This window comes from Pantoea sp. Morm (assembly GCF_016643525.1).
In the GTDB taxonomy this organism is placed as follows: Bacteria; Pseudomonadota; Gammaproteobacteria; order Enterobacterales; family Enterobacteriaceae; genus Pantoea; species Pantoea dispersa.
In genome coordinates this window covers 1-57,090 of the sequence record NZ_VOQX01000014.1, presented here as the reverse complement: position 1 = coordinate 57,090, position 57,090 = coordinate 1, and the positions used below count along the sequence as shown (strand labels likewise).

Annotated in this window: 54 protein-coding genes (1 of these 54 only partly in view); 35 read left to right on the top strand and 19 right to left on the bottom strand. The window is 58.4% G+C overall.

Going from position 1 to position 57,090, the window contains the following annotated elements:
* The 4 genes from glgX to glgP all read left to right on the top strand — a co-directional run.
* Nucleotides 1-1,722, top strand: partial view of a glycogen debranching protein GlgX gene (gene glgX / locus FT726_RS07475; protein WP_346302629.1) — the 3' portion only. The gene continues 258 nt to the left of window position 1, outside the view; the window shows 1,722 of its 1,980 coding nt (coding positions 259-1,980); its start codon lies beyond the left edge, outside the window; its stop codon occupies nt 1,720-1,722.
* Between the two features lie 10 nt (nt 1,723-1,732).
* Nucleotides 1,733-3,025, top strand: coding sequence for a glucose-1-phosphate adenylyltransferase (gene glgC, locus FT726_RS07470; RefSeq protein WP_058757590.1), 1,293 nt, complete (start codon nt 1,733-1,735; stop codon nt 3,023-3,025).
* A 62-nt stretch (nt 3,026-3,087) separates the two neighbouring features.
* On the top strand, nt 3,088-4,521 hold the full coding sequence (gene glgA, locus FT726_RS07465; protein WP_058757589.1) for a glycogen synthase GlgA: 1,434 nt from the start codon (nt 3,088-3,090) through the stop codon (nt 4,519-4,521).
* 21 nt (nt 4,522-4,542) lie between these two features.
* Complete coding sequence (gene glgP, locus FT726_RS07460) at nt 4,543-6,990, top strand: glycogen phosphorylase (RefSeq protein ID WP_346302628.1); 2,448 nt, start codon at nt 4,543-4,545, stop codon at nt 6,988-6,990.
* 84 nt (nt 6,991-7,074) lie between these two features.
* Here the strand turns inward: glgP and FT726_RS07455 are convergent, their stop codons facing one another.
* A complete protein-coding gene (locus FT726_RS07455) occupies nt 7,075-7,632 on the bottom strand; it encodes a DcrB family lipoprotein (protein WP_059009882.1) in 558 nt (185 codons plus the stop codon).
* A 115-nt stretch (nt 7,633-7,747) separates the two neighbouring features.
* Entirely contained in the window at nt 7,748-8,413 is a 666-nt protein-coding gene (locus FT726_RS07450) for a 7-cyano-7-deazaguanine/7-aminomethyl-7-deazaguanine transporter (RefSeq protein ID WP_021508018.1), read from the bottom strand.
* Nucleotides 8,414-8,722: 309 nt separating this feature from the next.
* On the opposite strand from FT726_RS07450, the gene tusA reads away from it, so the two are divergent.
* Nucleotides 8,723-8,974, top strand: coding sequence for a sulfurtransferase TusA (gene tusA, locus FT726_RS07445; RefSeq protein ID WP_021508017.1), 252 nt, complete (start codon nt 8,723-8,725; stop codon nt 8,972-8,974).
* Nucleotides 8,975-8,992: 18 nt separating this feature from the next.
* On the opposite strand, the gene FT726_RS07440 is transcribed toward tusA, so the two are convergent.
* Together FT726_RS07440 and FT726_RS07435 are read right to left on the bottom strand one after the other, a co-directional pair.
* Complete coding sequence (locus FT726_RS07440; protein ID WP_346302627.1) at nt 8,993-11,257, bottom strand: zinc/cadmium/mercury/lead-transporting ATPase; 2,265 nt, start codon at nt 11,255-11,257, stop codon at nt 8,993-8,995.
* 92 nt (nt 11,258-11,349) lie between these two features.
* Nucleotides 11,350-11,979 carry a lysoplasmalogenase gene (locus FT726_RS07435; RefSeq protein WP_021508015.1) on the bottom strand — a complete coding sequence of 210 codons (630 nt, stop codon included), beginning with the start codon at nt 11,977-11,979 and terminating at the stop codon, nt 11,350-11,352.
* A gap of 162 nt (nt 11,980-12,141) precedes the next feature.
* Here FT726_RS07435 and FT726_RS07430 point away from each other — a divergent pair, with 162 nt between their 5' ends.
* Nucleotides 12,142-12,498: a DUF2500 domain-containing protein gene (locus tag FT726_RS07430; RefSeq protein ID WP_021508014.1), complete on the top strand. Its 357-nt coding sequence runs from the start codon at nt 12,142-12,144 to the stop codon at nt 12,496-12,498.
* A gap of 43 nt (nt 12,499-12,541) precedes the next feature.
* Here FT726_RS07430 and FT726_RS07425 read toward each other — a convergent pair whose 3' ends face one another.
* Together FT726_RS07425 and rsmD are read right to left on the bottom strand one after the other, a co-directional pair.
* Nucleotides 12,542-12,808, bottom strand: a complete 267-nt coding sequence (locus FT726_RS07425; RefSeq protein ID WP_021313674.1) for a DUF1145 family protein — start codon at nt 12,806-12,808, stop codon at nt 12,542-12,544.
* Complete coding sequence (rsmD, locus tag FT726_RS07420) at nt 12,798-13,397, bottom strand: 16S rRNA (guanine(966)-N(2))-methyltransferase (RefSeq protein ID WP_262264536.1); 600 nt, start codon at nt 13,395-13,397, stop codon at nt 12,798-12,800. Before rsmD ends, FT726_RS07425 begins: the two co-directional genes overlap by 11 nt.
* A gap of 231 nt (nt 13,398-13,628) precedes the next feature.
* On the opposite strand from rsmD, the gene ftsY reads away from it, so the two are divergent.
* The 4 genes from ftsY (at nt 13,629) to rpoH (ending at nt 17,888) form a co-directional block, all read left to right on the top strand.
* On the top strand, nt 13,629-15,140 hold the full coding sequence (gene ftsY / locus FT726_RS07415; protein WP_282995455.1) for a signal recognition particle-docking protein FtsY: 1,512 nt from the start codon (nt 13,629-13,631) through the stop codon (nt 15,138-15,140).
* Between the two features lie 5 nt (nt 15,141-15,145).
* Nucleotides 15,146-15,814 carry a cell division ATP-binding protein FtsE gene (gene ftsE / locus FT726_RS07410; RefSeq protein ID WP_021508011.1) on the top strand — a complete coding sequence of 223 codons (669 nt, stop codon included), beginning with the start codon at nt 15,146-15,148 and terminating at the stop codon, nt 15,812-15,814.
* Complete coding sequence (gene ftsX / locus FT726_RS07405; RefSeq protein WP_058770000.1) at nt 15,804-16,790, top strand: permease-like cell division protein FtsX; 987 nt, start codon at nt 15,804-15,806, stop codon at nt 16,788-16,790. The genes ftsE and ftsX overlap by 11 nt, the downstream gene beginning before the upstream one ends.
* A gap of 240 nt (nt 16,791-17,030) precedes the next feature.
* Nucleotides 17,031-17,888, top strand: coding sequence for an RNA polymerase sigma factor RpoH (gene rpoH, locus FT726_RS07400; RefSeq protein ID WP_021508009.1), 858 nt, complete (start codon nt 17,031-17,033; stop codon nt 17,886-17,888).
* A 221-nt stretch (nt 17,889-18,109) separates the two neighbouring features.
* Here rpoH and panM read toward each other — a convergent pair whose 3' ends face one another.
* The gene (gene panM / locus FT726_RS07395; protein ID WP_021508008.1) at nt 18,110-18,496 is read right to left on the bottom strand and encodes an aspartate 1-decarboxylase autocleavage activator PanM; all 387 of its coding nucleotides are present in this window, start codon (nt 18,494-18,496) and stop codon (nt 18,110-18,112) included.
* A 403-nt stretch (nt 18,497-18,899) separates the two neighbouring features.
* Between panM and FT726_RS07390 the strand changes: the two genes are divergently transcribed.
* The 10 genes from FT726_RS07390 (at nt 18,900) to ugpQ (ending at nt 29,065) form a co-directional block, all read left to right on the top strand.
* On the top strand, nt 18,900-20,027 hold the full coding sequence (locus tag FT726_RS07390; RefSeq protein WP_021508007.1) for a branched-chain amino acid ABC transporter substrate-binding protein: 1,128 nt from the start codon (nt 18,900-18,902) through the stop codon (nt 20,025-20,027).
* 150 nt (nt 20,028-20,177) lie between these two features.
* Nucleotides 20,178-21,104: a high-affinity branched-chain amino acid ABC transporter permease LivH gene (gene livH / locus FT726_RS07385; protein WP_010615899.1), complete on the top strand. Its 927-nt coding sequence runs from the start codon at nt 20,178-20,180 to the stop codon at nt 21,102-21,104.
* A complete protein-coding gene (locus FT726_RS07380) occupies nt 21,101-22,372 on the top strand; it encodes a high-affinity branched-chain amino acid ABC transporter permease LivM (RefSeq protein ID WP_059009892.1) in 1,272 nt (423 codons plus the stop codon). The genes livH and FT726_RS07380 overlap by 4 nt, the downstream gene beginning before the upstream one ends.
* Complete coding sequence (gene livG, locus FT726_RS07375) at nt 22,369-23,136, top strand: high-affinity branched-chain amino acid ABC transporter ATP-binding protein LivG (protein WP_021508005.1); 768 nt, start codon at nt 22,369-22,371, stop codon at nt 23,134-23,136. Before FT726_RS07380 ends, livG begins: the two co-directional genes overlap by 4 nt.
* Before the next feature lies 1 nt (nt 23,137).
* Nucleotides 23,138-23,851 (top strand): high-affinity branched-chain amino acid ABC transporter ATP-binding protein LivF, encoded by a 714-nt coding sequence (livF, locus tag FT726_RS07370; protein WP_010615896.1) that lies wholly within the window; start codon nt 23,138-23,140, stop codon nt 23,849-23,851.
* A gap of 292 nt (nt 23,852-24,143) precedes the next feature.
* Complete coding sequence (ugpB, locus tag FT726_RS07365) at nt 24,144-25,460, top strand: sn-glycerol-3-phosphate ABC transporter substrate-binding protein UgpB (protein WP_058757579.1); 1,317 nt, start codon at nt 24,144-24,146, stop codon at nt 25,458-25,460.
* A 61-nt stretch (nt 25,461-25,521) separates the two neighbouring features.
* The gene (gene ugpA / locus FT726_RS07360; RefSeq protein WP_058774944.1) at nt 25,522-26,412 is read left to right on the top strand and encodes a sn-glycerol-3-phosphate ABC transporter permease UgpA; all 891 of its coding nucleotides are present in this window, start codon (nt 25,522-25,524) and stop codon (nt 26,410-26,412) included.
* Nucleotides 26,409-27,251 carry a sn-glycerol-3-phosphate ABC transporter permease UgpE gene (gene ugpE, locus FT726_RS07355; protein WP_021508002.1) on the top strand — a complete coding sequence of 281 codons (843 nt, stop codon included), beginning with the start codon at nt 26,409-26,411 and terminating at the stop codon, nt 27,249-27,251. The genes ugpA and ugpE overlap by 4 nt, the downstream gene beginning before the upstream one ends.
* Complete coding sequence (locus tag FT726_RS07350) at nt 27,252-28,325, top strand: sn-glycerol-3-phosphate import ATP-binding protein UgpC (protein ID WP_058757577.1); 1,074 nt, start codon at nt 27,252-27,254, stop codon at nt 28,323-28,325.
* Nucleotides 28,322-29,065, top strand: a complete 744-nt coding sequence (gene ugpQ, locus FT726_RS07345; protein WP_104187819.1) for a glycerophosphodiester phosphodiesterase — start codon at nt 28,322-28,324, stop codon at nt 29,063-29,065. Before FT726_RS07350 ends, ugpQ begins: the two co-directional genes overlap by 4 nt.
* Here the strand turns inward: ugpQ and FT726_RS07340 are convergent.
* On the bottom strand, nt 29,062-29,358 hold the full coding sequence (locus FT726_RS07340) for a DUF2756 domain-containing protein (protein WP_058757576.1): 297 nt from the start codon (nt 29,356-29,358) through the stop codon (nt 29,062-29,064). The genes ugpQ and FT726_RS07340 overlap by 4 nt on opposite strands.
* Before the next feature lie 203 nt (nt 29,359-29,561).
* Between FT726_RS07340 and ggt the strand changes: the two genes are divergently transcribed.
* Entirely contained in the window at nt 29,562-31,313 is a 1,752-nt protein-coding gene (gene ggt, locus FT726_RS07335) for a gamma-glutamyltransferase (RefSeq protein WP_021507998.1), read from the top strand.
* Nucleotides 31,314-31,370: 57 nt separating this feature from the next.
* Here the strand turns inward: ggt and FT726_RS07330 are convergent, their stop codons facing one another.
* Entirely contained in the window at nt 31,371-31,874 is a 504-nt protein-coding gene (locus FT726_RS07330) for a GNAT family N-acetyltransferase (protein ID WP_288425041.1), read from the bottom strand.
* 275 nt (nt 31,875-32,149) lie between these two features.
* The gene (locus tag FT726_RS07325) at nt 32,150-33,718 is read right to left on the bottom strand and encodes an AbgT family transporter (RefSeq protein WP_346302626.1); all 1,569 of its coding nucleotides are present in this window, start codon (nt 33,716-33,718) and stop codon (nt 32,150-32,152) included.
* A gap of 394 nt (nt 33,719-34,112) precedes the next feature.
* Here FT726_RS07325 and gntR point away from each other — a divergent pair, with 394 nt between their 5' ends.
* The 3 genes from gntR (at nt 34,113) to gntU (ending at nt 37,129) form a co-directional block, all read left to right on the top strand.
* A complete protein-coding gene (gene gntR / locus FT726_RS07320) occupies nt 34,113-35,108 on the top strand; it encodes a gluconate operon transcriptional repressor GntR (RefSeq protein ID WP_021507996.1) in 996 nt (331 codons plus the stop codon).
* 141 nt (nt 35,109-35,249) lie between these two features.
* Nucleotides 35,250-35,786 carry a gluconokinase gene (gntK, locus tag FT726_RS07315; protein WP_010615889.1) on the top strand — a complete coding sequence of 179 codons (537 nt, stop codon included), beginning with the start codon at nt 35,250-35,252 and terminating at the stop codon, nt 35,784-35,786.
* 2 nt (nt 35,787-35,788) lie between these two features.
* On the top strand, nt 35,789-37,129 hold the full coding sequence (gene gntU, locus FT726_RS07310; RefSeq protein ID WP_058757574.1) for a gluconate transporter: 1,341 nt from the start codon (nt 35,789-35,791) through the stop codon (nt 37,127-37,129).
* An 81-nt stretch (nt 37,130-37,210) separates the two neighbouring features.
* On the opposite strand, the gene FT726_RS07305 is transcribed toward gntU, so the two are convergent.
* The 6 genes from FT726_RS07305 to FT726_RS07280 form a co-directional block, all read right to left on the bottom strand.
* Nucleotides 37,211-38,836, bottom strand: a complete 1,626-nt coding sequence (locus tag FT726_RS07305; RefSeq protein ID WP_031279764.1) for a Na/Pi cotransporter family protein — start codon at nt 38,834-38,836, stop codon at nt 37,211-37,213.
* Nucleotides 38,837-38,944: 108 nt separating this feature from the next.
* Entirely contained in the window at nt 38,945-39,937 is a 993-nt protein-coding gene (locus tag FT726_RS07300; protein ID WP_288425036.1) for an ABC transporter ATP-binding protein, read from the bottom strand.
* Between the two features lie 2 nt (nt 39,938-39,939).
* Entirely contained in the window at nt 39,940-40,725 is a 786-nt protein-coding gene (locus FT726_RS07295) for an ABC transporter permease (protein WP_058757571.1), read from the bottom strand.
* Between the two features lies 1 nt (nt 40,726).
* Entirely contained in the window at nt 40,727-41,578 is an 852-nt protein-coding gene (locus tag FT726_RS07290) for an ABC transporter permease subunit (protein WP_288425033.1), read from the bottom strand.
* On the bottom strand, nt 41,578-42,387 hold the full coding sequence (locus FT726_RS07285) for an alkaline phosphatase family protein (RefSeq protein ID WP_058770008.1): 810 nt from the start codon (nt 42,385-42,387) through the stop codon (nt 41,578-41,580). Before FT726_RS07285 ends, FT726_RS07290 begins: the two co-directional genes overlap by 1 nt.
* A 141-nt stretch (nt 42,388-42,528) precedes the next feature.
* Nucleotides 42,529-43,590, bottom strand: a complete 1,062-nt coding sequence (locus tag FT726_RS07280; RefSeq protein ID WP_058770009.1) for an ABC transporter substrate-binding protein — start codon at nt 43,588-43,590, stop codon at nt 42,529-42,531.
* A 225-nt stretch (nt 43,591-43,815) separates the two neighbouring features.
* On the opposite strand from FT726_RS07280, the gene FT726_RS07275 reads away from it, so the two are divergent.
* From FT726_RS07275 to ubiA, 4 genes are all read left to right on the top strand, one after another.
* The gene (locus tag FT726_RS07275) at nt 43,816-44,514 is read left to right on the top strand and encodes a UTRA domain-containing protein (RefSeq protein ID WP_021507862.1); all 699 of its coding nucleotides are present in this window, start codon (nt 43,816-43,818) and stop codon (nt 44,512-44,514) included.
* A gap of 70 nt (nt 44,515-44,584) precedes the next feature.
* Entirely contained in the window at nt 44,585-44,995 is a 411-nt protein-coding gene (gene psiE, locus FT726_RS07270; RefSeq protein ID WP_010616618.1) for a phosphate-starvation-inducible protein PsiE, read from the top strand.
* Nucleotides 44,996-45,087: 92 nt separating this feature from the next.
* Nucleotides 45,088-45,606 (top strand): chorismate lyase, encoded by a 519-nt coding sequence (gene ubiC / locus FT726_RS07265; protein ID WP_010616617.1) that lies wholly within the window; start codon nt 45,088-45,090, stop codon nt 45,604-45,606.
* A gap of 24 nt (nt 45,607-45,630) precedes the next feature.
* The gene (gene ubiA / locus FT726_RS07260) at nt 45,631-46,497 is read left to right on the top strand and encodes a 4-hydroxybenzoate octaprenyltransferase (protein ID WP_021507861.1); all 867 of its coding nucleotides are present in this window, start codon (nt 45,631-45,633) and stop codon (nt 46,495-46,497) included.
* Between the two features lie 134 nt (nt 46,498-46,631).
* Here the strand turns inward: ubiA and plsB are convergent, their stop codons facing one another.
* Nucleotides 46,632-49,055, bottom strand: a complete 2,424-nt coding sequence (plsB, locus tag FT726_RS07255) for a glycerol-3-phosphate 1-O-acyltransferase PlsB (protein WP_031279763.1) — start codon at nt 49,053-49,055, stop codon at nt 46,632-46,634.
* A gap of 125 nt (nt 49,056-49,180) precedes the next feature.
* Here plsB and FT726_RS07250 point away from each other — a divergent pair, with 125 nt between their 5' ends.
* From FT726_RS07250 to FT726_RS07235, 4 genes are all read left to right on the top strand, one after another.
* Nucleotides 49,181-49,549, top strand: coding sequence for a diacylglycerol kinase (locus FT726_RS07250; RefSeq protein ID WP_021507859.1), 369 nt, complete (start codon nt 49,181-49,183; stop codon nt 49,547-49,549).
* 105 nt (nt 49,550-49,654) lie between these two features.
* Nucleotides 49,655-50,269, top strand: a complete 615-nt coding sequence (gene lexA, locus FT726_RS07245; RefSeq protein WP_031279762.1) for a transcriptional repressor LexA — start codon at nt 49,655-49,657, stop codon at nt 50,267-50,269.
* Nucleotides 50,270-50,397: 128 nt separating this feature from the next.
* Nucleotides 50,398-51,723: an MATE family efflux transporter DinF gene (dinF, locus tag FT726_RS07240; protein WP_125309264.1), complete on the top strand. Its 1,326-nt coding sequence runs from the start codon at nt 50,398-50,400 to the stop codon at nt 51,721-51,723.
* Nucleotides 51,724-51,882: 159 nt separating this feature from the next.
* Nucleotides 51,883-52,095, top strand: coding sequence for a CsbD family protein (locus FT726_RS07235; RefSeq protein ID WP_021507857.1), 213 nt, complete (start codon nt 51,883-51,885; stop codon nt 52,093-52,095).
* Nucleotides 52,096-52,165: 70 nt separating this feature from the next.
* Here FT726_RS07235 and zur read toward each other — a convergent pair whose 3' ends face one another.
* Complete coding sequence (gene zur, locus FT726_RS07230; RefSeq protein ID WP_088515725.1) at nt 52,166-52,687, bottom strand: zinc uptake transcriptional repressor Zur; 522 nt, start codon at nt 52,685-52,687, stop codon at nt 52,166-52,168.
* A gap of 448 nt (nt 52,688-53,135) precedes the next feature.
* Here zur and traF point away from each other — a divergent pair, with 448 nt between their 5' ends.
* From traF to pspG, 3 genes are all read left to right on the top strand, one after another.
* On the top strand, nt 53,136-54,383 hold the full coding sequence (traF, locus tag FT726_RS07225) for a conjugal transfer protein TraF (RefSeq protein ID WP_058780893.1): 1,248 nt from the start codon (nt 53,136-53,138) through the stop codon (nt 54,381-54,383).
* 90 nt (nt 54,384-54,473) lie between these two features.
* Nucleotides 54,474-55,469 (top strand): tRNA dihydrouridine(20/20a) synthase DusA, encoded by a 996-nt coding sequence (gene dusA, locus FT726_RS07220; protein WP_058770015.1) that lies wholly within the window; start codon nt 54,474-54,476, stop codon nt 55,467-55,469.
* A gap of 209 nt (nt 55,470-55,678) precedes the next feature.
* Nucleotides 55,679-55,945 (top strand): envelope stress response protein PspG, encoded by a 267-nt coding sequence (gene pspG, locus FT726_RS07215; protein ID WP_058780892.1) that lies wholly within the window; start codon nt 55,679-55,681, stop codon nt 55,943-55,945.
* A 191-nt stretch (nt 55,946-56,136) separates the two neighbouring features.
* Here the strand turns inward: pspG and FT726_RS07210 are convergent.
* Nucleotides 56,137-57,090: quinone oxidoreductase (locus FT726_RS07210; protein WP_346302625.1), on the bottom strand; the 954-nt coding region annotated here is incomplete at its 5' end.

Sequence of the window (57,090 nt, the reverse complement as noted above, 5' to 3'; positions counted from 1 at the left end):
GCCAAACTGCTGGTCGATCCCTGTGCCAAAGCGGTATGCGGCGCGGTGCCAGACGACGCGCGCCTACTGGGTGGAGAGTGGCAGCAGGATGATGCCGACAGCGCTGGCGTTGCGCCCAAATCGCTGGTGATCGCCGACGATTTTGACTGGCAGGACGATTGTGCGCCGCGCACGCCGTGGGGCAAGACGGTGATTTACGAGGCACACGTACGCGGCCTGACGCAGCAGCATCCGGAAATTCCGGAAAGGCTACGCGGGACATATGCGGCGCTGGGGCATCCTGCTATGGTGAGCTATCTGCGCCGGCTGGGCATCACCGCGCTGGAGCTGCTGCCGATAGCCGCGTTTGCCAGCGAGCCGCGCCTGCAACGGCTCGGCCTGAGCAACTACTGGGGTTACAACCCGTTTGCGCTGTGGGCGCTGCATCCGCATTACGCGGCGGGTGAAGCGGGCCAGACGCCGCTGCAGGAGTTTCAGCAGGCGGTAAAAGCGCTGCACGCGGCGGGCATTGAAGTGATTCTGGACGTGGTGTTCAACCACAGCGCCGAGCTGGAAGAGATTGGCCCGACACTGTCGCTGCGCGGCGTCGACAACGCCAGCTATTACTGGCTGGGCGATAACGGTGAATATCACAACTGGACCGGCTGCGGTAATACGCTGAACCTCAGCGATCCGCAGGTGCTTGACTGGGCGCTGGGCGCGCTGCGTTACTGGGTGCAAACCTGCCACGTTGACGGCTTTCGTTTCGATCTGGCCAGCGTGCTCGGGCGCACGCCGGATTATCGCCAGGATGCACCGCTGTTTGTGGCCATGCAGGCCTGTCCGGTGCTGTCGCAGGTGAAGCTGATCGCTGAACCCTGGGATATCGGGCCCGGCGGCTATCAGGTGGGCAACTTTCCGCCCGGCTTCGCCGAATGGAACGACCACTTTCGCGATACGGCGCGCCGCTACTGGCTGCACGGTGAGTTGAGTAACGGTGATTTTGCCCGCCGCTTTGCCGGCTCCAGCGATGTATTTCAGCGCGCGGCGCGTCTGCCGCACGCCAGCATTAATCTGATCACCGCGCACGACGGCTTCACGCTGCGTGACGTGGTGAGTTATAACCAGAAGCATAATCGGGCCAACGGCGAAGATAATCGCGACGGCAGCAGCAGTAATTTCAGCCATAACCATGGTTTTGAAGGGCTGCAGGGCAACTTCGATGTGGTCGAGCGGCGGCGGCGCAGCGTGCACGCATTGCTGACCACGCTGCTGCTGGCGCAGGGCACGCCGATGCTGCTGGCCGGTGACGAACGCGGTCACAGCCAGCACGGCAACAATAATGCGTACTGTCAGGATAACCCACTCACCTGGCTGAACTGGCAACAGGATGATTTTGGACTGGTCGACTTCACTGCCGCGTTAATCCGGCTGCGTCAGCATATTCCCGCGCTGACGCAGGACAGCTGGTGGCAGGAGGGCGATGACAACGTGCAGTGGTTAAATGCCAGCGGCAAACCACTGGAAAGGGATGAGTGGGAACAGGGGATGCACAGACTGCAGATCCTGCTCTCCGGCCGCTGGTTACTAACGATAAACGCCACGGATTCGGTGAGTGACCTTGCCTTACCAGACGGAGAATGGCGAGCCATTCCTCCTTTCGCCGGGGAAGATAACCCCATCCTGACAACTGTCTGGCACGGGCCCGCACACGGCGTGTGTGTGTTCCTAAAGCAATCATAAGGAGTCAGACATGGTGAAATTAGATAGAAACGACCCCCTGATGCTGGCGCGCCAGCTCCCTACACAGACGGTTGCCCTGATCCTTGCTGGCGGGCGCGGTACGCGCCTGAAAGATCTTACCGCCAAACGCGCCAAGCCTGCCGTGCACTTCGGCGGCAAGTTCCGCATCATCGACTTTGCGCTCTCCAACTGTATCAACTCCGGGATTCGGCGCATCGGCGTCATCACCCAATATCAGTCACATACGCTGACGCAGCACATTCAGCGCGGCTGGTCCTTGTTCAACGAAGAGATGAATGAGTTTGTCGATCTGCTGCCGGCGCAGCAGCGCGCCTCGACCGAACACTGGTATCGCGGTACCGCCGATGCGGTCACGCAGAATCTCGACATCATTCGCCGCTATAACGCGCAGTACATCGTGATTCTCGCCGGGGATCACATCTACAAAATGGATTACTCGCGCATGCTGCTCGACCACGCCGATCGTGGCGCCAAGTGCACCATCGCCTGTCTGCCCGTACCGCTGCATGAGGCCACCGCGTTTGGCGTGATGGCAGTCGATGCGGACAACAATGTAATCGATTTCGTTGAGAAACCGGCGCAGCCGCCGTCCATGCCGGGCGACGACAGCAAAGCGCTGGCCAGCATGGGCATTTACGTGTTCAACGCCGATTACCTCTATGAGCTGCTGGAGGAGGATTTGCAGATCGCCGACTCAAGCCACGATTTCGGTAAAGATCTGCTGCCGAAGATCGTCGCCAGCGGCGAAGCCTACGCGCACTCCTTCACGCTGTCGTGCGTACAGAACGACGAAAACGCGGAACCTTACTGGCGCGACGTCGGTACGCTGGAAGCTTACTGGCGCGCCAACCTCGATCTGGCCTCGGTGACGCCCGAACTCGATATGTATGACCACGAATGGCCGATTCGTACCCACATGGAGCCGCTGCCGCCGGCCAAATTTGTCCAGGATCGATCCGGCAGTCACGGCATGACCATGAACTCGCTGGTCTCCGGCGGCTGCATTATTTCCGGCTCGGTGGTGGTGAATTCGGTGCTGTTCCCGCGCGTGCGCGTTAACTCGTTTTGCAATATTGATTCGGCGGTGCTGCTGCCCGATGTGGTTATCGGGCGATCGTGCCGTTTGCGTCGCTGCGTCATAGACCGTGCCTGCGTCATTCCGGAAGGCATGGTGATTGGCGAAAATCCGGATGAGGATAGTCGCCGTTTTTACCGTTCAGAAGAGGGCATCGTACTGGTGACGCGCGCCATGCTGGCCAAATTGGCCGCTGCGGGTCAGTAAGTGACGAAAGGCAAAGAACATTGCCGCGTGGAACGCGGGCGATAACACAATAGGGGTTCAGGATGCAGGTTTTACATGTCTGTTCAGAGCTTTTCCCGCTGCTAAAAACCGGCGGACTGGCTGATGTCGTCGGCGCATTGCCTCAGGCACAAATTGCCGAAGGTATGGACACGCGGGTGCTGATTCCGGCGTTTCCGGATCTGCGTAAAGGGATTCCTGATACCGAAGTGGTGGCGGAGCTGCAAACCTTTGCCGGGCCGGTCCGCTTGCTGTTTGGGCCCTTCAACGGCGTGGGGATATATTTGATTGATGCGCCGGGACTGTACGATCGTCCCGGCAGCCCGTACCACGATACGTCGCAGTTTGCCTATGTCGATAACTACCTGCGCTTTGCGCTGCTCGGCTGGATGGCGGCTGAGCTGGCCAGCGGGCTGGATACTTACTGGCAACCGGACATTGTGCACGCGCACGACTGGCACGCCGGTCTGGCACCGGCCTATATCGCCGCACGCGGACGTCCGGCGAAAACGGTTTTTACCGTGCATAACCTGGCGTATCAGGGGCTGTTTTCCGCGCGGCATCTGGACGAAATCCAGATCCCGCGCGCCTATTTTGAAATGCACGGGCTGGAATTCTACGGCCAGATTTCTTACCTAAAGGCCGGCCTGTTTTATGCCGATCATATAACTGCCGTCAGCCCGACCTATGCGCTGGAGATCACCCGGCCGGAGTTCGGCTACGGCATGGAAGCGCTGCTGGAGCAGCGGCTGCGCGAAGGACGGCTGAGCGGGATTCTCAACGGCGTCGATCCCGGCATCTGGGATCCGGCACACGACCTGCTGCTCACCGCCCGCTACGACCGCGACACGCTGGAGAGCAAAGCGGAGAATAAACGTCAGCTGCAGATTGCCATGGGGCTGAAGGTTGATGACAAAGTGCCGGTGTTCTGCGTTATCAGCCGTTTAACCAAACAGAAAGGGCTGGATCTGGTGCTCGAAGCACTGCCGGGACTGCTGGCGCAGGGCGGGCAACTGGTGCTGCTGGGCCAGGGCGATGCGGAACTGCAGCAGGGCTTCCTCGCCGCAGCCGCTGAACATCCGGGCAGCGTCGGCGTGCAAATTGGTTATCACGAAGCGTTTTCGCACCGCATTGTCGGTGGTGCGGACGTCATTATGGTGCCCAGCCGTTTCGAACCGTGCGGTCTGACGCAGTTGTACGGCCTGAAATATGGCACGCTGCCGCTGGTCAGGCGCACCGGTGGACTGGCGGATACCGTACAGGACAGCTCGCTGGAAAACCTCGCCGACGGCGTGGCCAGCGGCTTCAGCTTCGAAGACAGCAATGCCTGGTCACTGCTGCGCGCGATTCGTCGTGCTTTTGTTTTATGGTCCCGTCCTTCACTCTGGCGTTATGTTCAGCGCCAGGCGATGGGGATGGATTTTAGTTGGCAGGTGGCAGCACAAGCCTACCGCGATCTTTATCAACGCTTGCTGTAATGAGAGATTGGGATACCGCATATGAACGCACCTTTCACCTATGCCTCACCCACGCTGACGGTTGACGCCCTCAAGCACTCAATCGCCTATAAGCTGATGTTTACCATTGGTAAAGATCCGTCGATCGCCAACAAGCATGAGTGGCTGAACGCCGCGCTGCTGGCGGTACGCGATCGCATGGTGGAGCGCTGGCTGCGCTCCAGCCGTGCGCAACTGTCGCAGGATGTGCGCCAGGTTTATTACCTGTCGATGGAGTTTCTGATGGGGCGCACGCTGGGCAATGCCTTGCTGGCGATGGGCATCTATGACGATCTCAATCAGGCGCTGGATGAGATGGGACTCGACCTCAGCGAGCTGATGGAAGAAGAGAACGATCCCGGGCTCGGCAACGGCGGTCTTGGCCGGCTGGCGGCCTGCTTCCTCGACTCGCTGGCCACGCTGGGCCTGCCCGGACGCGGCTACGGCATTCGCTACGATTACGGCATGTTCAAACAGAACATTGTTGACGGCCAGCAGCGTGAATCGCCGGATTACTGGCTGGAGTACGGCAACCCGTGGGAGTTCCAGCGCTTTAACACCCGCTACAAAGTGCGTTTTGGCGGGCGGTTGCAGCATGAAGGCAGCAGGGTGCGCTGGGTTGAGACCGAAGAGATCGTAGCAATGGCCTACGATCAGATCATCCCTGGCTTCGACACCGATGCCACCAACACGCTGCGGCTGTGGGGCGCGCAGGCCAGTAACGAAATCAACCTCGGCAAGTTCAATCAGGGCGATTACTTCGCGGCGGTGGAAGATAAAAACCACTCGGAGAACGTGTCGCGCGTGCTCTATCCCGACGACTCGACCTACTCCGGGCGCGAGCTGCGTCTGCGCCAGGAGTATTTTCTCGTCTCCGCCACGGTGCAGGATATCCTCAATCGCCACTGGCAGATGCATGAAACCTGGGACAATCTGGCCGACAAAATTGCCATCCACCTCAACGATACCCATCCGGTGCTGGCGATTCCCGAGCTGATGCGTCTGCTGATTGATGAGCACAAGTTTACCTGGGACGACGCCTTTGAAGTCACCTGTCAGGTGTTCTCGTACACCAACCATACGCTGATGAGCGAAGCGCTGGAGACCTGGCCGGTGGACATGATCGGCAAGATCCTGCCGCGTCACCTCAGCATCATCTTCGAAATCAATGACTACTTCCTGAAGACCATTCAGGACTACTATCCGGACGACTGGGATCTGATGGCGCGCATCTCGATCATCGACGAAAACGATGGTCGCCGCATCCGCATGGCGTGGCTGGCGGTGGTGGTTAGCCACAAAGTTAACGGCGTGTCGGAGCTGCACTCTAATCTGATGGTGCAGTCGCTGTTCGCCGATTTTGCCCGTCTGTTCCCGGGGCGCTTCTGCAATAAAACCAACGGCGTGACGCCGCGCCGCTGGCTGGCGCTGGCCAACCCGGCCTTGTCAGAAGTGCTGGATGACGCCATTGGCCGCACCTGGCGTACCGATCTGGCTCAGCTGAGCGAGCTGGTGCCGCACATTGACTATCCGGCGTTTATTGAACAGATCGCCGATGCCAAGTTCGCCAACAAGAAGCGCCTCGCGGAGTGGGTGGCGAAGAATATGGATATCGTGCTGGATCCGCAGGCGCTGTTCGACGTGCAGATCAAGCGTATTCACGAATACAAACATCAGCTGCTGAACGTGCTGCACGTCATCACGCGTTACAACCGCATCAAAGCCGATCCGACCGCAGAGTGGGTGCCGCGCGTTAATATCTTCGCCGGGAAAGCGGCGTCGGCCTATTACGTCGCCAAGCACATCATTCACCTGATCAACGATGTCGCCAACGTGATCAACAACGATCCACAGGTGAAGAACAAGCTGAAGGTGGTGTTTATCCCTAACTACGGCGTCAGCCTGGCGCAGATCATCATTCCGGCGGCGGATCTCTCCGAGCAGATCTCTACCGCCGGCACCGAAGCCTCCGGCACCAGTAACATGAAGTTTGCGCTAAACGGCGCGCTGACCATCGGTACGCTGGACGGGGCCAACGTGGAGATGCGCGAGCACGTCGGCGCAGAAAATATCTTTATCTTCGGCAACACCACGCCGCAGGTGGAGAAGCTGCGCACTGAGGGCTATAACCCGCGCAAATACTATGAAGAGGATGCGGAACTGCACCAGGCGCTGACGCAAATCGCCAGCGGCGTCTTCAGCCCGCAGGAGCCAGGGCGCTACCGTAACCTGTTCGACGCGCTGGTCAACTTTGGCGATCATTATCAGCTGCTGGCGGATTACCGCAGTTATGTGGATACCCAGGATAAGGTGGATAAGCTTTATCGCCAGCCGGAAGAGTGGCAGCGGCGTGCGGCGCTGAACATCGCCAATATGGGTTATTTCTCCGCCGACCGTACCATTCAGGAGTACGCGGATGAGATCTGGCATATTTCGCCGGTGAGGTTATAAACGAGGCACATTCTGTAGCGGCGCAATTCATTGCGCGGTTTTTAACAACGCGCGATAAATCGCGCCGCTACCGTTGGTGCAAACTTACTTCAGGGTAATGCTCTTCACAATCGCATCGGCATCGCTCTGCGCCTGCTGCTGATTGTCGGCGGGCAGGGTGATCTGCAGCGTCAGCAGTTTACCGTCCACCTTCGCCAGAATAACCGAGGACCAGGAGGTCTGGTTATTGGCGGAAATTACCGTATCCAGCTGCTGTGCCGGCTGGTCTTTCAGCGTCACCGCTTTGTTCGACACCACCTGCAGCTGCGGATCGCGGTTGCGCTGCTGCTGCTCCAGACGCTGAGCCAGCGCATCCAGTGCTTCACTGGTCGGATCGCCCGCAATCACGATAATCGCGCGCTGGCCGGTTTCATCGGCATACACGTGCATATTGGTGGATTCCGAACCCAGCTTGCCGCTCTTATCCGACATGCCTGCTGGCAGGCTGAAACTCAGCTTACCGTCCATCAGGTTCACCGTCTGTGCTGACTGACTGGCGCTGGCGCCGTTGCTGTTTGCCGCCGTGTCGTCTTTCTTCTGATCACACGCCGCCAGGCCTAACACCAGCAGGCCGATGCCCGCATATTTCACTAAGTTACGCATTCTTATCCCTTCGTAAGGTTTCCATCAGCCGTTATCAAAACGGAATCGGTGCTTAAAAGCAATCAGCGCTTTGTCAGGAAATCTTAGCGTGCCGTGGCGTTTCGTCTACGTTCAATTAGCCGAAATTCATCTGGCGCTGAGCCGAACGTTCCGCCAGGCGCTTAAGTGCCGCATTGAGCAGAACACCGTAAGCAGGCAGGAAGAAAACCATGCAGATCAGCACTTTGAAGCTGTAATCCACCAGCGCGATCTCCACCCAGTGGCTGGCCATGAACGGGTCCGGACTCTTATAAAAGGCGATAAAGAAGAAGGCCAGCGTATCGCTGATGTTGCCGAGGAACATGGCGCAGGCAGGCGCAATCCACCACTGCGGCAGTTTACGCAGGCGGTTAAATACGTGCACATCAAGGATCTGCCCCAGCGCATAGGCCATAAAACTGGCGCAGGCGATACGCGCCACGAACAGATTGACCTCCTGCAGCGAGGCCCAGCCCTGCCACGCGCCCTGATAAAACACGCACGACACGATGTAGGAGATAAACAGCGCCGGAATCATCACCGCAAGGATAATGCGCCGTGCCAGCGGTGCGCCAAAAATACGCACGGTGAGATCGGTGGCGAGAAAAATAAACGGGAAGCTAAACGCACCCCAGGTGGTGTGGAAACCGAAAATCGCGACCGGCAGCTGCACCAGATAGTTACTGGAGGTAATCACCAGCAGGTGAAACAGCGACAGCCAGAATAGCGCATGCATACGCTGACGAGCAGAGAAGTTGATCATAAAGGCCTTTTTTTAAAAATGGGGTGAGGGAACCCAATCCCCTTCATCGTTGGCATTTTTGCTGCGTTGGCCGCGCTTGCGTACCCCGGTCACTTACTTCAGTAAGCTCCCGGGGATACGCGCACTTGCCGCCTTGCAGAAAAGCCAACGATCCTGGGGATGTCTGGTATTGCTTAATAAAAAATCGGACGGCATCTTAGCGTGTTGCGCAACAAATGCAATGGTTAATTTTAACGCAATCGTTCTCGCCTTGCGCGCGCGCTGTAGCGCGTTAGAATGAGCGCCCACCCTGAATAAAGACAGAGAATCATGAGCGATCCTTTTTCCGCTGCGGACCATACGCTTGATGCGCTTGGGCTGCGCTGCCCGGAGCCGGTGATGATGGTGCGCAAAACCGTGCGTACCATGCAGGCGGGCGAAACGTTGCTGATCATCGCCGACGATCCGGCGACCACGCGTGATATTCCCGGCTTCTGCCGCTTTATGGAGCATCAGCTGCTGGCACAGCAGACCGAGAGCCTGCCGTACCAGTATCTGATCCAGAAAGGCGCGGATGCCTGATCGCGGCATCCGCCCGCCTCAGCGCTGACGCAGCAGGCGCAGCGCGTTGGCGGTGACCAGCGCGGTGGCACCCGAATCGGCCAGCACCGCCAGCCACAGGCCGGTAAAACCGAGCAGCGTGGTGACGAGGAAAATCGCCTTCAGCCCCAGCGCCAGCGCAATATTCTGACGGATAATGGCGCGCGTGCGGCGTGCCAGCTGCACGGTGCGCGGCAGAATCGCCAGGTTATTCTGCGTCAGAGCCGCATCGGCCGCTTCCAGCGCCACATCAGTGCCGCTGCCCATGGCAATCCCCAGCGTCGCGGCCTTCATGGCTGGCGCATCGTTGATGCCATCGCCGACCATCGCCAGCGGCTGCTGTTCGCCCAGTTCACGCACGGCGGCTACCTTATCCGCAGGCAACAGACCGGCGCGATAGCTGATGCCGAGTTCGGCGGCAATCGCGGCGGCGGCGCGCGGATTATCGCCGGTCAGCATCACGCTGCGAATCCCCAGCGCCTGCAGCGCCGCCAGCGCACTGCGCGCCTCCTCACGCAGCCGATCCTGCAGCGCCAGCAGCCCGAGCGGCTGTGCGTCGCGCAGCAGCACCACCACGGTTTTGCCCTGTGCCTCCAGCTGCGCAATCTGCTGCTGCTGCGCGTCACTCAGCGCCGCCGCATCACGCGGCGCCAGCAGCTGGTGCATCACGCCGTCAATCTGCGCGCGAATGCCGCTGCCGGCCAGCGTTTGCTGATGCTGCGCCGGTGGAATCACCTGCTGCTGGCGCTGCGCTTCCGCCACTATCGCCCGCGCCAGCGGATGGCCGGAGCCCTGCTCGATAGCGGCCGCGAGGCTGAGCAGCTGTTGCTGTGCATCCGCGCCAAACGGCTGCACGTCGGTAACCTGCGGTTTACCGGCGGTCAGGGTGCCGGTTTTATCAAACGCCAGCGCCTGCACCCGGCTGAGGCGTTCGAGCGCCGCGCCGCCTTTAATCAGCGCGCCCTGGCGAGCCGCCGCCGCCAGGCCGGAAGTGATAGCGGCAGGCGTGGAGATCACCAGCGCGCACGGACAGCCAATCAGCAGCAGCGTCAGCCCTTTGTAGATCCACGGCAGCCAGGCGCCTAATCCGAGCAGCGGCGGCAGCACCATCACCAGCAGTGCCAGCAGCATGATGGCCGGCGTGTAGAGGCGGCTGAAGCGATCGATAAAACGCTCCACCGGCGCGCGGTGACTTTCAGCTTCTTCTATCAGCTGCAGAATGCGGTCGATAGCGCTGTGGCCCGGCTGTGAGGTCACGCGCAGCGTCACCAGCCGATCCACGCTGGTGGCACCTGCCATCACGGCATCGCCCGGCTGATGGGCCACCGGTAGCGATTCGCCGGTCAGCGCACTTTCATCAAAGCTGGCGCTGGCGTGCAGCAGCTCGGCATCGGCGGGCAGACGACCGCCTGCCGCTACTTCAATCACATCACCGGGCTGCAGCGCCGCCAGTGCCACCTGCTCACGCTGTGTGCCATTGACGCGCGTGGCGGTGTCCGGACGCAGCGCCATCAGCGCGGTGACGCCACGGCGTGCCCGCGCGGCGGCATAAGCTTCCAGCCGTTCTCCCAGCTGGAACAGCAGCAGCACCATGGCGGCTTCGGCGTGGGCGCCAATCACCAGCGCACCCGCGGCGGCCAGAGTCATCAAAGTTTCGATGCTGAACGGTGAGCCGCTGCGTATGGCCTGCCACGCGCTGCGCGCTACCGGTGCCAGACCGACCAGCGTGGTAAGCACAAACAGGCGATCGCCCCACAGCGGCGTGAGCTGGCTCAGCAGCCAGCTGGCGATCATCAACAGCGTGAGCAGCATGAGCGCCGCATTATCGCGCCAGCGGCGCGCCGCCGGTGCCGGGCTGTCTTTAGAAATCAGGCTAAAGCCGGCGTCATTAACGGCCTGTTCGATAGCGGGACGAATATCGCTGTTCGCCTCCACCAGCAGATTTTCACTGGCGAATATCACCCGCGCGCTGGCGACCTGCGGCAGCTTTTGCACGGCGGTTTCGATTTTGCGGGCGCAGCTCGGGCAGTCCATGCCGGCAATCTGCCAGCGGAACTGGTATGACGCGGACGTGCGCCTGTCGCTGTCGGCGTCGCCGCCGGGGCTGTCGTCATCGCTGTTGCAGCAGCCGCAATCGCTGGACGCGGCGACAGGCTGAACGGCGGAAATTGTCAGGGATGCAGGCTGAACGCTGCGTACCGCGCACAGCGGTCTGGGCTGACGGTGTGATTTGCCACAGCGGCAAGAGTGGGCATGTTGATGCATGTGACCTCCGGTTGCAGAAGCGGGCCGTTGCCCGCAGTCTGCATGCTACACTCTGGAGTGGACTCCAGAGTCAAGCGGTGAGGTCACTTTTTTCAGTACAGCCACAGCGAACGCACAATCATGAAGTGACCGGCGAAGTAGCAGGCGGCAACGATGGCGCTGTCAGCACTGAAGCGGCGGCGATAGTGCGAGATAAACCACACGATGTTAGCCAGCAACAGCAGCACGGCACCCACCAGCAGCGAGAAACTGTAATCGGTCGGACGGAAGAAGTAATTTTCCGCCGCCATCCAGTTCATCACCAGCGTCATACCAATCAGCGTACAGATCGGCCAGCGCAGCGTATCCAGTTTTGACCAGATAATGGCGATCACGATGATACCAATCACCAGGAAGGTGAGCGGAATCGGCCAGAAGAAGCTCATGGTCATGTGCGCGGCAAAGCTGATGGTGTACAGCAGATGCGAAAGGAAAAAGGCGCCGAGCGCATATAGCATCTGCTGACGCGGCAGCAGGGTTAACGCATCGCCCACCAGCGTAGCGACCAGGCCAGCCAGAATCAGGTAGTCGGTGGTGTTAAGCGTGGGAGCCTGCCACGCCCAGGCAACCAGCAACAGCAGCGTAACGGGTTTGAACAGCCAGCGCTGCCACTGCGGGCCGCGGTAGGAGGCATCGACATACAGCCAACCGGAAAAAAGGACTGCAAGGAAAGACCAAAGCATTTTTTCTCCCTTTTGTGAACGTGTCGCCCACATTGATGAATTTTCCCAAAATCGCGATCTCAGTTTAAGTTACTGGCGGCAAATGTGACAATCGGGCAACTCTGGTTGTATGCTTTGGCGTCTTTTATCTGTTAACCCCCGACGTAAAGTGCGAGAGAAAACATGAGCAAACCACCGCTAATCTTTTTTATCGTCCTGGCTGTAATTGCCATCCTGGCAACCCGTCAGTTTATCAAGCAGCGCCGCGAAGCCGCGGTCAACGACGCTTCACCGGTGCGCTCAATGAGTGTGGAAGTGAAAACCAAGCGAGAGTTTCCGGCCCCCAATCGCCGTTCGCGTCAGCGCGAAGAGATTGTGGCGGAAGAGATGAAGTATGAAGCCTGGTTCCATCCGCTGAACGGCGCCGGTGATTTTAAGGTCAACGTCAGCGCCAGCGATTATCACCAGATGGACAAAGGCGTGAAGGGCGAGCTGAAAATGCAGGGCACGCGCTTTGTCAGCTTTACCCCGGCGCAATAGACGCTAAAGCGCACGGGGCTGAAGCCGCGCGCGCTGCCTTGCGTTACGACGGATAGTGCTTTTTCTGCCACGCCAGCAGTTCAAATACGCCAAAGAAGAAGATTTTCGCCTGCGTGGCGCGGCTCAGCTTTGGCGCTTCCTTTGGTTGCGTGGCACGCAGCAGCACCAGCTGCAGGCCGTGCATCACCACCATAAAGAACAGCGCAACGTGGACAAAGTAGCGCAGCGGCGTCGGGAAAGGGTGCACCAGGTTAAGCAGCAGAAATGCCCAGACGCAAATCATCAGCAAACGTCCCAGATTAAGCCACATCATCGGTCTCCTGTTGGCGTTGATAGAGGCGATAGGCCACCTGACCGGCAATCTTCTCGCGATACAGATCCCAGTTAGCCGGTGCCAGCGGGGTGCCGTGCTCCACTTCGCTTTCAACATAAATCAGCGCGTGGGCGGCGAGCCAGCCATTGTTCTCCAGCAACGTCAGTGTCTCCTGCAGCAGGCCTTTGCGGAACGGCGGATCAACAAACACCACGTCGAATGGCTCGCCGGGCTGGCTCAGCCACTGCAGCGTATTGGTCTGGACGACGCTGGCGTTGGTGGCACGCAGCGTGTGCAGGTTTTGCGTCAGCTGCTGCGCCACGTGACGTTCCAGTTCCAGCAGGGTCGCGGAGGCGGCATAGCGCGACAGCGCTTCTAAACCCAGCGCGCCGCTGCCGGCATAGCAATCGAGGCAGCGCGCCTGCTGGATATCCGGCGCCAGCCAGTTGAATAGCGTTTCACGCACGCGATCGGTGGTCGGGCGCAGGCCGGCGCTGTCCGGCACCGGCAATTTGCGGCCGCGCCACTGTCCGCCAATCAGGCGAATCTGGCCTGCCGCGCCGCTGTTGCGGGGGGATTTACTCATTTCGCTCACAACTCGTCATAATTTGTTGCGTAGTTTAACGGGCGTAGCAGGCAGAAGAAACGTTAAAAAAGGGTGCTGTGGTGCGCTGGCAGGAAAGTGTTAGACTACTAAGTTGATAAAGCGGACGTAATTGCCTGATTTTTACGCCGCTCACGCGCGAAAAAGTGAATTTTTTATCCCCTGGGAACAGCGTGCTACCGGGAATAAGCCATCGAGGAGTGTGGTCACACAATGGCAAAAGAGAAAAAACGCGGCTTTTTTTCCTGGCTGGGCTTTGGCAAAGAAGAGCAGCAGCCAGCGGAAGAGCAGGCGCAGCAGCAGCCGACCGATCAACCGGCACCCGCCGCTGAAGAGAGCGCGTTAGCAAGCGCCGAAGCGCAGGCCGCCGAAACCGTGATCGTCACCGAACAGGTGGCAGAGCAGCAGGCTGAATCACCGGTTCACGCCGACGCGGCAAGGCATCCCGTCGCGAAAGCAGAATCCGAATCCGACGCTAACGCTGATGATGCAGAAACCACGGCGGTCAGCGCGATTGAAGAAGAGGTATTGCCGGAAGATCATCCGCAGCCGGAGGCGATGCCGGTTGAAGAGGAGCCGCAGGCTGAAGAACTGATTATTGAAGCACCGGTGTTATCTGAGAAACCTCAGCCAGAAGCCGCCGAGGACGCAGACGCACCGCTGAGCGATGAAGAGCTGGAAGCGCTGGCGTTAGCGGAAACCTACGCTGAAGACGCGGCCGAAGAGAGCACGGCGCCAGACACCGTGAGCGATCTGCCGCTGGCGGCCGCGCCGATTGTGGCCCAGGAGCAGGAGCGCCCCACTAAAGAGGGCTTCTTTGCCCGCCTGAAACGCAGCCTGGTTAAAACGCGTGAAAACCTTGGCTCCGGCTTTATCAGCCTGTTCCGCGGCAAGAAAATCGATGACGAGCTGTTTGAAGAGCTGGAAGAGCAGCTGCTGATTGCCGACGTCGGCGTGGAAACCACGCGCCGCATCATCACCAGCCTGACGCAGCAGGCCAGCCGTAAACAGCTGCGCGATGCCGAAGCACTGTATGGCCTGCTGAAGGCCGAAATGGCCGGCATTCTGGAAAAGGTTGATGCCCCGCTGGATGTGGCGGGCAAAACGCCGTTCGTTATCCTGATGGTTGGCGTTAACGGCGTGGGCAAAACCACCACCATCGGTAAGCTGGCGCGTCAGTATCAGGCACAGGGCAAGTCCGTCATGCTGGCGGCGGGTGACACCTTCCGCGCGGCGGCGGTGGAACAGCTGCAGGTGTGGGGCCAGCGCAACAATATTCCGGTCGTCGCCCAGCACACCGGCGCGGATTCCGCATCGGTGATTTTTGACGCCATCCAGGCGGCAAAATCGCGCCACGTTGACGTGCTGATCGCTGATACTGCCGGACGCCTGCAGAACAAAGCGCACCTGATGGAAGAGCTGAAAAAAATCACCCGCGTGATGAAGAAGCTGGACGAAGACGCGCCGCATGAGGTGATGCTGACGCTCGACGCCAGCACCGGCCAGAACGCCATCAGCCAGGCGAAGCTGTTCCACGAAGCGGTCGGCCTGACCGGCATCACCCTGACCAAGCTCGACGGCACCGCAAAAGGTGGCGTGATCTTCTCGGTTGCCGATCAGTTTGGCATTCCGATTCGTTATATCGGTGTCGGGGAAGGCATCGAAGATTTACGGCCGTTTAAGGCCGCCGATTTTATTGAGGCACTGTTTGCCCGAGAGGAATAATTGGCATGATTCGCTTTGAAGAGGTCAGTAAGGCTTATCTGGGAGGACGCCAGGCGCTACAGGGCGTGGATTTCCATCTGCGTCCCGGTGAGATGGCGTTCCTGACCGGCCACTCAGGGGCGGGGAAAAGTACCTTACTGAAGCTGATTTGTGGCATTGAGCGCCCGAGCGCCGGGCAGATCTGGTTCAGCGGTCACGATATTTCCCGGCTGCGTCACAGCGAAGTGCCTTTTCTGCGCCGCCAGATCGGCATGATTTTCCAGGATCACCACCTGCTGATGGATCGTTCGGTCTACGACAACGTGGCGATCCCGCTGATTATTTCCGGCGCCAGCGGCGAGGATATTCGCCGTCGCGTGTCGGCGGCGCTGGACAAAGTCGGCCTGCTCGACAAAGCAAAAAGTTATCCGATTCAGCTCTCTGGCGGTGAACAGCAGCGCGTCGGCATTGCCCGCGCGGTAGTGAATAAACCGGCGGTGCTGCTGGCGGATGAACCGACCGGTAACCTCGATAACGCGCTGTCAGAAGATATTTTGCGCCTGTTTGAAGAGTTCAACCGCGTGGGCGTTACGGTACTGATGGCGACGCACGACATCGGGCTGATCGCACGCCGCAATTATCGCGTGATGACGCTTAATCAGGGACGTCTGCACGGAGGCCACGATGGTCAATAAACGTAACAAGCGTCCGGCTGCGCCGAAAGCGGCGAAGCAGCCGTCAAAGAGCAAAGCGCTGAAGGGCGGCTGGCAGGAGCAGTGGCGCTACGCGTGGCGCGGTACGCTGTCCGACATGTATCGTCAGCCGCTGGCGACGCTGCTGACGGTAATGGTGATCGCGATTTCGCTGACGCTGCCCAGCGTGTGCTACATGGTGTGGAAAAACGTCAGCCAGGCCGCCGCGCAGTGGTACCCGGCGCCGCAGCTGACGGTTTACCTCGACAAAGCGCTGGATGACACGGCGGCAGAGAACGTGACCGCCGAGCTGAAAAAGCTTGATGGCGTGGACAAGGTGAACTACCTGACGCGTGAAGAGGCGCAAAGCGAGTTCCGCAACTGGTCCGGCTTTGGTGGTGCGATGGATATGCTGGAGCAGAACCCACTGCCGGCGGTGGCGATCATCACGCCGAAGCTGAACTTCCAGAACTCCGATACCATGGCCAATCTGCGCGATCGCGTGGCGAAAGTGCAGGGCGTGGATGAAGTACGCATGGATGACAGCTGGTTTGCGCGTTTAGCCGCACTCACCGGGCTGGTGGGGCAGGTGGCGTCAATGATCGGCCTGCTGATGGTGGTGGCGGTGTTCCTGGTGATTGGCAACAGCGTGCGCCTGAGCATTTTTGCCCGGCGCGACACCATCAATGTGCAGAAGCTGATTGGCGCGACCGATGGCTTTATTCTGCGGCCCTTCCTCTACGGCGGCGCGCTGCTCGGTTTCAGCGGTGCGGTGCTGTCGCTGATTCTGTCGGAAGTGCTGGTGCTGCGCCTGCAGTCGGTGGTGGCGCAGGTCGCCTCCGTCTTCGGTACCAGCTTCGCGCTGGAGGGCTTTTCGTGGGATGAAGGTCTGCTGCTGCTGTTAATCGCGGCCATCATCGGCTGGATTGCCGCCTGGCTGGCGACGGTGCAACATTTACGTCGTTTTACGCCGCAGTAACCCATAGCAACGATTTTTTGATATACTCTTCCTCTGCTGCCGACGACCTGGGAGCAGAGGATTTCTCCGATTTCCCCCGCCGTCATCTGTGAGTAAAATATTCACTGCTATAATTGAACTTGTGGATAACTTTGACGTCCAAGTAGCACAGATTGCTTTTGGTTTTCACGCGTCGTTGACATAATGTAACGGCTGCGCAGGGAAACGAGCAGCAAGTCCATTGAATTTGTGAGGGTTTGAATGACCAAAGAAATGCAAACTTTAGCGATTGCTCCTCTGGGCAACCTGGAATCTTACGTCCGGGCTGCTAACAACTGGCCGGTATTAACGGCAGAAGAGGAAAAAGCACTGGCTGAGCGGCTGCATTACCAGGGCGATCTGGATGCAGCTAAGACGCTGATCCTGTCTCACCTGCGCTTTGTTGTTCATATCGCTCGTAACTATTCCGGTTACGGCCTGCCGCAGGCGGACCTGATCCAGGAAGGTAACATCGGCCTGATGAAGGCGGTGCGTCGCTTCAACCCGGAAGTCGGGGTGCGTCTGGTGTCGTTTGCCGTGCACTGGATCAAAGCGGAGATTCACGAGTACGTGCTGCGTAACTGGCGTATCGTGAAAGTTGCCACCACCAAAGCACAGCGCAAACTGTTCTTTAACCTGCGTAAAACCAAGCAGCGTCTCGGCTGGTTCAATCAGGATGAAGTCGAAATGGTGGCGCGCGAGCTGGGTGTCAGCAGCAAAGACGTGCTGGAAATGGAGTCGCGCATGGCGGCCCAGGATATGACCTTCGACATGTCGTCTGATGACGATGCGGGCGAAGGCAAGCCGATGGCACCGGTGCTGTATCTGCAGGATAAAACCTCTGACTTTGCCGACGGCATTGAAGAAGATAACTGGGATGCGCATGCCGCTGACAAGCTGAGCGATGCAATGCTGAGCCTCGATGAGCGTAGCCAGCACATTATCCGCGCCCGCTGGCTGGATGATGACAACAAAACCACGCTGCAGGAGCTGGCCGACCAGTACGGTGTGTCTGCCGAGCGCGTGCGTCAGCTGGAAAAGAACGCCATGAAGAAACTGCGTATGGCGATTGAAGCCTGATTAACGGCTGACAGATAAATGGGGCGACCAGCGGGTCGCCCTTTTTTATGCGCGTAATAACCGGCGATGACTTATGACCTGTGCGGATTACAGCACGGTCGCCATGAATGGCGACCCTACAGGACACGCATGCATAGGCATCGTTAATCACGATCCCACGCAATCTGTACACTCGTCCTGCGCATTCATGCGCACCGCTCTGCACGGCGTAAAATCGCCGCTTAACGCACCCACCCGTCGCTCTGCGCGCGGAAACCACACGCCTGCATAAACGCCGCGCGTACGCGCTGATCGTCTTCGCCGTCATCGGCAACCCACCAGTGATCCAGCGCGCTGTTCTGCGCTATTGTCTCTTCCAGCAGATACTGCCCTACGCCGCGCCGCCGCGTGACTTCACGCACTTCCAGCTGCGTAATCTTGCCCAGCGTGCCGCGAATCTCCAGCCGCAGCGCCCCAAGCAGGCGATCGTTAAAGCGCGCTGCATACAGCCGCTGCGCTTCACTGAGGCTGGCTTCCAGCTGCGCGATATCCTGCTGCGGCCAGACTTTGGCTAAATCCAGTCGATCCTGCGGCGTCAGCGTGCTGATGCGCTGAATAGTGAGCTTCATAACCCTTACCTGTACTGGCAGAAAGGCCTTAGTGTAGCGAATTTAGACAGTCAGAGCGCTGTCACTTTTTTGCGATGAAAAGAGGTCAAATGCCAGCCACTTTGCCAGGATTGTGGAGTAAGCCCGCATCGATCGCTGAAAAAGCCAGCATAACGCGCTGGCCTGGTGGTGAAAAACCGGCCATAAAAACCAGAGTAATCTGCTGTTCCTGTCAGCTTTTACTGAATATGTCAGTTGATTTACAGAAGAAAGTTCCTGTTTAATAACCTGAAAAATAAAGCCTTCTTAACAAAAAATGCCAGAAAAGAGCGCTAACTCATTATTCTCAAATCAGTTTTGCTCTTTGACTGGCAGATAAATAACCAATCACAACAGACACGACACAACAGATGGGGAAGTTCGCATGAAAATGAGTAAAGGACGCGCATTACTGGCGGGTTGCGTAGCGCTGGCGATGAGCCATGCGGTACTGGCGAAAGACATCAAAATTGCAATTGTCGGTGCGGCAACCGGCCCGGTGGCGCAGTACGGTGACATGCAGTTCACCGGTGCGGCCCAGGCGATCAAGGACATCAACGCCAAAGGCGGCGTAAACGGCGACAAGCTGGTCGGCGTAGAATATGACGACGCCTGTGACCCGAAACAGGCGGTTGCGGTGGCCAACAAAGTGGTCAATGACGGCATCAAATACGTTATCGGCCACCTGTGCTCCTCCTCCACTCAGCCGGCATCAGACATTTATAACGATGAAGGCATTCTGATGATCACCCCGGCGGCTACCGCGCCTGAACTGACCGCGCGCGGCTATGCCGACGTGATGCGTACCACCGGTCTGGATTCCGACCAGGGCCCGACCGCGGCCAACTACATCCTCGATCAGATCAAACCAAAACGTATTGCCGTGGTACATGACAAGCAGCAGTACGGTCAGGGCCTGGCGGAATCCGTGCAGAAAACCCTGAAGGCGAAAGGCGGCAACGTAGTGCTGTTCGAAGGGATCACCGCTGGCGATAAAGACTTCTCCACGCTGATTGCGCGCCTGAAGAAAGAGAACGTTGACTTCGTTTACTACGGCGGTTACTACCCGGAGCTGGGCCAGATTCTGCGTCAGGCTAAAACGGCCGGTCTGAAAGCCGGCTTTATGGGACCAGAAGGGGTCGGCAACGCTTCCCTGTCTAACATCGCGGGTGACGCCTCTGAAGGCCTGTACGTGACGCTGCCGAAGCGCTACGACCAGCTGCCAGACAACAAAGCGATTGTGGACGCGATCAAAGCCAACAGCGCATCAAACCGCAAAGATCCAACCGGCCCGTTCGTCTGGACCACCTATGCGGCTATTCAGTCACTGGTGGCGGGCATTGAGCGCAGCAAAAGCGATGAGCCTGATGCGATTGCTAAAAACCTGAAAGAGGGTGCGCCGGTGCCCACCGTGATGGGTAACCTGAGCTGGGACCAGAAGGGCGATCTGAAGGGCTTCGAATTTGGCGTCTTCAAATGGCACAAAGACGGTTCTTCTACCGCAGTTAAGTAAGCACGCTCCTGAATTGTCCCTCTCCTGATGGGCGAGGGCAGGGTGCGGCACCGCGCGCACGCGCTGAATGAGGCGCTGCGACGCGGTGCTCTCACCCTAACCCGGTGCCGAACGCACCGGGGATTTCCCGTTTACATGCAGGTCCTCACTATGTCCGAGCAGTTTCTCTATTTCATTCAGCAGATGTTCAACGGGGTCACCCTCGGGAGCACCTACGCGCTGATCGCCATCGGTTACACCATGGTTTACGGCATCATCGGCATGATCAACTTCGCCCACGGCGAGGTGTACATGATCGGCAGTTATGTCTCCTTTATCGTGATTGCCGCCCTGATGATGATGGGTATCGACACCTCGTGGCTGATGATTGCTGCCGGGTTCGTGATGGCGGTGATTATCTCCAGCGCCTATGGCTGGAGCATTGAGCGCGTGGCGTATAAGCCGGTGCGCTCCTCCAAACGCCTGATCGCGCTGATCTCGGCGATTGGTATGTCGATCTTTCTGCAGAACTACGTCAGCCTGACGCAGGGCTCGCGTGATCTGGCACTGCCCAGTCTGATTACCGGCCAGTGGACGCTGGGTGAGAGCAACGGCTTTGCCGCCACGCTCACCACCATGCAGCTGGTTATCTGGGTCGTCACCTTCCTCGCGATGCTGGCGCTGACGCTGTTCATTCGCTATTCGCGCATGGGCCGCGCCTGCCGTGCCTGCGCTGAAGACCTGAAAATGGCCAGCCTGCTGGGCATCAACACCGACCGCGTCATCTCACTGACCTTTGTGATCGGCGCAGCGATGGCGGCCGTGGCTGGCGTGCTGCTGGGGCAGTTTTACGGCTCCATTAACCCGTTCATCGGCTTTATGGCCGGCATGAAAGCCTTTACCGCGGCGGTACTGGGCGGTATCGGCAGCATTCCGGGCGCAATGATTGGCGGCCTGGTGCTGGGCATTGCGGAAGCGCTGACGTCAGCCTATCTGTCGACCGAATATAAAGACGTGGTGTCGTTCGCGCTGCTGATCGTGGTGCTGCTGGTGATGCCAACCGGTATCCTGGGCCGTCCGGAGGTAGAGAAAGTATGAAACGCCTCGGTCTGGTTAACGCCGTGGTCTCCACGGTGATGCTGCTGGTACTCGCCAGCTTCTTTATGGGTATGCGCCTCGATCTCGACGGCACCAAACTGGTGGTGGCGAATGCGGGCGCCGTGCGCTGGAACTGGATCTTCCTCGGCTGCGCAGTGGTGTTTGTGTTCCAGCTGCTGCGTCCGCTGTTGCAGGGCAAGTTCAAGCGCAGTGGCAAAGGGCTGGTGCTGCCGGGTTTTGACGGTTCGACACCAAAACAAAAGCTGCTGATGCTGCTGGTGATTGTTGCCGCCGTTGCCTGGCCCTTCTTCGTGTCGCGCGGCAGCGTGGATATTGCCACCCTGACGCTGATCTACGTGATGCTCGGCCTCGGCCTGAATGTGGTGGTGGGCCTGTCCGGCCTGCTGGTGCTGGGCTACGGCGGCTTTTACGCCATCGGTGCTTACACCTTTGCGCTGCTGAATCACTATTACGGTTTTGGCTTCTGGGAAAGTCTGCCGCTGGCCGGCATTGTTGCCGGTGCCTTTGGCCTCCTGCTGGGCTTCCCGGTGCTGCGGCTGCGCGGTGACTATCTGGCGATTGTGACGCTCGGCTTTGGTGAGATCGTGCGTATTCTGCTGCTGAACAGCACATCAATCACTGGCGGTCCCAATGGAATCGCGCAGATTCCCAAGCCGAGCCTGTTTGGTATTGAATTTGGCCGGCGCGTCAGTGAAGGCGGCTGGACCACCTTCCACGATCTGACGGGCCTGGCGTACGATCCCAATCACCGCGTGATTTTCCTTTATCTGGTGGCGCTGTTGCTGGTGGTGCTGACGCTGTTCGTCATCAATCGTCTGCTGCGCATGCCGCTGGGGCGTGCGTGGGAAGCGCTGCGTGAAGATGAGATCGCCTGCCGTTCGCTCGGTCTCAGCCCAACGCGCATCAAGCTGACGGCCTTTACCATCAGCGCGGTGTTCGCCGGTTTCGCCGGTACGCTGTTTGCCGCGCGTCAGGGCTTTGTCAGCCCGGAATCTTTCACCTTTGTCGAGTCCGCGTTTGTGCTGGCGATTGTGGTGCTGGGCGGCATGGGTTCGCAGCTGGCGGTGATCCTGGCCGCGATTCTGCTGGTGGTGTCGCGCGAGCTGATGCGTGATTTGAACGAGTACAGCATGCTGGTACTCGGTGGGTTGATGGTGCTGATGATGATCTGGCGTCCGCAGGGGCTGCTGCCGATGAAGCGTCCGCACCTGAAGCTGAAACAGGCAAAACAAGGAGAGCAGGCATGAGTCAGCCTTTATTAGCCGTTGAAGGCCTGATGATGCGCTTCGGCGGCCTGCTGGCTGTCAACAACGTGGCGCTGGAACTGCATCCGCAGGAGATCGTCTCGCTGATTGGCCCGAACGGGGCGGGGAAAACCACGGTATTCAACTGCCTGACCGGTTTCTATAAGCCAACGGGCGGTACCATCAAACTGCGCGATCAGCCATTGCAGGGCCTGCCGGGGCAGAAGATCGCGCGCATGGGCGTGGTGCGGACCTTTCAGCACGTGCGCCTGTTCCGTGAGATGACGGTGATTGAAAACCTGCTGGTGGCGCAGCATCAGCATCTGAAAAGCGGCGTGTTCTCCGGGCTGTTTAAAACCCCGGCGTTCCGGCGCGGCGAGAGCGAAGCGCTGGACCGCGCGGCCAGCTGGCTGGAGCGCATTGGCCTGCTGGAACTGGCTAACCGCCAGGCCGGCAATCTGGCTTACGGCCAGCAGCGCCGGCTGGAGATCGCCCGCTGCATGGTGACGCGTCCGGAAATCCTGATGCTCGACGAACCGGCGGCCGGCCTCAACCCGCGCGAAACGCACGAGCTGGATGAGCTGATCGCTGAACTGCGCGGCGAACACAAGGTGACGGTGTTGCTGATTGAACACGATATGAAACTGGTGATGGGCATTTCTGACCGCATTTATGTGGTGAATCAGGGAACGCCGCTGGCCAACGGTACGCCGGAAGAAGTGCGTAACAACCCGGATGTGATCCGTGCTTATTTAGGTGAGGCGTAACATGGCGAACCCGATTTTAACTTTACAGGGCGTCAGTGCGCACTATGGCCCGATTCAGGCACTGCATAACATTAATCTGCACATCAGCCAGGGCGAAATCGTGACGCTGATTGGCGCTAACGGCGCAGGCAAAACCACGCTGCTCGGTACGCTGTGTGGCGAACCGCGCGCCACCAGTGGCACCATCACCTTTGATGGCAAAACCATTACCGACTGGCAGACGGCAAAAATCATGCGTGAAGCGATTGCCATCGTACCGGAAGGCCGGCGCGTGTTTTCGCGCATGACGGTGGAAGAGAACCTAGCGATGGGCGGCTTTTTCGCGACGCGTCAGCAGTATCAGGAGCGCATTGAGCGCGTTTATCAGCTGTTCCCCCGGCTGGCGGAGCGCAAAGTGCAGCGCGCCGGCACCATGTCCGGCGGTGAGCAGCAGATGCTGGCGATTGGCCGCGCGCTCATGAGCCAGCCGCGCCTGCTGCTGCTGGACGAGCCATCGCTGGGTCTGGCGCCGATCATTATCCAGCAGATTTTCGACACCATCGAACAGCTACGTAAAGAGGGCATGACCATCTTCCTCGTCGAGCAGAACGCCAACCAGGCGCTTAAGCTGGCCGATCGCGGTTACGTGCTGGAGAACGGCCACGTGGTGCTGGAGGATAGCGGTGAAGCGTTGTTGTCCAATGAAGCGGTGAGAAGCGCGTATTTAGGCGCCTGACCTGGCTTACTTGTCAGATTGCGGTTGGGCAGTGCTCGCCATCCTCACGTACTACATGTACGCTGCGGTGGCTGCGCGCTGTCCGCCCGTAATCTGACTGCGCCGCCGACGGTCATTAACCGGAGTGCGGAATAACAAATAATTCCCACCCACTTACACTCCATCGCCCCTGCGCTTATCCCGTCACACTCCCGTCATAATCCTGTTATTTTTCCGTCATTTCCTCGTGTCATGTTACTTCGCGAACAAAAAATGCGTGATATCGCGCGCGCCACAAGCACAGGAAACCCTTATGTCCGCTTTTACGCTTCGTCCCCGCCTGATGAGTCTGCTGCTCGGTCTGGCGATCAGCGGTAATGCGCTGGCTGCTACCGAAATCCCTTTCTGGCACTCAATGGAAGGCGAGTTAGGCAAAGAAGTCGATTCTCTGGCACAGCGTTTTAACCAGGCTCACCCGGATTACAAAATCGTTCCGACCTACAAAGGCAACTACGAGCAGAGCCTGGCCGCGGGTATCGCTGCGGTGCGCAGCGGTAAGGCACCGGCCATTCTGCAGGTTTACGAAGTGGGCACCGCCACCATGATGGCCTCTAAAGCCATCGTGCCGGTGCATGAAGTGTTTAAAGACGCCGGCGTGCCGATGGACCCGAAACAGTTTGTCCCTGCCGTTGCCGGTTACTACAGCGACAGCAACGGCCAGCTGATCTCGCAGCCGTTTAACAGTTCCACGCCGGTGCTGTACTACAACAAAGACGCGTTCAAAAAAGCCGGTCTTAACCCGGATCAGCCACCGAAAACCTGGCAGGCGCTGGCGCAGGATGCCGCCGCGCTGCGTAAAGCCGGCATGAGCTGCGGCTATGCCAGCGGCTGGCAGGGCTGGATTCAGATCGAAAACTTCAGCGCCTGGCATGGCCTGCCGGTTGCCACCAAAAACAACGGCTTTGACGGTACCGACGCGGTGCTGGAGTTCAACAAACCCGTGCAGGTGCGCCACATCCAGCTGCTGGAAGAGATGAATAAGAAAGGTGATTTCACTTACTTTGGCCGTAAAGATGAGTCGACGTCCAAGTTCTATAACGGCGACTGCGGTATCACCACCGCCTCATCCGGTTCGCTGGCCGACATTAAGCATTACGCCAAATTCAACTTTGGCGTGGGCATGATGCCGTACGATGACACCGTGCCGAACGCACCGCAGAACGCCATTATCGGTGGCGCCAGCCTGTGGGTGATGAAAGGCAAAGATGCAGCGACTTATAAAGGTGCGGCGGAGTTCATGAAGTTCCTCGCCCAGCCGGATATCGCGGCAGAATGGCACCAGAAAACCGGTTATCTGCCGATCACCACCGCGGCTTATGAGCTGACCAAACAGCAGGGCTTCTATGACAAAAACCCGGGCGCGGACATCGCCACGCGGCAGATGCTGAATAAAGATCCGCTGCCGTTCACCAAAGGGATGCGTCTGGGCAACATGCCGCAGATTCGTACCATCGTCGACGAAGAGCTGGAAGGAGTGTGGACCGGCAAACAGTCGCCACAGGCAGCGCTGGACAACGCGGTGAAACGCGGCAACGAACTGCTGCGTCGCTTTGAACAGCAAGTGAAGTAACTCCGTAATGGCGGGATGGACGGGTAAGTCCGTCCCGCTGTCTCATTCTGACGAGCCTGCTATGTCCTCATCATCACGTCCGGTTTTCCGCGCCCGTTTGTTGCCGTATCTGCTGGTGGCACCGCAACTGGCGATCACCGCGATCTTTTTTCTCTGGCCCGCCGGAGAGGCGCTGTGGTACTCGCTGCAAAGCATCGATCCGTTTGGCATCTCCAGCACCTTTGTTGGCCTTGATAACTTCCGCCGCCTGTTCAGTGACGACTACTACCTTGATTCGTTCTGGACCACCCTCGTGTTTAGCGCGCTGGTGACGGTATGCGGCATGACATTCTCGCTGCTGCTGGCGGCGCTGGTGGATTACGTTATCCGGCTGAAAAAGCTCTATCAGACGCTGCTGCTGCTGCCCTATGCGGTAGCGCCGGTGGTTGCGGCGGTGCTGTGGATGTTCCTGTTCAATCCGGGGCTGGGGCTGTTCAGCCATCTGCTGAACCAGTTTGGCTACAACTGGAACTATGCGCAGAACAGCGGTCAGGCGATGTTCCTGATTGTACTTGCGTCGATCTGGCAGCAAATGAGCTACAACTTCCTGTTTTTCTTTGCCGCGCTGCAGTCCATTCCTAAATCGCTGGTGGAAGCCGCGGCGATTGACGGTGCCGGACCGGTGCGCCGTTTCTTTAATCTGTCGCTGCCGCTGATTACGCCGGTCAGCTTTTTCCTGCTGGTGGTGAATCTGGTTTACGCCTTTTTCGACACCTTCCCGGTGATTGATGCCGCTACCGGCGGTGGGCCGGTACAGGCCACCACCACGCTGATCTATAAAATCTACCGCGAAGGCTTCACCGGGCTCGATCTCTCGTCGTCCGCCGCGCAGTCGGTGGTGCTGATGCTGCTGGTTATCGGCCTGACCATTCTGCAATTCCGCTTTGTCGAGCGTAAGGTGCAATACCAATGATTGAAAACCGACGCGGGCTGGATATCTTCGCCCACACGCTGCTGGCGCTGGGGGTGCTGACCATTCTGTTCCCGCTGTACGTGGCGTTTGTCGCCGCGACGCTGGATAACAACGCGGTGTATCAGGTGCCGATGACGCTGGTGCCGGGCCCGCATCTCATCGACAACATCACCCACATCTGGCGCGATGGCGTCAACGGCAGCGCGGCGTTTGGCCTGATGATGCTGAACAGCCTGATCATGGCGCTGGGCATCACCGTGGGCAAAATCACGGTGTCGATGCTCTCGGCGTTTGCGCTGGTGTGGTTTCGCTTTCCGCTGCGCACGCTGTTTTTCTGGCTGATCTTTATCACCCTGATGCTGCCGGTAGAAGTGCGTATTTTCCCGACGGTGGAGGTGATCTCCACGCTGCACATGCTGGACAGTTACAGCGGTCTGACATTGCCGCTGATGGCCTCCGCGACCGCCACGTTCCTGTTCCGCCAGTTTTTTATGTCGCTGCCGGATGAGCTGATTGAAGCGGCGCGCATTGACGGCGCCAGTCCGATGCGTTTTTTCTGGGATATCGTGCTGCCGCTGTCAAAAACCAATCTCGCCGCGCTGTTTGTCATCACCTTTATTTACGGCTGGAACCAGTATCTGTGGCCGCTGCTGATCATCAACGATGCCGGCCTGAGCACTGCCGTGGCGGGGGTGAAAAGTATGATCAACACCAGCGGCGGTCCGACGCAGTGGAACGAAGTGATGGCGGCGATGTTATTAACCCTGATCCCACCGGTGGTGGTGGTGCTTGTGATGCAGCGCGCTTTTGTGCGTGGCCTGGTGGAGAGTGAGAAATAGATGGCAGCGGTAACCCTTCAGACCGTGACGAAATCGTATGACGGCAAAAACCAAATCATTCAGCCGCTGAACATCACCATCAATGACGGTGAATTTATGGTGATGGTCGGCCCATCCGGCTGTGGAAAATCGACGCTGCTGCGCATGGTGGCCGGGCTGGAGCGCGTCACGTCGGGCGATATCTACATCGATGATCGGCGCGTCACCGACATGGAGCCGAAAGATCGCGGCATCGCCATGGTATTCCAGAATTACGCGCTCTACCCGCACATGACGGTGGGAGAAAACATGGCTTACGGCCTGAAGATCCGCGGCATGGGCAAGGAACAGATTACCCAGCGGGTGATGGATGCGGCGCGCAGTCTGGAGCTTGATCACCTGTTGCAGCGCCGTCCGCGCGAGCTCTCCGGCGGCCAGCGTCAGCGCGTGGCCATGGGCCGCGCCATCGTGCGGGAACCGGCGGTGTTTCTGTTTGATGAGCCGCTGTCGAACCTGGATGCGCGCCTGCGCGTGCAGATGCGTCTGGAGCTGCAGCAACTGCACCGCCGGCTGAAAACCACCAGCCTGTACGTCACGCACGATCAGGTTGAAGCCATGACGCTGGCGCAGCGCGTGATGGTGATGAATAAAGGCGTGGTGGAGCAGGTGGGCACGCCGGTGGAGGTGTATGAGCGTCCGGCCAGTCAGTTTGTTGCGTCGTTCATCGGCGCGCCGGCGATGAACCTGCTACCCGGTCAGATCAATAGCGATGGCTCGCGCTTTACGCTCGACACGCTCAACAGCCTGCCGCTCGGCGCCGGCAAAGCGCGATGGGCCAACCGTCCGCTGACGCTCGGCATTCGTCCCGAGCATATTCAGCTCAGCAGCCGTGAGGCCGGCGGTGTGCCGCTGGTGGTGGATACGCTGGAGATCCTCGGCGCGGACAATCTTGCGCATGGCCACATTGGCAACACGCGGCTGGTGGTGCGTTTGCCGCATAGCGAGCGGCCGCAGGCTGGCAGCAGCCTGTGGCTACAACTGCCGCCAGATGCGTTACACTTCTTCGATTCTACCCATGGAAAGCGTCTGGAATGAGTGTAAAAAACTGGCCCTATCCGCACATTGTTGCGCATCGCGGCGGCGGCAAGCTGGCCCCGGAAAACACCCTGGCGGCGATTGATGTTGGCGCGCACTACGGTCATACCATGATCGAATTCGACGCTAAACTGTCACAGGATAAGCAGATTTTCCTGCTGCACGATGACACGCTGGACCGCACCAGCAACGGCTGGGGCGTGGCGGGCGATCTGCCGTGGCAGCAGCTGGCGCAGCTGGATGCCGGCAGCTGGTTTAGCCGTGAATTTGACGGTGAACCGCTGGCATTGCTGAGCGAGGTGGCCGCGCGCTGCCGCCAGCATCAGATGATGGCCAACATTGAGATCAAACCCAGCAGCGGTACAGAGGTGGAAACCGGACGTGATGTGGCGCTGGCCGCACGAACGCTGTGGCAGGGACAAACGGCACCGCTGCTGTCCTCGTTCTCGTACGCGGCGCTGGAAGCGGCGATGCAGGCCGCGCCGGAGCTGCCGCGCGGCCTGCTGCTGGATGAGTGGCACGACGACTGGCAGACGCTTACCGCCGCGCTCGACTGCGTCTCCATCCATTTAAATCATCGCTTACTGGACGCCGGACGCACCGCCGCGCTTAAAGCCGCCGGTCTGCGTATTCTGGTGTATACCGTGAATCAGCCCGCGCGGGCGCGCGAGCTGCTGAGCTGGGGCGTGGATGCCATCTGTACCGATCGCATTGATGCTATCGGCCCGGACTTCCGTTAATTGCCGTACTGCGTTTGTGTATTGCTGTTCTGCTGGCCCGGCTGCGACTGAATCACGCGCTGCCGGGCGCTATCGCGCCGCTCCTGCAGCTTACGCTGCATCTCCTGATTTTGCTGCTGCTGATCCTGACGCAACTGCTGCTGCTGTTGCTGCTGCTGGACCTGCATGCGCGTCTGCATCCGCTGCTGGCTTGGGTTATAGCCGGGTTGATTCGGTTGGTTAGTGTTGTTCAGCATGTTCGCCATGCCGCTCAGCGGCATCAGTGCCGCGATAACAATCAGCCATTTTTTCATGGTGTTCCTCCATCAGTGCGGCCTGCTGTGTGAGGTTGCTCGCCACCCGGCAGCAACCGCCGCAACCATAAGTTTATGCGATATCACAAACCCCAAAACCAGGAGTGCACCTAATTTGGCTTAACTGCTATCTTTTTTACAGTATTTGCAAACACTTGCAGCAATCAATAACAAATGTAAACAACTGAAAGGATGGTGGCGGGATGAGGATACATAACGGTGTGCGCCAGTTCGGCTGGGCGCTGTTAATGAGTTTTACCGTGGTGCAGGGGGCGCAGGCGGCGCCAGCCAGCGCACCGCCGGTGTCATATGGCGTCGACAGCGACACCTTTCACCCGGTGAAAGCGCAGCACGGGATGGTTGCATCAGTGGACGCCATGGCAACCCGGGTGGGCGTCGATATCCTCAAACAGGGGGGTAACGCGGTAGATGCAGCGATTGCGGTGGGCTTTGCGCTGGCGGTCACTCACCCGCAGGCGGGCAACCTGGGCGGTGGCGGCTTTATGCTGCTGCGCACCGCTGCCGGCCGCACCACCGCCATTGATTTCCGCGAGATGGCGCCGGCGCGTGCCTCGCGCGATATGTTCCTGGATAAGCAGGGCAACGCGGATAGTAAGTTATCACTCACTTCTCATCTGGCGTCCGGCACGCCGGGAACCGTAGCCGGTTTTGCCCTGGCGGCGCAAAAGTATGGCACGCTGCCGCTCAGCACGCTGCTGGCGCCGGCGATCAAACTGGCGCGCGACGGCATCATCGTTAACGATGCACTGGCTGACGATCTCGCTACCTACGGTAAAGAGAACCTGATCAACCACGACAACAGTCGCGCTATTTTCTATAAAGCCGACGGTCAGCCTTACCAGAAGGGCGATCGCCTGGTGCAGAAAAACCTCGCGCACAGCCTGCAGCTGATTGCTCAGCAGGGGCCGGATGCTTTCTACAAAGGCAAAATTGCCGATGAGATCGCTGCCGAAATGGCGCAGCACGGCGGACTGATTGGCAAGGCGGATCTGGCGGCCTACCGCGCAGTGGAACGCAAGCCGGTAAGCGGCAGCTACCGTGGCTACGAGGTGTTCTCCATGCCGCCACCGTCGTCCGGCGGCATTCATATTGTGCAGATCCTCAATATCCTGGAAAACTTCGACCTGGCGAAATGGGGCTTCGGCAGCGCGGACGCGATGCAGGTTATGGCCGAAGCGGAAAAATATGCCTACGCCGACCGCTCCGAGTATCTCGGCGATCCCGACTTCGTTAAGGTGCCGCAGCAGGCGCTGACCAGCAAAGCCTACGCCAAAACGCTGGCCCAGCAGATTGACGTCAACAAGGCGCGCCCTTCAGCCGACATCAAGCCCGGTAAGCTGGCACCGTACGAGAGCAATCAAACCACCCACTTCTCGGTGGTGGATAAAGACGGCAACGCGGTGGCGGTGACCTATACGCTGAATACCTACTTTGGCAGCGGCGTGGTGGCCGGTAACAGCGGCATTCTGATGAACAATGAAATGGATGATTTCTCTGCCAAGCCGGGCACGCCAAACGTCTATGGCCTGGTGGGCGGTGAGGCGAACGCGATCCAGCCGGCCAAACGTCCGCTGTCATCAATGTCGCCAACCATTGTGGCGAAAGACGGTAAAACCTGGCTGGTGACCGGCAGCCCGGGCGGTAGTCGGATTATCACCACCGTGCTGCAAATGGTGGTGAACAGTATCGATTTCGGCATGAACGTGGCGGAAGCCACCAATGCGCCGCGCTTCCACCATCAGTGGCTGCCGGATCAGCTGCGCGTCGAGAAGGGCTTCAGCCCGGATACGCTGCGTCTGCTGGAAGCAAAAGGTCAGCATGTGAAAGTGCTGCCGGCGATGGGCAGCACGCAGAGCATCATGATTGGCCCGGACGGCATGCGCTACGGCGCATCCGACCCGCGCTCGGTGGATGATTTGAGTGCCGGGTATTAACGTCGCGCAATAAATTGCGCCGCTACCTCACCGTGCACCGGCCGGTAGCGGCGCGATTCATCGCGCATTCCCTTTCAGACGCGCCATGTAGTGCGTATCGATCATCTGGCCGTCGCGGACCGCGAAACCTCTGGCGGTACCTTCAATCTCAAAACCAAACTGCTGATACAAACCCATGGCCTGGTAATTATCCGCAAACACTGTCAGTTCAATCCGCGTGACCTGCAGCCAGTTGTCGCACAGATCCACTATCGCCGCCATCAGCGCTTTACCCACGCCGCGCCGATGGAATGCCGGATCAACGCCCATGCCGATAGTGGCGCAGTGACGGCGGCGTGCCACCGCCATAACTTCCAGCGTCAACTGACCGACAACCTGCCCGTCAATACAGGCCACCAGCATGGTGACATGGGGACGGGGATTCGCGAGCCGCTCCTGCCAGAGTGACGGTGACTGATACGGCAGATGCAGCGTGCCCGCCTGGGTTTCCGGCTGGCTATAGATACGCGTCAGAACGGCGGCATCTTCGGGCGTTGCGTGACGAACAGTAACCTGACTCATAAAGCAGCTCCTTACACTCAGTGAATGAAATCCCCTTTAACATCAGGGAATTCGCGCGCAGCGTCAACGGTAAAAAAATCGGGAAAGGGCTTTACAGACGCGAATGATAATGATTATTATTGTCAACGCGAATCCGGCAGCGTCTCCTGACAAACCGGGTAAGCACGACATTGCTCACATTGCTTCCAGTGTTTCTTAGCCAGCTCGGGTGCTGGCTTTTTTTTTGCCTGCGCGTTAACCGATCGCCGTCCGTGGCAATCCACTGCACGGGGAGATTACAGCGTGTACCAGGTGGCCGCGCCGGGACCGACCGGCAGGTTAAACACGAACACCCACAGCACAAACAGCAGCGTCCAGCCAATCATAAACACCACCGAATAAGGCAGCATCATCGCCACCAGCGTACCGATGCCCATATCACGACGGTAGCGCGCCGCCACTGCCATGATCAGCCCGAAGTAGCTCATCATCGGCGTAATCACGTTTGTCACTGAGTCACCAATGCGGTACGCCGCCTGGATCACCTCAGGCGCAAACCCGACCAGCATCAGCATCGGCACGAAAATCGGTGCGGTCACTGCCCACTGGGCCGACGCGGAGCCAATCATCAGATTGATGAAGCCGCAGATCAGGATGAAGCAGACGAACAGCAGCGGGGCGCTCATATCCAGTGAAGCCAGCAGGCTGGCACCTTTCACTGCCACCACCGTGCCGAAGTTGCTCCAGTTGAAAAAGGCGACAAACTGCGCGGCAAAAAACACCAGCACGATGTACATTCCCATGCTGCTCATGCTGGTGGACATGGCGTGAATGACATCGCGATCGCTGCGCATGGTGCCCATCAGGCGGCCATAAACAAAACCGGGGATGGCGAAGAACACAAAGATAAATACCACGGTGCCTTTCAGGAACGGTGAACCCGCCAGCGTGCCGGTTTTGGGATTCAGTAATACGCCGTGGCCGGGAATGACCGTCAGCGCCAGCTGCAGTGACACCACCAGCACCGCCCAGCCCGCACCTTTGAGTGCCCGACGCTCGCCAGGCGACAGCTCGCCCATGTCGCCGCGCACCGCATCACCTTCGCTATCCTGATAGCTGCCCAGCTTGGGTTCGACGATGCTGTTGGTGATCCAGGTGCCCAGCCCGGCAATCACAAAGGTGCTGATAAACATGAAGTACCAGTTCACCTCCGGGCCAACACTGTAAGCAGGATCGATGATCTGCGCTGCACTCTGGGTAATGCCGGAGAGCAGTGGATCAATAGTGCCAAGCAGCAGATTGGCGCTGTAACCGCCCGAGACGCCGGCAAACGCGGCCGCCAGTCCAGCCAGCGGATGGCGACCGAGCGAGTGGAAGATCATCGCAGCCAGCGGAATCAGCACCACATATCCCAGCTCCGAAGCGGTATTCGAGACGATACCGGCAAACACCACGGTAAAGGTGATCAGCTTCTTCGGGGCGTTAAACACCAGTGCGCGCATCGCGGCGGACAGCAGGCCAGACTGTTCGGCGATGCCGACACCCAGCAGCGCCACCAGCACGGTTCCCAGCGGGGCAAAGCCAGTGAAATTCGTCACCAGATGACTGACGATGCGCTGTAAGCCTTCTGCGCTCAGCAAACTGACCACGTGAATCACCCCGTCCGGCGCGCGCCCGGCGGCACCGATCGGGCGCGGATCGATCACGCTCACGCCTAATGCCGCAGCAATAGCCGACGCGACGAGGATAAACAGGGAAAACAGTGCAAACAGCGTAATCGGGTGCGGCAACAGGTTGCCCAGCCATTCAACGGTATTGAGGAAGCGTTCGACAGGACGCTTCGCAGGTGAAGTGGTTTTTTCCATGAGGTCATTCTCCTTATATACAGCGGGCGAGCCGCTTTTTGCCCGGTTTGCCATAGTAAGAAGAGGGAAAAAACGATCAAGAGTGAGTTTCTGTTTAAACCAGGGATAATGCGAGGTGTATTTATTTATCTTACTGATAATATTTATTTAATTTTATTTATCTTTCTAATTTAAGGTTAGTTAAATAATCTGATTTTTTATTTTTATGTGAGGTTAATCCGCTTTAGGATTTAAATAATCACGAAGGATTGCTTTAATGTTTCTTTTCCAGCAGACCAGTCTTGTTTTTATCTGCTGGTATTTTTCAGTGGTGTCTGTGAGAGGTTGCGCCGCAACGGCATAACATGACAAAAAAATGATAAACTCAGCTTATCTCTGACCTCAGGCGCACACGATGAAGAAGAAAAGACCGGTATTACAGGATGTTGCCGATCGCGTCGGCATCACAAAAATGACCGTCAGCCGCTATTTGCGGAACCCCGATCAGGTCTCTGCGGCGCTGCGCGACAAAATCGCCGTGGCGCTGGATGAACTCGGCTATATCCCCAACCGTGCGCCCGACATGCTCTCTAACGCCACCAGCCGCGCGATTGGCGTGTTGCTGCCCTCGCTCACCAACCAGGTATTTGCCGACGTGCTGCGCGGCATTGAAACCGTGACCGATGAAGCGGGCTATCAGACGCTGGTGGCGCACTTCGGCTATAACCCGCACAAAGAGGAGCTGCAGCTGCGTTCGCTGCTGGGCTGGAATATTGATGGCGTGATCCTTACCGAACGTTCCCACACGCCGGGCACGCTGCGCATGCTGGAAGTGGCGGGCATTCCGGTGATCGAAATGATGGATTGCGTCACGCCGTGTCTTGATATGGCCGTGGGCTTCGACAACGTCGAGGCGGCGCGGCAGATGACGCATGCTATCCTCAGGAAAGGCCATCGTCACACCGTCTATCTGGGCGCGCGCCTCGATGAGCGTACGCTGCAAAAGCAGCAGGGCTACGAACAGGCGATGCGTGAAGCCGGGCTGACGCCGCACAGCGTCATGATGGAAGATGCCTCCTCCTTCAGCGCCGGTGCCCAGCTGCTGCGCGAGGCGCAGAAGCGCTATCCGCACACTGACAGCCTGTTCTGTACCAATGATGACCTGGCGGTAGGCGCGATGTTTGAATGCCAGCGCCAGGGGTTGCGCGTGCCGGAGCAGATGGCGATCGCCGGCTTTCACGGCCACGACATCACGCAGGTGGTCAATCCGCGGCTGGCTACGGTGCTGACGCCACGCGAACGCATGGGGCGTGAATCAGCCGCCATGCTGCTGGCGCGGATTGGCGGCGATCGCAGCGTGACCGCGCCGCTGGATGTCGGTTTTGAGATTGCCGAAGGTGGCAGCATCTGATTTTGGCGATTTTTTGAGTCAGTTCACACTTTCGTGCTTTTCCGCCTGACAAGGGTTGCCAGCGTCTGAGCGCGCTCGGACAATGGCAATCAAAATTGTTATCGGTAACATTGGCAGCTTAACCTGCCGGAGCGCAAAACCATGACCACGCCATCTCCATCGCACCACGTCTTTATCCTGATGGGTGTTTCCGGCAGCGGAAAGTCTGCCGTCGCCAATCAGGTGTCTCATCAGCTCAGCACCGCGTTTCTGGATGGTGATTTCCTGCATCCGCGCAGCAACATCACCAAAATGGCGGAAGGCCATCCGCTGAACGACGACGATCGCCAGCCGTGGCTGCAGGCGCTGAATGATGCGGCGTTCGCGATGCAGCGCACCCAGGCGATCTCGATCATCGTCTGTTCAGCGCTGAAAAAGTCCTATCGCGACATCCTGCGTCAGGGCAATCACAACCTGAAATTCATCTATCTGAAGGGCGATTTTGCCACCATTGAGTCTCGTCTCAAGGCGCGCAAAGGCCACTTCTTCAAACCGCAGATGCTGGTAACACAGTTTGAAACCCTGCAGGAACCGGGTGCCGACGAGCCGGATGTGCTGGTTGTCGATATCAATCACTCACTGGATGAGGTAGTTGCGGCCACGGTTGCGACCATCGAGGGCGCAATCAACAAGGGCTAGTCATGAGTACCGCAACGCTGGTGTTAACCGCAGCAGGCTCTGTCCTGCTGCTGCTGTTTTTGGTGATGAAAGCGCGTATGCACGCCTTTGTCGCTCTGATGTTAGTGTCGATGGGTGCCGGTCTGTTCTCCGGTATGCCGCTGGATAAAATTGCTGAGACCATGCAAAAAGGCATGGGCGGCACGCTCGGCTTTCTCGCCATTGTGGTGGCGCTGGGCGCCATGTTCGGCAAAATTCTGCATGAAACCGGTGCGGTCGATCAGATCGCCATTCGCATGCTGAAAACCTTTGGCGAGCGGCGCGCGCACTATGCGATGGGCATTGCCGGGCTGATTTGTGCGCTGCCGCTGTTCTTTGAAGTGGCCGTGGTGTTGTTGATCAGCATCGCCTTCGCCGTGGCACGCCGTACCCACGATAATCTGGTCAAACTGGTGATCCCGCTGTTTGCCGGCGTCGCCGCCGCGGCGGCCTTTTTGCTGCCCGGACCGGCACCGATGCTGCTGGCGGCGCAGATGCACGCTGACTTTGGCTGGATGATCCTGCTGGGGCTGTGCGCGGCGATTCCCGGCATGCTGATTGCCGGTCCGCTGTTCGGCAACCTGATTGCGCGCCATGTGACGTTCAGCGCGCCGCCGGAAGATCATCAGCCGGACGTCAGCGAGGGCCAGCTGCCGTCGTTTGGCTTTAGCCTGTCGCTGATTCTGTTCCCGCTGCTGCTGGTCGGGCTGAAAACCATCGGCGCGCGCTTTACCACACCGGATACACGTCTGTATGCGTGGCTGGAGTTTATCGGCCATCCGTTTACCGCCATCCTGCTGGCGCTGCTGGTGGCGATTTACGGCCTGGCTTACCGTCAGGGCATGGATAAAGAGAAGGTGATGCAGGTATGCGGCAGTGCGCTGCAGCCGGCGGGGATTATCCTGCTGGTGATTGGCGCGGGCGGCGTGTTCAAGCAGGTGCTGGTGGATTCCGGCGTTGGCCCGGTGCTGGGCCACGCGCTGACCGGTGCCGGCATGCCGATTGCGCTGGCCTGTTTTATTCTCTCCGGCGCGATTCGGGTGATTCAGGGCTCGGCCACGGTGGCCTGTTTAACCACCGTCGGGCTGGTGATGCCGGTGATTGAACCGTTGCATTACAGCGGTGCGCAGCTGGCGGCGCTGTCGATCTGCATTGGCGGCGGCTCGATTATTATCAGCCACGTCAACGATGCCGGTTTCTGGCTGTTCGGCCGCTTCACCGGTGCCACCGAAGGCGAGACGCTGAAGACCTGGACGCTGATGGAGACGATTCTCGGCACCACCGGCGCCATCGTCGGGATGATCGCATTTAGTTTGTTGTCGTAATGGCAATGCGCAATAAATTGCGCCGTTACAGATTAATGCACAGCCTGTAGCGGCGCGATTTATCGCGCGTTGTAAAAATGATTAATCCACCTCGCGCTCATCGTCCGGCTGGTCCAGCACAGTGTACGCTACCGCGCAGAACAGCGAATTCAGGCGCTTCATATCTCCCAGCAAACCTAAATGCAGCGAACTGGTTTCGATGCTTTGCACATTCTGCCGATGCAGGCGCTCGACGTGGGCGTGGGAATAACGGCGAATCAGGATGCGGAAACGGTGCTTGGCACGGCGCAGACGCTTCGCGCTGGTGACGTCGTGCGACAGAAACACCGACAGGCTCAGGCGCAGGTTGCTTAACACCTGCTCCTGCAGCGAATTCAGCTCTTCCAGCCCTTCCGGCGAAAACGCCCGGCGCGCCTGCAGCGATTTGTCCGCTACGTCGGCGCTCATGCGCTCGATAATGTCGCCTGCCTGCTCCAGATTCAGCGCCATCTCAATCACCTCGGCCCAGCGGCGTGAATCCTCTTCCGCCAGGTCCTCCTTCGGCATGCGCGCCAGATAGAGCTTAATGGCGGTGTACAGCACGTCCACATCATCATCCAGCCGCCGCACCGCGCGCTCCTCGCGCAGTTCGCCCATCACCACCTTGTTGAAGCTCTCCAGCATCTGCTCCACCACATCGCCAATGCGCAGCGTCTCCCGCGCCGCGTTGGCCAGCGCCAGCGCCGGCGTATCCAGCGCGCTGCTGTCGAGGTGCTTAGGCTTGAGATGGGTCTGGTTTTCCGCATCGTCGGCGATCATGCGGCGGCACAGGCGCGCCATCGGTTCGGCAAACGGCACCATCACCAGACAGCGCACCAGGTTGTAGAACACGTGGAAGAAGATCACCATCTCTTCATCGTTAACCGGCAGCTTATCCAGCAGGTCGGCGATGTAATCGACAAACGGCAAAATAACGATGCTGCCAATCAGCTTGAACAACAGGCTGCCGAGCGCCACCCGCTTGCCGGCAGCATTGGATCCGCTGGCGTTGATCATTGCCAGCAAGCCGCTGCCGAGGTTAGCCCCAATTACCAGACACAGCGCCACTTTGAACGAGATAACGCCGGTGGCGGTCAGCGTGGCGGTAATCAGCACCGCAGCCAGGCTGGAGTAGCTGATGATGGCGAATACCGCGCCAATCAGCGCATCCAGCATGATATCGCCGGTCAGCGTCGAGAACAGCACCTGTACGCCAGCGGCCTGCGTAATGGGTTTGGCGGCGGCGACAATCAGCTGCAGCGCCAGCAGAATCAGCCCGAGGCCGATGGCCGCGCGTCCGATCTGACCGGCGCGCGTCTGTTTGCGGCTGAGGAAAAATACCACGCCAAAAAAGATAAACAGCGGCGACAGCCAGGAGAGATCGAAGGTCAGGATGCGCGCCATGATGGCGGTACCGACGTCGGCACCCAGCACCACCACCAGCGCGGGCGTCAGGCTGACCAGATTCTGCGCCACAAACGAGGTGACTAATAACGTGGTGGCGTTACTGCTCTGCACCAGCGCGGTAACGCCAATCCCGGCAAGAAAGGCCATCGGCTTTTTTTCCACGCTGCGGCTTAACACGCGACGCAGATCGGCACCGTACACGCGCATCACGCCGGTGCGGACAATGTGGGTGCCCCATACCAGCAGGGCGACGGCGGAGAGAAGGTTAAGCAGGGTTAGCACGAATAAAGGCTCCTATGCGCCAGGCAGAAAACAGGCGGCTGCCTGCCTGGCGATAAGCACAGCCGATAAATACCTGCGTCGCGCTGCCTTGCCAATTTTTCGTTTAATTTAAGCGACCTGGCGCAACGTCGACATCTCTAACTGTAGTCCAATCTGCATGCCGGCGGGGTGTAAATCTGCCACGCTGCGGTTGAGCACATCCACCGACAACTCGACCTGATTCGCCAGCACGCGATAGCGGATCACGTTCCCGAGCAGGCTATGGCTGAGAATGGTGGCCGCGATGCCTGCCTGCGGTGCGCACAGCTGGATGGATTCCGGACGAATCGCCACCTGGCAGCTGAACGGCTGGCCGGTCAGCTGCGTTGCCTGTTCGGCGCTCAGCAGGTTGTAGTTACCAATAAAGCCCGCGGCGAACAGATCCACCGGCTGGGTATAGAGCGTTTCCGCGTTGCCGTTTTGTACAATGCGACCGCGGTTCATCAGCACAATACGGTCCGACAGCGTCAGCGCCTCTTCCTGATCGTGGGTGACAAAAATGGTGGTCAGCTTCAGCTCCTGCTGAATGTGGCGAATCTGCTCGCGCAGATGGCGGCGAATGCGGGCGTCCAGCGCCGACAGCGGTTCATCCAGCAGCAGCAGGCGCGGCCGCGTCACCAGCGAACGCGCCAGCGCCACGCGCTGACACTGACCACCCGACAGCTGATGCGGATAGCGGCGCGCGAAGTCGGCCAGTTCCACCAGCGCCAGCGCTTCCATCACGCGTTGCTGAATCTCACCGGCGGGCAGTTTCTGCATCTTCAGGCCAAAGGCGACGTTCTTCTCTACCGTCATATTGGGAAACAGCGCATAGCTCTGGAACACCATGCCAATGGTACGTTTCTGCGGCGGCAGCGGCACCAGATCCTGGCCCTGCAGCAGAATGGTGCCGCTGTCGACATCGGTCAGGCCGGCGATGCAGCGCAGCAGCGTTGACTTGCCGCAGCCGCTCGGGCCGAGCAGGGTGACAAACTCACCTTCATCGGCGCTGAAATCGATGTTTTCAAAAATGGTGGTCGGGCCGTAGCTTTTATTCAGTTGGGTAACGTTCAGGTAACTCATGGTCAGCCTCGTTCAGGATTGAGGGCATTGGCCAGCCAGGTGACCAGCAGGACAACCGCAAAATAAGAGATCACCAGCGCGCTGGTGAAATGCCCGCTGCCGTTGCGCATGTTGTAGAGATAAACCTGCAGCGTTTCATAGCGGGTGCCGACCAGCAGGTTAGCAAAGACAAACTCACCAATCAGAAACGAGAAGGAGAGCAGCACGGCAATGAACACCCCTTTGCGCAGATTTGGCAGCACCACAAACAGGGCTGCCTGCCAGGTGCTGGCGCCCAGCAGATGAGCCGCGTCAATCAGCTCTTTCAGGTTGATGGCCTGCATGTTGTTGGCAATGGCGCGGTAGATAAACGGCAACGCAATGGTGAAGTAACAGCCGATGAGAATCCACGGCGTGCCGGTCAGCATCAGCGGGCCTGAGGAGTAGAGCTGCAGCAGCCCGACCGACGAGACCACCGGCGGCACGGCAAACGGCATCAGAATCAGCACGTTCATCACCGCGTCCAGTTTTGGATAGTAGTAAGCGATTACAAACATCGCAGGCAGCACCAGCAGAAGGGAGAACAGCAGCGCACCCACGCAGATCAGCAGTGAATGACCGAGCGCGGTGAGGAAGCGCGGATCGCTCCACAACTGCGTCAGCCACTTCAGGGTAAAGCCCTGCGGCAGAATGGTATCGCTCCACTCACTGGAGATGCCGTACAGCAGCGTCGCCAGCAGCGGTGCGGCGAGCACAATCAGCAGCAGCCAGACAATCAGGCGATGGTAGAGTTTTTCGACGCGAGACATGTCAGGACTCCTGTACGCGGGCATGCAGATAGCTGCGACGCACCAGATACTGCTGCACCAAGGTAATCAGCGCCATAATCAGCACCAGCAGCATCGCCAGCGCGCCGCCGGTATTGGGATCGAGCGAGATATCGCCTGACACCAGCGCGGCGATGCGCACCGGCACCACGTTGAAGTTGCCGGTGGTCAGCGCGTAAATGGTGGCGTAGGCGCCCAGCGCGTTGGCCAGCAAAATCACAAAGGTGCCGAGCAGCGCCGGAAACAGAATCGGCAGGCCGATGTGCCACCAGTAGCGCCAGCGGCTGGCACCGAGCAGTGCCGCCGACTCTTCCCAGTCTTTCCGCAGCCCGTCAAACGCCGGGTAGAGCAGCAGAATACCGAGCGGAATCTGGAACCAGGTGTAAACCAGCACCATGCCGTCGCGCGAAAACAGCTTAAAGCTGTCCAGCCAGCCGTAGTGGCGCAGCAGCAGCGTCAGGCAGCCGTTCAGTCCGAGCAGGATGACAAAGGCGAAGGCCAGCGGCACGCCGGCGAAGTTGCTGGTCATATTGGTGAACGACAGCAAAAAGCGCTGAAAACGCCCGGTGCCGAGCTTGTGCAGCGAATAACCGGCAAGCAGCGCGATCAGCAGGCCGTAAACGCTCGACCACAGCGAAATATCCAGCGACAGGCGAAAAGCCTGCAGGTAGAACGGTGAAGTGAGGATATCGCTGTAGTTGTCGATGCCCCAGCGCTCATTGATATCGCTCCAGAAGCTGTTGATGGCAATCCACAGCAGCGGCGCGAGCTGGAAGGCGATCCAGAACAGCACGAACGGCAGCAGCAGCAGCGAGGCCAGGGTTTTGCCCTTCATCAGCGCGGCTCCGCCAGCAGACCGCGACACAGCGGTTTGTCGTGCGGGACGCCGAGCAGGGTGCAGACGGTGCCGCACAGGTCGGTTTGCTGCGGCTCCAGGTCGGGCTGCAGCGAGAAGCCGCGGCCAAAAACAAACAGCGGCACCTGCGTCTCTTCCGGCAGAATACCGCCGTGCGAGCGATCGTCGTTCATGCCGTGGTCGGCAGTGACAATCACCTGATAACCGGCGGCCAGCCAGCCCGGCATCCACTGCGACAGATAGCCATCCGCCATTCGTGCCCGGTTACGGTACTGCGGTGATGACAGGCTGTGCTTGTGCCCGGCATCGTCGATGTTCATTGGGTGAATCAGCAGGAAATCGGGATCGTGCTGCAGGCGCAGGCTTTCGGCATCCTCAAACAGATGCGAGTCGGGGTAACCGTCGTCCCAGTAGAAATGGCCGTACTGGATCGGCAGGTCGGGTGCGTTAGTGTGGCGATCGCGCGCAGCGTTGAACGGCGAGCGGTTATACAGTTCGCTCACCCAGTGATAAGCGGCAGCGGCGGTAGTGAGTCCGGCGTCGCGCGCATAGTGGAAGATACTGCGCTGATTGCTCAGGCGATTGACGCCGTTGTGAATGATGCCGCTGCGCACCGGCGGAATGCCAGTCAGAATGCATTCGTACAGCGGACGCGACAGCGACGGCAATTCGCAGGTTAGCGTGTAATAGTGGCCGTTGCCCTGTTTGCATTCGGCAAACAGATAGCCCATGGCGTGCTGCGCTACCTGATTACTCAGCCCATCGAGTACCACCAGGATTGTTTTCATCCCCGCTCCCTCAGGTGCGCATGAATGCGCACCCTGTAAAAATTGGTGATAGGTACCGGCGCAATGTATTGCGCATTGCCGGAAAACGGATGCACGATACACCGCGCCGCTACGGTATGTGCGACTGGCAAAATCTCTGCGTTACTGCTTCATGTTAATAACCACATTCTCCTGCCACAGGCGCGGCAGCAGTTTTGAGGTCTTATCCCAGGCAGCCTGATCTTTGATCGGACGGGCATTTTTATATTCCGACTGCGGCAGCAGTTTGGCCTGCACGTCCGCCGGCAGCGTTAAATGCTCGGCGCGGATCGGGCGCGCATAGCCTTTCGCCAGGTTGATCTGGCCCTCATCCGACAGAATGTATTCACGCGCCAGCTTCGCCGCATTCGGATGTCTGGCGTATTTGTTGATGATGGTGGTGTAGCCAGAAGTCACGGAACCGTCGGACGGGATCACCACTTCGTAGCGATTTTTATCAATCTGGTCGCGGTAGTTCAGACCGTTGAAGTCCCACACCACGGCCACCTGAATTTCGCCTTTTTCGATGTTGGCGATCACCGGGTCGGTCACGCCGAGACGGCCCTGTTTCGCCAGCTCGCCGAAGAACGCCAGCGCCGGCTTGATGTTCTTCTCGTCACCGCCCAGCGCATAGCTGGCGGCGAGGACGCCGTTTGCCGCCTGAGCAGCCGTGCCGACGTCGCCGATAGTGACCACATACTTACCTTTTTTCAGATCGGCCCAGCTGTGCGGTGCGTCTTTCACCTGCTGCTTGTCGATCAGGAAAGCGATGGTGCCGGTGTAGGCCAGCATCCAGTTGCCATCGGCGTCTTTCGCCCATGCCGGAATCTGATCCCAGTGCGTCGGTTTGTAGGGTTGCGCCACGCCTTTGGCGACGGCAATCGGACCGAAAGCGGCGCCCACGTCGCCGATATCGGCGCTGGCGTTATCCTGCTCGGCGGCAAACTTCGCCAGCTCCTGCGCCGAAGACATATCGGTATCGCTGTGCTTGAGACCGTATTTGGTGCTGAGATCGTTCCAGGTATCTTTCCAGTTGGCCCAGGTGTCAGGCATACCGACGCTGTTCACCTGGCCTTCGGCGCGCGCGGCTTTTTCCAGCGCGGCAACATCGTTATCGGCGGCATGCGCGGCGGGCAGCGCAAGCAGAACGGCACTGGCTACTACAGAAGAGATAAACGCTTTCATCTCGGTTGCTCCGGGTGTAAGTTGTGGGTCGTCGTGGTCTAGTCCAGCAAGAACCGAGCCAATGTAGCCCGGATAGATGAAGGTTTTATGACCGGGGTGTTGAAATGGGATGTGGCGCGTCGTTCCACATGCGGTTACAGCGCGCTAAAGCGTGGGATGTGCCTTGTCACATTGTAGTCATCGAACTGTCATAGTGCAGATTTGCCCCAAAATGAGGCTAAAAAAATGTCGTCGAAAACCGCAGATGTGATCGCCGCCGCACTATGCGAACGGATTGAAAACGGAGAGTTTGTCACCAGACGATTGCCGGCCGAGCGCGCGTTGAGCGAACAATATTCCACCACGCGCATCACGCTTCGTGAAGCGCTTGGCCTGCTGGAAGCGCAGGGCGTCATCTACCGCGAACTGCGGCGCGGCTGGTTTATTGCGCCGCCGCGCCTCATCTATAACCCGGCACATCACAGCCACTTTCACGCCATGGCGCTGCAGCAGGGGCGCATTGCCAGCACTGAGGTGATGGAGGCGCGCGAGGTGCCGGCGCAGCTGGCAATTGCGCGTCATCTGCAACTGCTGGAAGGCGATCAGGTGTACCGCATTCGCCGCCTGCGCCGCATTGATGGCCGCGCGGTGCTATACGTCGAGCATTACCTCAATCCGGCCTTCTTTCCCGGTCTGCTGCGTGAAGATCTCACCCGCTCGCTGACCGATCTGTATGACCAGCGCTACGGCATTCACTACGGCGGCGCACGGTTTACCATTGTGCCCGGTCCGCTTCCGGCGCGGGCGGCGCCCGCACTGAACGTGGCGAGCGGTACGCCCGGCCTGCTGATTACGCGTATCAACCGTGACCAGCATAAGCGGGTGATTGACTGCGACTGCGAGTACTGGCGTTATGACGCGCTGTGCGTTGATGTTGAGGTGTGATGTATTGTGATTTAGATCACATTACAGCATGATAGCGCCAGAAGAATCTCGTCATCTGAGGCGCAAAATAATGACAACAAAACCAGCGGCGGGGCAGCTTATTGCTTCGGTATTACAGTGGGTACTGAACATTGGCCTGGTGATTCTGGCCGTTATTCTGGTGGTGTTTCTCGGTAAAGAGACCATTCACCTGGCGAATGTGCTGTTCAGCACCGGTGAGCAGGCGTCTTCGTATCTGCTGATCGAAGGCATTGTGATCTACTTTCTCTATTTCGAGTTTATCGCGCTGATTGTGAAGTACTTTCAGTCCGGCTATCACTTTCCGCTGCGCTACTTCGTCTATATCGGCATCACGGCGATTATTCGTCTGATCATTGTCGATCATAAAAATCCTTTCGATACGTTGTGCTACTCGGCGGCCATTTTGATTCTGGTGGTGACGCTGTGGCTGGCCAACAGTAACCGCCTGAAACGCGAGTAATTCCTCCCGCGACGCCAGCGTGGCACAAGCAGATGTGTCACGCTGAGCGCGGTGCGCTACACTAGGGCAACTTTTTTACCGGAGATGTCCTGATGTCGCATGACGCGCTGCGCCAGTTACGCGCACTGCACTGGCTGCCAGCCTCTTCCCCGTTACTTTCACCGCCGCTGCTTGACTGGCTGCTGGAAGAAGACTCAATGACGCGCCGCTTTGAGCAGCACTGCCAGCAGGTTACCGTACAACTGCTGCGGGAAGCGTTCATTACCGCCGATGAGATGCCGCAGGAAGCAGCGTTTTTGCCTGCCGACACGCGTTTCTGGCTGCGTGAAATCGTGCTGTGCGGTGACAATGAACCCTGGCTGATTGGCCGTACCGTGGTGCCGGAGAGCACGCTGAACGGCCCGGAACAGATGCTGCAAAATCTCGGCACGCGACCGCTGGGACGCTACCTGTTTTCCTCCTCGACGCTGAGCCGCGATTTTATCGATCCGGGCCAGATTGATGACCTGTGGGGACGCCGCTCGCGGCTGCGCCTGTCCGGAAAACCGCTGCTGTTAACTGAACTGTTTTTACCGGCGTCGCCGCTGTACCGCGCGCTGAAGCAAGGATAACGCCCCGTGCAAAAGACTTTAACCATGAGCAAATGGCAGGCCTATAGTCGCCTGATGCGTATTGATAAACCGATTGGCACGCTGCTGCTGCTGTGGCCGACACTGTGGGCGCTGTGGCTATCAGGCATGGCGATTCCGCCGCTGTCGGTGCTGCTGGTGTTCGTCCTCGGCGTGTTTGTGATGCGTGCGGCGGGCTGCGTGATCAACGATTATGCCGACCGTAACGTCGACGGCCACGTGAAACGCACCGCCGCGCGGCCGTTAGCCAGCGGCGCGGTAACGGAGAAAGAGGCGAAACTGCTGTTCGCCGGCCTCGGTCTGCTGGCGTTCCTGCTGGTGCTGACCATGAACCGCATGACCATTCTGCTGTCATTTGGCGGGCTGGCGCTGGCGTGGGTTTATCCCTTTATGAAGCGTTATACCCATCTGCCGCAGGTGGTGCTGGGCGCGGCGTTTGGCTGGGCGATTCCGATGGGCTGGGCGGCGGTTAGTGAGTCCTTACCCTTTGTCTGCTGGCTGGTGTTTCTCGCCAATATTTGCTGGACGGTGGCTTATGACACCCAGTACGCCATGGTTGACCGCGACGACGATCTGAAGATTGGCGTGAAATCCACGGCGATTCTGTTTGGGCGTTACGACAAGCTGATTATCGGGTTGTTACAGCTGGCCGCGCTGGGCCTGATGGCGCTGGTGGGCATTTTACTGCATCTGAACGGTGCGTTTTACTGGTCGCTGCTGCTGGCGGGCGGGCTGTTTGTGCATCAGCAGAAACTGATTGCCGGGCGTGAACGTGAGCTGTGCTTCCAGGCATTCCTCAACAACAACTACGTTGGCCTGGTGCTGTTTATTGGCGTGCTGCTTAATACCCAGCCGTTTGTTGCGCTGTTCTGATGGTGGGGTGATTAACCCCGGCGGCGTGCCGGTCGCCGCAGTGGGAAGCGCGTTCTTTTCGCGCCTGAATTCTGAAAATGAAACCGCGGCGCAATCTGGCGTGTGACAGATGCGCCGTGGTTTTCAGTCGCCCATTAGTCGTGCGCCACGGCACTCTCAATGGTCAGACGGACATCGCTGGTGACCAGTTCGGCCAGCATCTGCCACATCATATTGGTACGTTCAGCATCCGCATCACCGGAATCACTGATATAGCCTTCATCACGCAGCGACAGCACCAGCGCGGTAAAGACCGCCTTATCAAAGAACTCCGGCGCATTGATACCGTGCAGCACTGACAGACGCTGAGCCAGCGTGCGGCTCTCTTTCTCCAGCGTGCCACGGTTAATGGTCGGCTTGGCGCTGAGAATGGCGAAGGTAATGGCAAAACGCTGCAGCGTTTCACGAATCCCGGCCGCCAGCAGCTGCAGCGTACGGTAACGCGCCGCACTCATTTTCAGCTGGCCTTCCTGTACGGTAATCAGCCCCTGCCGCGCCATTTCGGCGCAGAGCGCATTCAGCAGGGCCGGCAGTTCGGCACTGTCCCAGCGCAGGAACAGTTCGCTCTTCAGCATCGGATAGACCAGGCTGACCTGACGCAGCAGTTCCGCCTCGCTGATCTCCCGATGCTGCTGCACGATAGCGGCAATCAGCGACGGCATCACCAGCATATGGTGGATGTTGTTGCGATAGTAGGTCATCAGCACCGCCTGCTCGCGCGGCAGAATGATGATCTCGCCAATACTGTCCTGCTCGGTCTCGAACTTGTTCATACCCATGGCGTGATCGAGCAGCGCTTCAGCGCTGAGATCCGGCACGGTTGACTCGGGTGAGTACGGCACATTGCGCAGCAGCTGGGTGTAGCACTCCAGCTGTTCCGTCAGCTGTTCACGCGTCAGCGAACGCTGGCGCGATGCCAGCAGCGCGGTCACGCACAGGTTCATGGCGTTGGCCGCGCCGGCTTCGTTGATGCGTACCATCAGACGTGCCGCGATATCATTCACCACCGGCGTCATCCACGCCGGACGCTGGGGATCGATAGGGTCAATCGCGTCGCGCCACTCCGGAACCTGTTTGTTGAGATAGTTAACCAGCGACAGCGGCTCACCGAAGTTCACATAGCCCTGGCCGAGGTTACGCAGCTTGCGCAGGCCGCGCACCATCTGCATAAAGCCCTCTTTCTCTTTTGCGGCACCGCGCAGCTCTTTGGCATAAGTGCCGACTTCCATCACGTGCTCATAACCGATGTAGATTGGCACAAAGGTGATAGGACGGCTGCCGCCGCGCAGCAGCGCCTGTAACGTCATCGACAGCGTGCCGGTTTTCGGGTCGAGCAGACGGCCAGTACGTGAGCGCCCGCCTTCAACAAAATACTCAACCGAATAGCCGCGGCTGAACAGCTCGCCCAGATACTCGCGGAACACCGTGGAGTAGAGCTTGTTGCCTTTGAAGGTACGACGAATAAAGAAGGCACCGAGGCGACGGAAAATCGGTCCGGCTGGCCAGAAGTTGAGATTGATACCGGCAGCAATGTGCGGCGGTACCAGGCCCTGATGATAGAGCACGTAGGACAGCAGCAGATAATCCATGTGGCTGCGGTGGCAGGGCACGTAAACAATTTCGTGACCATCCTGCGCCAGCTGGCGCACGCGTTCGCCGCCGTGCACGTTAATGCCCTGATAGAGCCGACTCCACAGCCAGCCCATCACACGGTCAGTCACGCGGATCGCTTCGTACGAGAAATCCGCCGCCACTTCTTCCATCATTTCGATGGCGTTCTGCTGCGCTTTTTCATGCGAAATTTTCTTGCTGCGCGCTTCGTCTTCAACCGCTTTCTCAATCGCTTTGGACTGCAGCAGCTTGTTGAACAGATCCTGGCGTGCCGGCAGACGCGGGCCGACGGCTGCCAGCCGCTGGCGGGCAAAATGAATGCGCGCGACACGTGCCAGTTTCTGCGCGATCGACTGATCGGTACCGTGTTCGGTGGCCATCTGACGCAGTGAAACCGTGGGTGAGAAGCGGACAAAGCTGTCGCGGCCGTGCCACAGGATGGCAAAGAACTTCTGTATACCGTTAAGAATACGCAGATGTGGCGTCGGTTCGCCCTGAATTTCACGGCCTGGCGCCCGGCCAAACATCACGGAAACCGGCAGCATCTGTACGTCCAGCGCCGCATTGTTGCGGTGCAGATCGAGATAGTCATGGAACAGCTTGACCGACTCCGGGTTCGCCACGAAATAGGGGAAGACGCGCGGCCCATCGTGAATAAATACGTGGCGCGGCAGCAGGGTGCCGTCAATCTCCAGCGGCGCCAGCGGATCCGGCAGATCGTGCTTCAGGCACTGTGCGCGTAGCGTGAGCAGGTCTGCCTTTGAATCATAAGGCAAAACATACATCACCGGACGGGTCGGATCGATACCGTGTTCCGAGATCGGATCGGTCGGAATGACCTTACTTTTTACCAAAATAGAGAGTGGTAAATTCAACAATTTGTAATAGAGTTTACGCCAACCTGACATAGACAACTTGAAGCCTCTTGTTAGCAAAGCGCGGCAAGCATACCAGAAAGTGCGGCGAAGATCTGTGGCTGTGCCACCTCGCGCGCCCAGACATTGACGTCAAAAACAGTTAAGGGTTCCACAACATGGCAAATAACGTCACCGGTTTCCTGAGAATCATTAAAGCCGCCGGTTATTCCTGGCAGGGGCTGCGCGCTGCCTGGCAGCATGAAGCCGCTTTTCGCCAGGAGGCGATTGCCGCACTGGTCGCGGTTGCCATCGCCTGCTGGCTGGATGTCGATGCCATCACGCGTGTGTTGCTGATTGGCTCGGTGGTGCTGGTGGTCATTGTTGAGATCCTTAATAGTGCCATCGAAGCCGTGGTGGACCGCATCGGTCAGGAGCGCCATCCGCTGGCGGGACGCGCCAAAGACATGGGCTCGGCGGCGGTACTGCTGGCTATCTTACTGGCTCTGTTTGTCTGGATCGCGCTGCTTTGGTCGCATTTGCGATAAACATTCCACATTCATCAAGCCGCTGATTTTTCCCTCTGTTTCGGTTTTCATTTCGCCAATACCTGTATATACTCACAGCGACTGTATAAACAACCAGGGGGCGGGATGAAAGCGTTAACCAGCAGGCAGCAACAGGTCTATGACCTGATTCGCGACCATATTAATCAGACCGGCATGCCGCCAACGCGTGCTGAAATTGCTTCGCAACTGGGCTTCCGCTCGCCTAACGCTGCTGAAGAGCACCTGAAAGCGCTGGCGCGTAAAGGTGTCATTGAAATCGTCTCCGGTGCATCGCGCGGTATCCGCCTGCTGATGGAAGAAGAGGCGAGTGAAGGGCTGCCACTGATCGGTCGCGTCGCCGCCGGTGAACCGCTGCTGGCGCAGGAACATATCGAAGCCCACTATCAGGTTGACGCCAACCTGTTCAAACCCTCTGCCGATTTCCTGCTGCGCGTCAGCGGTATGTCGATGAAAGATATCGGCATTATGGACGGTGATCTGCTCGCGGTGCATAAAACACAGGAAGTGCGCAATGGCCAGGTGGTGGTTGCGCGTATTGATGATGAAGTCACGGTGAAACGCTGGAAGAAGCAGGGCGCGATTGTCCAGCTGCTGCCGGAAAACAATGATTTCCAGCCGATTGTCGTGGATACCCGTGAACAGTCGCTGACCGTGGAAGGGCTGGCCGTAGGCATCGTGCGCAACGGCGAGTGGCTCTGAAACCCGGTTGATCTCCCCCGCTGCGGCGGCGCACGCGCGCTGGCCGCAGTCTGCTTTAATCATACTTTTGTTCCCGGCCCGTAAGGCGCTCGCTCAGGCCGACTACCGTAACCCTCGGGATGGGGCTGATGCAGCTATTTTCCTCTTCTGATAAAGCGCTGTGGCGACTGGCGTTGCCAATGATCCTCTCCAATATCACCGTGCCGCTGCTCGGCGTGGTCGATACCGCCGTGATTGGCCATCTTGATAGCCCGATCTACCTCGGCGGCGTGGCCGTAGGCACCACGGCAACCAGCTTCATCTTTATGCTGCTGCTGTTTCTGCGTATGAGCACCACCGGTTTAACCGCGCAGGCCTTCGGGGCCGGCGATAAACAGGCACTGGCGCGCGCACTTATGCAGCCGCTGCTGATCGCCCTCGCCGCCGGGTTGCTGCTGGCGCTGCTGCGTTCTCCTGTCAGTAGCCTGGCGGCAACGCTGATGGGCGGCAGCGCGGAAGTCCAGCAGCAGGCGCAAATCTTCATTGAAATCCGCTGGCTGAGCGCACCAGCTACGCTGGCTAACCTGGTGATTCTCGGCTGGCTGCTGGGCGTGCAGTATGCGCGTGCGCCGATGGTTCTGCTGATTGTCGGAAACCTGGTCAACATCCTGCTCGATCTGCTGCTGGTGCTGAAATTGCACTGGGGCGTTGCCGGTGCCGCCGCCGCCACGGCGCTGGCCGAATACGTGACGCTGGCAGTGGGATTATGGATGGTGGCGCGCGTGCTGAAACTGCGCGGCATCGATTTTAAACTACTGAAAAACAGCTGGCGCGGTGACGCGGCGCGGTTATTTCGCCTTAATCGCGACATCATGCTGCGCTCGCTCATGCTGCAGATCTGCTTCGCCTCGCTGACCCTGCTGGGTGCACGCATCGGACCGGATGTGGTTGCGGTCAATGCGGTGCTGTTGATGTTCCTGACGTTTACTGCCTATGCGCTGGACGGCTTTGCTTACGCTGTGGAAGCCTGCTCGGGTGAAGCTGTAGGGGCAAAAGATCGCAGCCGGCTGCTGCTGATCTGGCATGCCGCCTGTCGCCAGGCGGGTATCGTTGCGCTGCTGTTTGCGCTTATTTATGCGCTTAGCGGCGCGCACATTGTTGCGCTGCTTACCTCGCTGCAGCCGCTGCGTGAGATGGCCGATCGCTTTCTGCTGTGGCAGGTAATTTTACCGCTGGTCGGCGTCTGGTGTTACCTGCTGGACGGCATGTTCATCGGCGCGACACGCGGCCGCGAAATGCGAAACAGCATGATCATGGCTGCAGCAGGTTTCGGCATCACTTTGCTGACGCTGCCGTGGTTAGGGAATCACGGTTTATGGCTGGCGATCACGGTGTTTCTGGCGCTGCGCGGCCTGACGCTGGGATGGATGTGGCGCCGCCACTGGCAGCGTGACAGCTGGTTCAGCCAGCCATAAGCACAGCGCAGGCACCAGAATAATCTGTAATTTCGTGCACAATCCGAAGCGGCTACTATAATTATCTCAAACGGCGCAGATAAGCAGCGCGTTATATGGTTATTTCCGGCATTACATGAGAAATACACCATCTCACTCAGGAAGACGTGGAGGATTGTTATGAACAAAGACGAAGCGAGCGGAAACTGGAAGCAGTTTAAAGGGAAGTTTAAAGAGAAATGGGGCAAGTTGACCGATGACGATTTGACCGTGATCGAAGGGAAGCGCGATCAGCTAGTGGGTAAAATCCAGGAACGTTACGGTTACGCCAAAGATGAAGCTGAGCGTGAATTGAAAGACTGGGAAAGTCAAAACAAAGATTACCGCTGGTAAGTCTCCCGCTTTAAGGATGATGCTCCTACCCGCTGATCGTTACGATCGGCCTGGCACACGGACGTGCCAGTTACCCTTTACGCACCTTCTTCTTACTTTCCACTTCATGATCGTGCTGACAGCTACCCGGCTGCGTGCAGGCTGCCACTTCGGCACAGTTTTCACACAGGCCGTGCGCCTCAATAACGCTATGACGTAAGGTAAAACCCGCCTGATCGGCCAACCCGGCGATGATCTTTTCCACGCCGTGCGCGTGCTTCTCACTGACGGCGGCACAGTTGTCGCACACCAGCATCACCGATGTGTGCGCCGGCTCGTCGAAATGGTGGCACACCACATAACTGTTATTTGACTCCACCCGATGAATAAATCCCTGCTCCAGCAGGAAATCCAGCGCGCGATAAATAGTCGGTGGTTTCGCCTGGGGTTCACTGATGCGCAGCTGGTCCAGCAAATCGTAAGCGCTAATGGAACCGTTCTGCTCCGCCATCAGGCGCAGCACTTCTGCGCGCTGCGTAGTGAGGCGCACGCCACGGTCAAGGCACAGAGATTCAGCCTGCGTGAGCAGTTGTTCGGGCGTGAGGTTTGGCATAAGCATTCTCCAGGTGATGGGTGATGTTATTTTATCACACAAACTTTTACGCTGCTGCCATTGCTTTTTTACCTGATATCATCCAGGAAATGTCTGTCTTTCAGCCACTTATCTGCCGCGTTGCGCCCTGGTACCTCCTTCTGTTAAGCCATGCTTTTCCTTCCTGAGTTTTTTCTCACAGGTTAACCCATCTTTTTGCTTTGCAACTCACTGACTTAGTGGCTATGGTTCAAAAGGTTTTAAGTAATTTCTGGCATCAATTTAGCTGACGTTCATATTTCTGCATAAAACAACAGCAGAATGGTGCGGGCGTGACCAATTCTGCGAATAGCAATGCTAATTCCTTTCAATTCACAGCAATAAAGCGTTAGCCAGCGTTCAGAATAGGGCTAATAAACTATTCCGTCGTAGAGACAGTCAACGACAATTAAAAGGTGATGGCAGACTCATGGTGAAGACATTATTCAGACGCAAGAAAATTGCTTATGTTGTTGGTTTTAATGCGGTATTTGTTACCTCATCAGCATTTGCTGCTGGCACCTGGTACGATGCGCGTAACGATGCCATGGGGGGAACCGGTGTCGCTTCCTCAACCTGGAGCTCGGCAGTGCTGGCTAACCCGGCATTGATGACCAAAGCGCAGCCTGAAGATAACGTCAGCATCATTTTTCCTTCAGCCGGTGTGCAGATTACTGACAAAGACAAATTAGTGGATCGCGTAGACGAGATTACTGATACGGTGGACCGCTATCGTGACGTGATCAACAACATCACGCTGCCGGAGATCATCAATGGCGCGCCTCAGGTCAGAGCGGCGGCAGGTGATATGGCCAATCAGCTGCGCGATCTGCGCGGTGATAAAGCGAATGGCACCGCAGGCGTGGCGTTAGCCGTCAGCATTCCCAACGAGACCCTTCCTTTCGCCTTCATCACTAAAGCCTACGGCACGGCACACATCCGCGCTAACGTGGTACAGAGCGATATCGATTATCTGGATCAGGTCGCAAATGGCCGCATTCCCTTGCCGGGCGACCAAAATAATCTGCGATCCAGCGCCAACGGCCTGGCTGCGCTGATCACCGATTACGGTGTCGCAATGGCACATGAGTTCACCATCGCCGGTCACCCGGTCTCCGTTGGCGTCACGCCGAAGCTGCAGAAAACCTGGCTGTATAACTACACCGCCAGCGTTTATAACTACGACAAGAATGATATTAACGACAGCCGCTATCGCAGCACCGATACCGGTTTCAACGTCGATGCCGGTATCGCTACCGACTTCGCGGAGAACTGGACCTTCGGCGTGACCGGGCAGAACCTGGTCTCGCGCGATATCGACACCAAAGAGGTTAACGGCTATCGCGATACGTATCAGATTCGCCCACTGGTAACCACCGGACTGGCGTGGAATCGCGGACCCTTTACTCTGACCGGCGATGTCGATCTGACCGAAACCAAACGTTTTAAATCGCAGGAGAGCAGTCAGTACGCTGGCGTGGGTGGTGAATATCGCGTGCTGGACTGGCTGGCGCTGCGTGCCGGCTATCGCGCGGATATGAAGTCGAATGACACCGATGTGTTTACGGCCGGTCTCGGCGTGTCGCCGTTCAACAACGCGGTGCATCTGGACCTGGCCGGTTCGGTCGGCAAAGACAATACCTGGGGGGCCATGGTGCAGCTCGGGTTTAACTTCTGACCACACGATGACGGGCGGCTGTGTCGCCCGTCACAGCTGTGATATCATTGCGCAGTTTCTCATCACTTAACTGCGGATTTACTGCGTTTCATGACCGATACATTCTCTTCGCAACGTTTCTCCATCGCCCCAATGCTGGACTGGACCGACCGTCACTGTCGCTATTTTCACCGTCAGCTGAGCGGCGACACGCTGCTGTACACCGAAATGGTGACCACCGGCGCCATCATCCACGGCAAAGGCGACTATCTGGCCTATAGCGAGGCGGAGCATCCGCTGGCGCTGCAGCTGGGCGGTAGCGATCCGGCCGCGCTGGCAACCTGTGCAAAGCTGGCAGAAGCGCGCGGATACGATGAGATCAACCTGAACGTCGGTTGTCCGTCCGATCGGGTACAGAACGGCCGTTTTGGCGCGTGCCTGATGGGTGAGGCGGCGCTGGTCGCGGACTGTATCAAAGCGATGCGCGATGTGGTCAGCATTCCGGTCACGGTGAAAACCCGCATCGGTATTGACGACCAGGATAGCTACGCCTTCCTGTGCGATTTTGTCGGCACCGTGGCGCAGCAGGGCGGTTGTGATACGTTCATTATTCATGCGCGTAAAGCGTGGCTGTCGGGTCTCAGCCCGAAAGAGAACCGTGAAATTCCACCGCTCGATTATCCGCGTGTTTACCAGCTGAAGCGGGATTTCCCGGCGCTGACCATGGCGATCAACGGCGGCGTTAAGACGCTCGATGAGGCCAAAGCGCATCTGCAGCACCTGGACGGCGTGATGATGGGGCGCGAGGCCTATCAAAATCCCGGCATTCTGGCGCAGGTTGATCGCCAGCTGTTTGGCCGCGAGACACCGGTGGCCGATCCGGTCGCCGTGGTGCGTTCCATGTACCCTTACATCGAAGCCGAACTGGCACAGGGCACCTATCTGGGACACATTACGCGCCACATGCTGGGCCTGTTCCAGGGCATTCCCGGCGCGCGCCAGTGGCGCCGTCACCTGAGCGAAAATGCCCACAAACCGGGCGCCGACGTCCGCGTGCTGGAAGCGGCGCTGGCGCTGGTGGCCGACCGCATTGTGCAGGAAGCCTGATCCCGCGAGCCGGCCTGGTCAGGCTGGCAGGACGGTTTGAACCGCACGGTTTCATCGTGCGGTTTTTAATTCACCAGCAGTTAGTCAATTTCACCAAATCAACGTCCCCTCCGTCTTGCATCTAAGCGATAATTCAATGGCTTAGCGATCGTTACGACCTGGCACGTATCTTGTAATACCTTCTGCATTACTGATACAGGAGAGCGCTCGTGGAAATATTATTCGTTATCGGCTTTTTTATGATGCTGCTGCTGACAGGCGTATCGCTGCTGGGCGTGATCGCCGCGCTGGTGGTGGCCACCGTGGTGATGTTTCTCGGCGGGCTGTTTGCGCTTGTTATAAAATTGTTGCCGTGGCTGGTGCTGGCGGTGGTCGCCGTGTGGCTTTATCGCGCATTTACCACGCCGCAGGGAGAGGTGAAACTTAACCGGCTGAAAAGGAAAATCAGCAACTTAGAGAAGAGAAGCTGGCGCTAAATGCGGTTACGATCACAGAGTTGGTGATTGCTTAGTACGAATTCGCAATTAAACATATTTTTTACTTATGTTTTCTGTCAGGATAGGTAAAGAAATTCAGACGAATTCATCGCCGCTGTCCCTACACCAGCGCGAACTATAAAAAAGAAAGAAAAGGGCTTCCTTCGGGAAGCCCTTCATCATTTCTGCTATCAGGGAATTAACAGGCTGGAACCCTGAGTGGCACGACTCTCCAGCACCTGATGCGCACGTACCGCATCGCTCAGGGCAAATTTCTGCTGCTCCGGCACGTTAAGCTGAATAGCGCGGCTGGCGATAAGCGAAAACAGTTCGCCGCTGGCGCGATCGAGCTCTTCACGGTTGGTGATATAGCCAAACAGGGAAGGGCGGGTGACAAACAGCGAGCCTTTCTTGTTAAGAATGCCGAGGTCAACGCCGGTCACCGGGCCGGAGGCATTACCAAAGCTCACCATCAGGCCGTGGCGGCGCAGGCTGTCGAGGGACGGTTCCCAGGTATCTTTGCCCACTGAGTCGTACACTACCGCCACTTTTTCACCGTTGGTCAGTTCGCTGACGCGCTGGGCGATATCCTCTTCGCGATAATTGATGGTGGCCCAGGCGCCGGCATCTTTGGCGATCTGCGCTTTCTCCGCAGACCCGACGGTGCCAATCAAATGCGCGCCCAGCGCTTTCGCCCACTGGCAGGCAATCAGGCCCACGCCGCCCGCGGCGGCATGAAACAGGAAAATTTCATCGGCTTTTACTTTGTACGTCTGACGCAGCAGATACTGCACCGTCAGGCCCTTGAGGAAAGAGGCCGCAGCCTGCTCAAAGCTGATGCTGTCCGGCAGAATCACCAGCCGATCTTCCGCCACATTGTGCAGCTCGCTGTAGGCACCCAGCGCGGCCTGGCAATACACCACGCGATCGCCCGGCTTGAAACGCGAAACCGCGCTACCCACTTTTTTCACGATGCCTGCCGCTTCAGTGCCCAGGCCGGACGGCAGCGAGGAGACCGGATACAATCCGCTGCGCACGTAGGTATCGATATAGTTAATACCAATCGCCTTGTTCTCCACCTGAACTTCATGGTCGGCGGGATCGGCTAGTGTGAAATCGACCCATTGCAATACCTCCGGGCCACC

Coding starts and splice junctions, on each gene's coding strand:
- ftsE (WP_021508011.1), top strand. CDS start 15,146: ATGATTCGCTTTGAAGAGGTCAGTAAGGCTTATCTGGGAGGACGCCAG.
- FT726_RS07440 (WP_346302627.1), bottom strand. CDS start 11,257: ATGCATCAACATGCCCACTCTTGCCGCTGTGGCAAATCACACCGTCAG.
- FT726_RS07300 (WP_288425036.1), bottom strand. CDS start 39,937: ATGAGTTACCTGAACGTTACCCAACTGAATAAAAGCTACGGCCCGACC.
- FT726_RS07455 (WP_059009882.1), bottom strand. CDS start 7,632: ATGCGTAACTTAGTGAAATATGCGGGCATCGGCCTGCTGGTGTTAGGC.
- dusA (WP_058770015.1), top strand. CDS start 54,474: ATGACCGATACATTCTCTTCGCAACGTTTCTCCATCGCCCCAATGCTG.
- ugpB (WP_058757579.1), top strand. CDS start 24,144: ATGTCCGCTTTTACGCTTCGTCCCCGCCTGATGAGTCTGCTGCTCGGT.
- gntR (WP_021507996.1), top strand. CDS start 34,113: ATGAAGAAGAAAAGACCGGTATTACAGGATGTTGCCGATCGCGTCGGC.
- FT726_RS07435 (WP_021508015.1), bottom strand. CDS start 11,979: ATGCTTTGGTCTTTCCTTGCAGTCCTTTTTTCCGGTTGGCTGTATGTC.
- FT726_RS07235 (WP_021507857.1), top strand. CDS start 51,883: ATGAACAAAGACGAAGCGAGCGGAAACTGGAAGCAGTTTAAAGGGAAG.
- gntK (WP_010615889.1), top strand. CDS start 35,250: ATGACCACGCCATCTCCATCGCACCACGTCTTTATCCTGATGGGTGTT.
- FT726_RS07285 (WP_058770008.1), bottom strand. CDS start 42,387: ATGAAAACAATCCTGGTGGTACTCGATGGGCTGAGTAATCAGGTAGCG.
- gntU (WP_058757574.1), top strand. CDS start 35,789: ATGAGTACCGCAACGCTGGTGTTAACCGCAGCAGGCTCTGTCCTGCTG.
- ftsX (WP_058770000.1), top strand. CDS start 15,804: ATGGTCAATAAACGTAACAAGCGTCCGGCTGCGCCGAAAGCGGCGAAG.
- ggt (WP_021507998.1), top strand. CDS start 29,562: ATGAGGATACATAACGGTGTGCGCCAGTTCGGCTGGGCGCTGTTAATG.
- rsmD (WP_262264536.1), bottom strand. CDS start 13,397: ATGAGTAAATCCCCCCGCAACAGCGGCGCGGCAGGCCAGATTCGCCTG.
- FT726_RS07450 (WP_021508018.1), bottom strand. CDS start 8,413: ATGATCAACTTCTCTGCTCGTCAGCGTATGCATGCGCTATTCTGGCTG.
- FT726_RS07330 (WP_288425041.1), bottom strand. CDS start 31,874: ATGAGTCAGGTTACTGTTCGTCACGCAACGCCCGAAGATGCCGCCGTT.
- plsB (WP_031279763.1), bottom strand. CDS start 49,055: ATGTCAGGTTGGCGTAAACTCTATTACAAATTGTTGAATTTACCACTC.
- FT726_RS07430 (WP_021508014.1), top strand. CDS start 12,142: ATGAGCAAACCACCGCTAATCTTTTTTATCGTCCTGGCTGTAATTGCC.
- FT726_RS07390 (WP_021508007.1), top strand. CDS start 18,900: ATGAAAATGAGTAAAGGACGCGCATTACTGGCGGGTTGCGTAGCGCTG.
- glgP (WP_346302628.1), top strand. CDS start 4,543: ATGAACGCACCTTTCACCTATGCCTCACCCACGCTGACGGTTGACGCC.
- FT726_RS07250 (WP_021507859.1), top strand. CDS start 49,181: ATGGCAAATAACGTCACCGGTTTCCTGAGAATCATTAAAGCCGCCGGT.
- ugpE (WP_021508002.1), top strand. CDS start 26,409: ATGATTGAAAACCGACGCGGGCTGGATATCTTCGCCCACACGCTGCTG.
- panM (WP_021508008.1), bottom strand. CDS start 18,496: ATGAAGCTCACTATTCAGCGCATCAGCACGCTGACGCCGCAGGATCGA.
- lexA (WP_031279762.1), top strand. CDS start 49,655: ATGAAAGCGTTAACCAGCAGGCAGCAACAGGTCTATGACCTGATTCGC.
- FT726_RS07350 (WP_058757577.1), top strand. CDS start 27,252: ATGGCAGCGGTAACCCTTCAGACCGTGACGAAATCGTATGACGGCAAA.
- ugpQ (WP_104187819.1), top strand. CDS start 28,322: ATGAGTGTAAAAAACTGGCCCTATCCGCACATTGTTGCGCATCGCGGC.
- glgC (WP_058757590.1), top strand. CDS start 1,733: ATGGTGAAATTAGATAGAAACGACCCCCTGATGCTGGCGCGCCAGCTC.
- zur (WP_088515725.1), bottom strand. CDS start 52,687: ATGCCAAACCTCACGCCCGAACAACTGCTCACGCAGGCTGAATCTCTG.
- livF (WP_010615896.1), top strand. CDS start 23,138: ATGGCGAACCCGATTTTAACTTTACAGGGCGTCAGTGCGCACTATGGC.
- FT726_RS07280 (WP_058770009.1), bottom strand. CDS start 43,590: ATGAAAGCGTTTATCTCTTCTGTAGTAGCCAGTGCCGTTCTGCTTGCG.
- FT726_RS07340 (WP_058757576.1), bottom strand. CDS start 29,358: ATGAAAAAATGGCTGATTGTTATCGCGGCACTGATGCCGCTGAGCGGC.
- glgA (WP_058757589.1), top strand. CDS start 3,088: ATGCAGGTTTTACATGTCTGTTCAGAGCTTTTCCCGCTGCTAAAAACC.
- rpoH (WP_021508009.1), top strand. CDS start 17,031: ATGACCAAAGAAATGCAAACTTTAGCGATTGCTCCTCTGGGCAACCTG.
- FT726_RS07295 (WP_058757571.1), bottom strand. CDS start 40,725: ATGTCTCGCGTCGAAAAACTCTACCATCGCCTGATTGTCTGGCTGCTG.
- ubiC (WP_010616617.1), top strand. CDS start 45,088: ATGTCGCATGACGCGCTGCGCCAGTTACGCGCACTGCACTGGCTGCCA.
- dinF (WP_125309264.1), top strand. CDS start 50,398: ATGCAGCTATTTTCCTCTTCTGATAAAGCGCTGTGGCGACTGGCGTTG.
- traF (WP_058780893.1), top strand. CDS start 53,136: ATGGTGAAGACATTATTCAGACGCAAGAAAATTGCTTATGTTGTTGGT.
- FT726_RS07275 (WP_021507862.1), top strand. CDS start 43,816: ATGTCGTCGAAAACCGCAGATGTGATCGCCGCCGCACTATGCGAACGG.
- livH (WP_010615899.1), top strand. CDS start 20,178: ATGTCCGAGCAGTTTCTCTATTTCATTCAGCAGATGTTCAACGGGGTC.
- tusA (WP_021508017.1), top strand. CDS start 8,723: ATGAGCGATCCTTTTTCCGCTGCGGACCATACGCTTGATGCGCTTGGG.
- FT726_RS07425 (WP_021313674.1), bottom strand. CDS start 12,808: ATGTGGCTTAATCTGGGACGTTTGCTGATGATTTGCGTCTGGGCATTT.
- psiE (WP_010616618.1), top strand. CDS start 44,585: ATGACAACAAAACCAGCGGCGGGGCAGCTTATTGCTTCGGTATTACAG.
- ubiA (WP_021507861.1), top strand. CDS start 45,631: ATGAGCAAATGGCAGGCCTATAGTCGCCTGATGCGTATTGATAAACCG.
- ugpA (WP_058774944.1), top strand. CDS start 25,522: ATGTCCTCATCATCACGTCCGGTTTTCCGCGCCCGTTTGTTGCCGTAT.
- FT726_RS07290 (WP_288425033.1), bottom strand. CDS start 41,578: ATGAAGGGCAAAACCCTGGCCTCGCTGCTGCTGCTGCCGTTCGTGCTG.
- FT726_RS07380 (WP_059009892.1), top strand. CDS start 21,101: ATGAAACGCCTCGGTCTGGTTAACGCCGTGGTCTCCACGGTGATGCTG.
- ftsY (WP_282995455.1), top strand. CDS start 13,629: ATGGCAAAAGAGAAAAAACGCGGCTTTTTTTCCTGGCTGGGCTTTGGC.
- FT726_RS07325 (WP_346302626.1), bottom strand. CDS start 33,718: ATGGAAAAAACCACTTCACCTGCGAAGCGTCCTGTCGAACGCTTCCTC.
- livG (WP_021508005.1), top strand. CDS start 22,369: ATGAGTCAGCCTTTATTAGCCGTTGAAGGCCTGATGATGCGCTTCGGC.